The organism is Ligilactobacillus salivarius DSM 20555 = ATCC 11741, assembly GCF_001435955.1.
GTDB lineage: Bacteria > Bacillota > Bacilli > Lactobacillales > Lactobacillaceae > Ligilactobacillus > Ligilactobacillus salivarius.
The window spans coordinates 1-49,445 of record NZ_AYYT01000014.1; the positions used below are offsets into that span (position 1 = coordinate 1).

The 49,445-nt window shown below is 32.7% G+C and carries 43 protein-coding genes; 8 read left to right on the top strand and 35 right to left on the bottom strand.

All coding sequences use genetic code 11. The annotated features are described in order from the left end of the window. Positions 1-57: 57 nt before the first annotated feature. From FC55_RS06745 to FC55_RS06775, 7 genes are all read right to left on the bottom strand, one after another. Positions 58-1,536 (bottom strand): DEAD/DEAH box helicase, encoded by a 1,479-nt coding sequence (locus FC55_RS06745; RefSeq protein ID WP_003710747.1) that lies wholly within the window; start codon positions 1,534-1,536, stop codon positions 58-60. A gap of 135 nt (positions 1,537-1,671) precedes the next feature. Beyond that, entirely contained in the window at positions 1,672-3,042 is a 1,371-nt protein-coding gene (locus FC55_RS06750; protein ID WP_003699588.1) for a UDP-N-acetylmuramoyl-tripeptide--D-alanyl-D-alanine ligase, read from the bottom strand. Positions 3,043-3,179: 137 nt separating this feature from the next. After that, positions 3,180-3,950: a TIGR02452 family protein gene (locus FC55_RS06755; protein ID WP_035149557.1), complete on the bottom strand. Its 771-nt coding sequence runs from the start codon at positions 3,948-3,950 to the stop codon at positions 3,180-3,182. Positions 3,951-4,096: 146 nt separating this feature from the next. Further along, positions 4,097-5,410, bottom strand: a complete 1,314-nt coding sequence (locus tag FC55_RS06760) for an NCS2 family permease (protein ID WP_003699593.1) — start codon at positions 5,408-5,410, stop codon at positions 4,097-4,099. Positions 5,411-5,592: 182 nt separating this feature from the next. After that, a complete protein-coding gene (locus FC55_RS06765; protein WP_003699594.1) occupies positions 5,593-7,326 on the bottom strand; it encodes a hypothetical protein in 1,734 nt (577 codons plus the stop codon). 8 nt (positions 7,327-7,334) lie between these two features. Next, positions 7,335-8,381 carry a DUF916 and DUF3324 domain-containing protein gene (locus tag FC55_RS06770; RefSeq protein WP_003699595.1) on the bottom strand — a complete coding sequence of 349 codons (1,047 nt, stop codon included), beginning with the start codon at positions 8,379-8,381 and terminating at the stop codon, positions 7,335-7,337. Between the two features lie 17 nt (positions 8,382-8,398). Beyond that, positions 8,399-9,022 (bottom strand): WxL domain-containing protein, encoded by a 624-nt coding sequence (locus FC55_RS06775; RefSeq protein WP_003699596.1) that lies wholly within the window; start codon positions 9,020-9,022, stop codon positions 8,399-8,401. 282 nt (positions 9,023-9,304) lie between these two features. On the opposite strand from FC55_RS06775, the gene FC55_RS06780 reads away from it, so the two are divergent. After that, positions 9,305-11,671 carry a helicase C-terminal domain-containing protein gene (locus tag FC55_RS06780; RefSeq protein WP_003699597.1) on the top strand — a complete coding sequence of 789 codons (2,367 nt, stop codon included), beginning with the start codon at positions 9,305-9,307 and terminating at the stop codon, positions 11,669-11,671. Positions 11,672-11,695: 24 nt separating this feature from the next. Here FC55_RS06780 and FC55_RS06785 read toward each other — a convergent pair whose 3' ends face one another. The 9 genes from FC55_RS06785 to FC55_RS06825 form a co-directional block, all read right to left on the bottom strand. Then, positions 11,696-12,352 carry a hypothetical protein gene (locus FC55_RS06785; RefSeq protein WP_003699598.1) on the bottom strand — a complete coding sequence of 219 codons (657 nt, stop codon included), beginning with the start codon at positions 12,350-12,352 and terminating at the stop codon, positions 11,696-11,698. Between the two features lie 81 nt (positions 12,353-12,433). Further along, positions 12,434-12,682 carry a type B 50S ribosomal protein L31 gene (locus FC55_RS06790; RefSeq protein ID WP_003699599.1) on the bottom strand — a complete coding sequence of 83 codons (249 nt, stop codon included), beginning with the start codon at positions 12,680-12,682 and terminating at the stop codon, positions 12,434-12,436. Between the two features lie 105 nt (positions 12,683-12,787). Beyond that, positions 12,788-14,071 (bottom strand): transcription termination factor Rho, encoded by a 1,284-nt coding sequence (rho, locus tag FC55_RS06795; protein WP_003699600.1) that lies wholly within the window; start codon positions 14,069-14,071, stop codon positions 12,788-12,790. A 10-nt stretch (positions 14,072-14,081) separates the two neighbouring features. After that, positions 14,082-15,353 (bottom strand): UDP-N-acetylglucosamine 1-carboxyvinyltransferase, encoded by a 1,272-nt coding sequence (locus tag FC55_RS06800; RefSeq protein WP_003699603.1) that lies wholly within the window; start codon positions 15,351-15,353, stop codon positions 14,082-14,084. A gap of 255 nt (positions 15,354-15,608) precedes the next feature. After that, positions 15,609-15,809 carry an LBP_cg2779 family protein gene (locus FC55_RS06805; protein ID WP_003699605.1) on the bottom strand — a complete coding sequence of 67 codons (201 nt, stop codon included), beginning with the start codon at positions 15,807-15,809 and terminating at the stop codon, positions 15,609-15,611. 111 nt (positions 15,810-15,920) lie between these two features. Next, positions 15,921-17,519 (bottom strand): CTP synthase, encoded by a 1,599-nt coding sequence (locus FC55_RS06810; RefSeq protein WP_003699606.1) that lies wholly within the window; start codon positions 17,517-17,519, stop codon positions 15,921-15,923. A gap of 174 nt (positions 17,520-17,693) precedes the next feature. Beyond that, positions 17,694-18,284 carry a DNA-directed RNA polymerase subunit delta gene (rpoE, locus tag FC55_RS06815; protein ID WP_011475701.1) on the bottom strand — a complete coding sequence of 197 codons (591 nt, stop codon included), beginning with the start codon at positions 18,282-18,284 and terminating at the stop codon, positions 17,694-17,696. Between the two features lie 45 nt (positions 18,285-18,329). After that, the gene (locus FC55_RS06820; protein ID WP_003699608.1) at positions 18,330-18,767 is read right to left on the bottom strand and encodes a YwiB family protein; all 438 of its coding nucleotides are present in this window, start codon (positions 18,765-18,767) and stop codon (positions 18,330-18,332) included. Positions 18,768-18,869: 102 nt separating this feature from the next. Further along, on the bottom strand, positions 18,870-19,538 hold the full coding sequence (locus tag FC55_RS06825; protein ID WP_003699610.1) for a type 1 glutamine amidotransferase: 669 nt from the start codon (positions 19,536-19,538) through the stop codon (positions 18,870-18,872). 215 nt (positions 19,539-19,753) lie between these two features. Here FC55_RS06825 and FC55_RS06830 point away from each other — a divergent pair, with 215 nt between their 5' ends. From FC55_RS06830 to FC55_RS06840, 3 genes are all read left to right on the top strand, one after another. Further along, the gene (locus tag FC55_RS06830; protein WP_003699611.1) at positions 19,754-21,085 is read left to right on the top strand and encodes an HD domain-containing protein; all 1,332 of its coding nucleotides are present in this window, start codon (positions 19,754-19,756) and stop codon (positions 21,083-21,085) included. 15 nt (positions 21,086-21,100) lie between these two features. Continuing rightward, on the top strand, positions 21,101-21,922 hold the full coding sequence (locus FC55_RS06835; RefSeq protein WP_035149565.1) for a Cof-type HAD-IIB family hydrolase: 822 nt from the start codon (positions 21,101-21,103) through the stop codon (positions 21,920-21,922). A 63-nt stretch (positions 21,923-21,985) separates the two neighbouring features. Next, positions 21,986-22,915 (top strand): DMT family transporter, encoded by a 930-nt coding sequence (locus tag FC55_RS06840; protein ID WP_003699615.1) that lies wholly within the window; start codon positions 21,986-21,988, stop codon positions 22,913-22,915. A 67-nt stretch (positions 22,916-22,982) separates the two neighbouring features. On the opposite strand, the gene FC55_RS06845 is transcribed toward FC55_RS06840, so the two are convergent. The 9 genes from FC55_RS06845 to FC55_RS06885 all read right to left on the bottom strand — a co-directional run bounded on the left by FC55_RS06845 (position 22,983) and on the right by FC55_RS06885 (position 35,452). Beyond that, positions 22,983-23,678 (bottom strand): hypothetical protein, encoded by a 696-nt coding sequence (locus FC55_RS06845; protein ID WP_003699616.1) that lies wholly within the window; start codon positions 23,676-23,678, stop codon positions 22,983-22,985. Positions 23,679-23,696: 18 nt separating this feature from the next. Next, a complete protein-coding gene (locus tag FC55_RS06850) occupies positions 23,697-24,788 on the bottom strand; it encodes a DUF4767 domain-containing protein (protein ID WP_081036617.1) in 1,092 nt (363 codons plus the stop codon). Between the two features lie 53 nt (positions 24,789-24,841). Beyond that, complete coding sequence (locus tag FC55_RS06855) at positions 24,842-27,457, bottom strand: DUF7017 domain-containing protein (protein ID WP_003699620.1); 2,616 nt, start codon at positions 27,455-27,457, stop codon at positions 24,842-24,844. Beyond that, a complete protein-coding gene (locus FC55_RS06860) occupies positions 27,450-29,450 on the bottom strand; it encodes an ATP-dependent helicase (RefSeq protein WP_081036620.1) in 2,001 nt (666 codons plus the stop codon). Before FC55_RS06860 ends, FC55_RS06855 begins: the two co-directional genes overlap by 8 nt. Before the next feature lie 4 nt (positions 29,451-29,454). Further along, complete coding sequence (locus tag FC55_RS06865) at positions 29,455-30,750, bottom strand: hypothetical protein (RefSeq protein ID WP_003699623.1); 1,296 nt, start codon at positions 30,748-30,750, stop codon at positions 29,455-29,457. A 3-nt stretch (positions 30,751-30,753) separates the two neighbouring features. Further along, positions 30,754-32,361: an AAA family ATPase gene (locus tag FC55_RS06870; RefSeq protein ID WP_003699625.1), complete on the bottom strand. Its 1,608-nt coding sequence runs from the start codon at positions 32,359-32,361 to the stop codon at positions 30,754-30,756. Continuing rightward, a complete protein-coding gene (locus FC55_RS06875) occupies positions 32,361-33,386 on the bottom strand; it encodes a hypothetical protein (protein ID WP_003699628.1) in 1,026 nt (341 codons plus the stop codon). Before FC55_RS06875 ends, FC55_RS06870 begins: the two co-directional genes overlap by 1 nt. A 219-nt stretch (positions 33,387-33,605) precedes the next feature. Continuing rightward, positions 33,606-34,355 carry a YibE/F family protein gene (locus tag FC55_RS06880; RefSeq protein WP_003699630.1) on the bottom strand — a complete coding sequence of 250 codons (750 nt, stop codon included), beginning with the start codon at positions 34,353-34,355 and terminating at the stop codon, positions 33,606-33,608. Further along, complete coding sequence (locus FC55_RS06885) at positions 34,352-35,452, bottom strand: YibE/F family protein (RefSeq protein ID WP_003699632.1); 1,101 nt, start codon at positions 35,450-35,452, stop codon at positions 34,352-34,354. The genes FC55_RS06880 and FC55_RS06885 overlap by 4 nt, the downstream gene beginning before the upstream one ends. Before the next feature lie 128 nt (positions 35,453-35,580). Between FC55_RS06885 and FC55_RS06890 the strand changes: the two genes are divergently transcribed. After that, positions 35,581-36,546 carry a biotin--[acetyl-CoA-carboxylase] ligase gene (locus FC55_RS06890; protein ID WP_003699633.1) on the top strand — a complete coding sequence of 322 codons (966 nt, stop codon included), beginning with the start codon at positions 35,581-35,583 and terminating at the stop codon, positions 36,544-36,546. A 49-nt stretch (positions 36,547-36,595) separates the two neighbouring features. On the opposite strand, the gene FC55_RS06895 is transcribed toward FC55_RS06890, so the two are convergent. The 3 genes from FC55_RS06895 to FC55_RS06905 form a co-directional block, all read right to left on the bottom strand. Next, entirely contained in the window at positions 36,596-37,255 is a 660-nt protein-coding gene (locus FC55_RS06895; RefSeq protein WP_003699635.1) for a metal-dependent hydrolase, read from the bottom strand. A gap of 71 nt (positions 37,256-37,326) precedes the next feature. Next, positions 37,327-38,949, bottom strand: coding sequence for an ABC-F family ATP-binding cassette domain-containing protein (locus FC55_RS06900; RefSeq protein ID WP_003699638.1), 1,623 nt, complete (start codon positions 38,947-38,949; stop codon positions 37,327-37,329). 74 nt (positions 38,950-39,023) lie between these two features. Continuing rightward, a complete protein-coding gene (locus FC55_RS06905) occupies positions 39,024-39,794 on the bottom strand; it encodes a nucleoside phosphorylase (RefSeq protein ID WP_003699640.1) in 771 nt (256 codons plus the stop codon). 142 nt (positions 39,795-39,936) lie between these two features. On the opposite strand from FC55_RS06905, the gene FC55_RS06910 reads away from it, so the two are divergent. Continuing rightward, positions 39,937-40,173, top strand: coding sequence for a hypothetical protein (locus FC55_RS06910; RefSeq protein WP_003699642.1), 237 nt, complete (start codon positions 39,937-39,939; stop codon positions 40,171-40,173). Positions 40,174-40,178: 5 nt separating this feature from the next. After that, positions 40,179-41,018: an aldo/keto reductase gene (locus FC55_RS06915; protein ID WP_003709302.1), complete on the top strand. Its 840-nt coding sequence runs from the start codon at positions 40,179-40,181 to the stop codon at positions 41,016-41,018. Positions 41,019-41,168: 150 nt separating this feature from the next. On the opposite strand, the gene FC55_RS06920 is transcribed toward FC55_RS06915, so the two are convergent. From FC55_RS06920 to FC55_RS06945, 6 genes are all read right to left on the bottom strand, one after another. Beyond that, positions 41,169-41,693, bottom strand: coding sequence for a GNAT family N-acetyltransferase (locus FC55_RS06920; protein ID WP_003699645.1), 525 nt, complete (start codon positions 41,691-41,693; stop codon positions 41,169-41,171). Between the two features lie 72 nt (positions 41,694-41,765). Further along, entirely contained in the window at positions 41,766-42,743 is a 978-nt protein-coding gene (locus tag FC55_RS06925; RefSeq protein WP_003699646.1) for a ribose-phosphate diphosphokinase, read from the bottom strand. Positions 42,744-42,833: 90 nt separating this feature from the next. Next, positions 42,834-44,243 carry a bifunctional UDP-N-acetylglucosamine diphosphorylase/glucosamine-1-phosphate N-acetyltransferase GlmU gene (gene glmU / locus FC55_RS06930; protein WP_035149573.1) on the bottom strand — a complete coding sequence of 470 codons (1,410 nt, stop codon included), beginning with the start codon at positions 44,241-44,243 and terminating at the stop codon, positions 42,834-42,836. A 142-nt stretch (positions 44,244-44,385) separates the two neighbouring features. Further along, entirely contained in the window at positions 44,386-45,603 is a 1,218-nt protein-coding gene (locus FC55_RS06935) for an MFS transporter (RefSeq protein WP_003699648.1), read from the bottom strand. A gap of 131 nt (positions 45,604-45,734) precedes the next feature. Next, positions 45,735-46,574 (bottom strand): pur operon repressor, encoded by an 840-nt coding sequence (gene purR / locus FC55_RS06940; protein WP_003709294.1) that lies wholly within the window; start codon positions 46,572-46,574, stop codon positions 45,735-45,737. Positions 46,575-46,889: 315 nt separating this feature from the next. Beyond that, positions 46,890-47,297, bottom strand: a complete 408-nt coding sequence (locus FC55_RS06945) for a MerR family transcriptional regulator (protein WP_003699650.1) — start codon at positions 47,295-47,297, stop codon at positions 46,890-46,892. A gap of 229 nt (positions 47,298-47,526) precedes the next feature. Between FC55_RS06945 and asd the strand changes: the two genes are divergently transcribed. Beyond that, positions 47,527-48,618, top strand: a complete 1,092-nt coding sequence (gene asd, locus FC55_RS06950) for an aspartate-semialdehyde dehydrogenase (RefSeq protein WP_003699652.1) — start codon at positions 47,527-47,529, stop codon at positions 48,616-48,618. 64 nt (positions 48,619-48,682) lie between these two features. Here the strand turns inward: asd and FC55_RS06955 are convergent. Continuing rightward, a partial coding sequence (locus tag FC55_RS06955) for a MucBP domain-containing protein (protein WP_155512830.1) occupies positions 48,683-49,445 on the bottom strand: 763 nt, incomplete at its 5' end.

Genomic DNA, 49,445 nt, shown 5'->3' on the forward strand with positions numbered 1-49,445 from the left:
GCTATCCATCCCCTCACTAAAGTAAGGGAATTTCCGCCAAATCGTCATTAAACTTAATTAAGCTTTCTTTGTTCTAATAGTAAATCTATTTTTTTTGCCACTTCTGCGCTTATTATCACGATTATTTCTATCGTGCTTATTAAATCTCTTACTACGCTTAAAGTTATCATTACCGCGACGATAATTTCCATTACGACGACCTTTTTTACGGCGAGGTAGTGGTTTTTCTGGTGTAATCTTAACAGGAACATCAGAAGCATCCTTCTTAGTCATATTATTCAAAAAGGCTGCTACTACTTCAACTGCATCATATTGTTCCAATAGTGCTTGTGCTTGTGCTTCATAGCGTTCTGTATCTGTATCAGCTATTAAATCTTTAATATCATCTAAAGCACTTGAAACTTGTCCAATAAATGCTTCATCTTGAGTTGGTGGCTTCAATGGATCCATGCGTTTCTTAGTTAATTTCTCGATAACACGTAGGTAATCCATTTCGTTAGGTGTAACAAATGTTACGGAAGTTCCATGGTGTCCTGCACGACCAGTTCTACCAATACGGTGAACATAACTTTCCGGATCTTGTGGAATATCATAGTTGTAAACATGAGTAACTCCTGAGATGTCTAAACCACGGGCTGCGACATCAGTTGCTACTAAGATATCCAAATCTCCATTTTTAAACTTACGTAATACGTTCATACGACGTTGTTGAGTCAAATCACCATGAATGCCAGCTGCATTGTAACCACGTGCTTCTAAACCTCGAGAAAGTTCATCAACACGACGCTTAGTTCTACCAAAAACGATTGTTAATTCAGGAGCTTGAACATCAATCAATCTAGTCATAATATCGAATTTTTCAAATTCTTTTGTCTTCACAAAATATTGATCAACTAAATCTGTTGTTAACTCTTTAGCTTTGATTTTTACAATTTGTGGATTAACCATAAATTTTTCGCCAATCTTCAAGATTTCTTTAGGCATAGTTGCTGAGAATAATAAAGTTTGACGTTCAGCTGGTACTGCTTGGATAATCTTTTCAATATCATCCAAGAATCCCATGTCTAGCATTTCATCAGCTTCATCTAAAATCAAATGTTTAACATGAGCCAAGTTAATTGTTCCTCTTTGAATATGATCAAGTAATCGTCCTGGTGTTCCTACTAAAATATGTGGTGTGTGTTGTTCAAGTTGCTTAATTTGACGTCTAATGTCAGCTCCGCCATACACAACTTGGACCTTAGCTCTTTTTTCTTTTCCTAAATGAAAAAGTTCTTCTTGTGTTTGAATTGCTAATTCACGAGTTGGTGAGATTATTACTGCTTGAATTTGTCTCAAATCCAAATCTAATTGTTGTAATACTGGCAAACCAAAGGCTGCAGTTTTACCGGTACCTGTCTGTGCTTGTCCAATTACATCATTACCAGCTAAAACAAGTGGTATTGTTTCTGCTTGAATAGGAGTAGCTTCTTCAAAACCACTTCTCTTTACAGCCTTTAACAAACTTTTATCTAATCCTAATTCGCCAAATTTCAAAATTCTTCCTCCTAAAAACAATAGAAACCGAAATGGTCTTGCGCGTCATAACCATTCATTCGGCTTCTATTAACGTTCAGCCATTATTAAGGCTTCTTTCTCATCATAAATTTACTCTAGATTGGCATTCAATGCTTAAATTAATTCACTTACAACGTTTTCCAAATGAATTCCGTGACTAGCTTTTAATAAAACAATATCATCAGGCATTAATTCATTTTTTAAATCAGAAGTTAAAGTTAGTAAATCATCTTTTTGATAGTGATGAATTTGAGTTTCATCAAATTTCTCTCTTAATTTTTCAGCTAAATACCCCATAAGTTCTCCACATAGATAGACACTGTCTATTCTATCAGGATTAATAGCTTGGGCTAAATCACTGTGCATTTCAGCAGCTTTCTCACCTAATTCAAGCATATCACCTAGAACAATAATTCTCTTTCCTTCAGTTGGAACTTGTTCAAAAGCATATAAAACTTCTTTAACTGCTGTTGGATTTGAATTATATACATCGCTCAAAATCTTTGCACCATTTTTAGCTTCTAACCATTCTGTTCGATTGGCTGTTAAATCAAATGATGCTAAAGCTTTTTGCATCTTATCTACTGGTATATGATAAATATTACCCACACTTAAAGCTGCTAAAGCATTGAAAACATTATATGCACCAATCATATTGATCGTGAAATCTACTTCAGGCCAAGTTGCTACTTTAAAACTTGTCTTAGTAGCATCACTAACAATATCCATTGCACGCATATCATTATTATCAAGGCTACCAAAGGTTAGTACTTCTTGACTAACTTCTTTAGCTTTTGTAGTCAATAATGGTTCGTCACCATTAATTACCAATTCTCCATCTTCTTTTAAACCATGTGTAATTTCCATCTTAGCGTCAGCAATATGATCTCTTGTTCCAAAGAATTCTATATGCGCTTCACCAATCATAGTAATTACTGCAACATCAGGTTCAGCTAATTTACTCAAAAAATCCAATTGACCATAACGATCCATACCCATTTCTACTACTAGAACTTCTGTATTAGGTTCCATACTTAAGATTGTCATAGGTACTCCAATTTCATTATTGAAATTAGCAAAAGTCTTATGAACATTGAACTGTGTAGCCAACACTGCTGCTGTCATATCTTTTGTTGTAGTTTTTCCGTTACTTCCTGTAATAGCTACTACTTTAGGATTAATTTTCATTAAATAATGCTTACCTAATTGTTGTAGAGCAACTAAAGTATCAGAAACAGGTAATACTGCAATACTATCTGGGATATTTTCAGAATGATCTTCTTGCCATAGTGTAGCAACTGCCCCACCATTGATTGCAGCTTCTACATACTTATGACCATCATTTTCAGCCACCAAAGGAATAAACAAAGCACCAGACTCGATTTTACGGCTATCGAAGCAAACACTTGTAATTGAAATATCTTCCCATTCTTCTTTAGCTTCGATATTGAGTGCTCGTGCTACTTCGGCTAATTGCATTTTCATGCTCAAACCTCTCCCTTTCAATATTATCAATTTGCAGGTATATTTAACCTCTTAATCATTATAATTATAGTAATCTACCAATTTAGAGTTCTAAATCATTGTAACATATTAACCAGAGTAATGCTTTAGATTTATCATCAATCTTTCAAAGTATTTTCAAAAATTTTCAAAACTTGTGGATTTTTCATAATATCAAAATATATTTCTTCAAATATGCCCTTGAACTCTGATCTATCTAGGACTTGCTTAAATATTTTTGCTACCATCTGTGGATCGTTTCCAAATGCACCACAACCAAAAGCACCTAATATTAAAACTTTAGTTTCATGATTTTTGAAAACACGCAAAGTTGCTAAAACTTTATTATATATATCTTCAGCAATCTTTTCTGCCGGTAAAACTTTATTATTTTCTCGCATTGAAGTTACATCAGGTGCTGCCACAGATACAACATCAGCAAACTTTCCTTTCAAGATTTGGTCTTCTTTTTCATCGCGAATAAATTTAATATCACTAGCATAAATTAAATATGGACTAAATAAAAAATCATTGGGGTTTTGAATATTATGATAATAATATGTCCTGCGGTACTTCTTTAACTCTGGGTATAGAAAACTATTTCGGCAAATTGTTTGTTCTTGCGCATTTACACCATGTTGAAAATTTCCGCCAATTGTAACCGGACTTGCAAAACTCATTACTCCTAGTTTCTTATCTTCAGGAACCTTAAAAATTCTATAAAGTAAATTTTCATCCTTTACCACTATCTTAGTTTCATATTGATTTAATGTTTCCGTTTCTACAGGTAATTCTGTAATTAATTCCGAAGATTGTGGTAGTTGTCGCATTTCTACTTGATATATATTCATCGTTTTATGCGCTAATAATTGTAATCTCTCTTTATTCATCATTTCACCCCTCTATTTTTTAATCTAATTTTAATTTTATCATATAAAAAATAAAACTCAAATTTCTTATCTTAGTAGCAAAAAAGCAGCATTAACGAGATTATTCATCAAGTTAATGCTGCTTGTTTGTTATTCATTTAAATTAATTATTCGCCTGTTTGCAAAATCCATAAGAAGATTAAAAATACGAAGAATAATACATACATCAAAGGTGGAACTTCTTTACCACGTTTTGCAGTAATCATTGTGATTGGGTAGAAGATAACACCTAATGCAATACCATCAGCGATACTGTATGTTAATGGCATAGTTGCAAGAATAACGAATGATGGAATAGCAATTTCCAACTTATCCCAGCTAATACGTGCCATGTTACCTGCCATTAAAACACCTACCATAATCAAAGCTGGTGCTGTAACGTATGATGTAACTACTGTTAACAATGGTGAGAAGAACATACCTAAGATGAACAATACACCAGTTGTAACAGCCGTTAAACCTGTACGTCCCCCTACCGCAATACCAGCAGATGATTCAACATAAGCACCAATTGGAGATGTACCTAAAACAGAACCCACTAACATAGCACTGGAGTCAGATAGTAAAGCCTTACCTACACGAGGCATCTTGTTATCCTTCATGAAACCAGCTTGTTGTGCTAAACCAACTAATGTACCAGCCGTATCGAAGAATGTTACCAATAAGAAAGTAATTACAACTACGACTAATTGCATTGTATTAATATCTGTAACATGCTTGATTGCTTGACCAAATGTTGGTGCTAAACTTGGAGCAGATGAGATGAATTGATGTGGTGCTGGAATTAAACCTGTTACCATACCAATGATTGCAGCTACAAGCATAGCGATAAAGATTGCACCTGGAACGTTTAATAACATTAATACTGCCATTAAAACAAAACCAATAATTGATAACCATGTTTGACCTTGGAATGTTCCTAAACCAACTAATGTAGATTTGTTAGCAACGATAATGCCTGCACTCTTCATACCGATAAAAGCAATGAATAAACCAATACCAGCAGAGATAGCATATTTCAAGTCTTGCGGAATAGAGTCAATGATCATTTCACGTAACTTAAATACTGTAATTAATAAGAAAATAATGGCTGCAACAAATACACCAGCTAATGCTGTTTGCCATGGAATACCCATACCAATAACAACTGAATAAGCGAAGAATGCATTAACACCCAATCCTGGAGCTGTTGCAATAGGATACTTAGCATAAAGTCCCATCATTAAACATCCAAAGGCACTAGCCAAAGCTGTAGCTGTAAATACAGCTCCTTTGTCCATATGGGCAGCCCCTAAAACTGTCGGATTAACGAACAAAATGTACGCCATTGAAATAAATGTGGTAAAGCCGGCTAAAATTTCACGTCTAATTGTGGAACCGTGCTTATCAATACCAAAGTATGAAATAATTTTATCTTTCACAATAATTCTCCTCTTTCGGTTTTAATAAGAAATAAGTACATTCAACTTAACTTACAATGTAAATATACACTAAAACACGAATATTGTAAATAGTATTTACCAAAACATTCTAAAAAAAATAGTGAAAACCCATTCTTTCAATTGAGTTTTCACTATTTTTTTCGTAATTAGCGATAATTCTCCTATTCAGACGCACTAACTGTTGTTTTTGGAGATAAATTCCAATTAATATCTTCTGTAAAGCTCGTTCCAGCTGCCAAAGGATTGTGATAACCTTTGAAAGTTACTTTAGCATTCAAAGGTAATTTTACGGTTTTACCAGTTTCATCTACACTTGCAACTTCTACTGGTGTAGTCGTTAAGTTTTTACCAAAGATATTTAATTGTCCATTCAACTTAGCAATACTGTTATTACCAGTTTCTTCAGTACTAGCCGAAACCTGCCAAACATTCTTACTTACAATTGGAATAGAGACAGAAATGTTGTCATCATTCTTTGTTAAAGATTCAAAACTTCCGCCATTATAGATATCCTTTGCTGGAATAGTTCCGAAATCTATCTTATCTGGAACTTTTAAAGTTGGTGTTTGAATTTGAACCAATATTGGATTAGTTAACGCCTTTAAATCTCCACCAAATCTAATTTTCATCATCAAATAAACTTTCTTATCCTCACTATTTTGAGTAGCAACATATTTCAAAAAAGAACTATTCTCTGGAAAACTCATCCAATCACTTCCCAGAATCCCCGTACTATTCTTAGTATCACTAAAATCTTTACCAACTTCTTTTAATGAACTCTCGTTATCACTAGTTGCATAATACCAAGTATATGTCAGATTACTACCAATATCAGAAATAATAGTATCAACATACTTCCCGTATAAATAATCTTTAGTATTAACTGTTGTCTTTGATAAATTAGTGTCATCTAAAACGATGTTTCTTAATCCACCATAAAAGAATTCTGTCTTCTGTGGTGCGGAAGGAAGGTTATACGTCATAGTCGCTCGTAAACCATAATCATCATTATTTAGCGGAAGTAAACCTTCAATTTGATTTTCAATTGCTTCTGCATCACTATAAATCGTATATGAAGTTTTAAGTACATTACTATCTACTGTCTGAGCACCAACTACAACTGTACTAGCATTTTTAAAAAAATTATTATTTACAGTTATAATTGAATCACCTTGGACCGCTGGTGAACTAAAGGTTAAATTACTAGATTCCCCCACATAGTATTCTCTTGATACATTTATTCGTGTAACACTAATCTGATGCCATCCAATTACTGGACTGATCAACATATACTTGTATGTACTATCATCTGCTACCCCATTTGTTTCATGGAAACCTGTACTACTATTGTCATACATACACAATTGAAATTCGTCTCCACTATCTTCTGGAATATTAACCTTAACTTCCCATAAAGCTGACCTAGAATATGATGTTACCTTATTTATGGTTACATTATCACTATTCAAATCTTTTCCGCTATATTGATCATTAGTTTTTGATAAAATATAGAATTTTGTTTGTGATTTATCCCAACTTCCAAACGCAATTAGATTAAACTTCAGATAGATATTATTTCCATCCTTACTTTCACTAATTAAATTGTTAGAATCTACCATATATCCATATGGATTAGGTGAAAAAACACCTCGTTTTTCACCTTGCGTCCATTGAGCAAATTCTGTGGGCCAAGCTATTGCAGATGATGTTGCCCCAACTATAGGAGATGAAGAAGCCGACGAGGAATTTGCAGTTGTCGATGTCGTAATGGAAGAAGTAGTAGAAGAAGTATCAATATTATCAGCATACACATACCTGACTCCTAACATTGCCACAATTATTCCTAACAGTAACCACATCCAAGTTGATCTACCATTTTCTCTGAGTCTTAACATATAAATCACTACTTATCCTTTGTTTTTAAATTTTGCTTTTGTCTTACTATCACTACTACCAATCCTACAATGATAATTACTAGAATTAGTATTACTATCCACATTACCATTGAAATTCCTAACCAACCTGTGCGCTTAGTCAATGGCACACCTTGTTGGGCAGTAATTGTAAAGTCTTTTACTAAATGCCATTTTCTTTTACCTGATTGTAGGTGCATATCTATTGTATACTTACCTGCTCCAAGTTGGTTACTACTATCGGAGGATAAAAAATTAAAACTAGAATTAGGAGCTACTTGATAATTATTTACACTCTTGTGAACCAATGTTTTCGTGTGATTCTTCTTAGTTATCTTTGAATCTATTGATAACTTACCAAACATTACTGGTTTCACATTATGTAATTTAGCAGTAATTTCAGGTCCATTCTTCACCGTTACTTTATCTAGTTCCATTTTAGCAATTCGTTTGACTTTAGCTTGTTCAGTTAAAATAATTGGTAATGTCATAGAAAAATGATTTCTTGTATTCATACCACTTTTTTCATTAACATAAGCATTCGTCAATCGTTCTACATAAATTCCCCCAGCAATCGTCCCTGGAAATTTTTGCTTTGGCACTTTTAAATTTACTGTAACTTCAGAACTTGAACCAGCTTTTACTGTGACTTTTTGTTTCAACTCTGTTTTAGAAATGAAGTCTGTAAGTTGATACTTTGCTGTCGTATCTTTTTTATTTTTGAAATTAGTATAATTGATTGTACCATTGTCATTTGTAGTTGCATTTCCAACTTTAATCAAATACTCTATATCTTGATTTTTGTTCAAATTAGAAATCTTTACTTTTACAGGTACCGTTGTTGATTTTTTTACATTTAAATCAAAATATCCTGCATCATCCTCTTTTTGTTCATGAGAATATACAGGACTTATTGTAAATTCAGCTGCATTATTAGATATATTATCAGCATTTACATGTGGTAACTGTAAAAAACAAATACATAGTACAATGCTTAGACATAGCTTTACTATCGAATTTGTTTTCAACTTTATCATACCTAACTTAATTAATATTATTCACTTTTTTTTGATGAATCTGTTGTTGCTGCAGTTAAATTCCATGTCAAATTAGCTGTGTAGCTACCAGGAACAATTGCATCATGTCCGTTGAATTTCAAACTTGCATGTTTAATTTCAGAAGTTGCTGTACCTTTTTTAGCACCTGTTGAAGTTGCTACTTGATTAGAAGTGCTATTTGGTAAAGCTAAACTTGTTGTTGAATTAGTCCATGTCCAACCTTCAGCAGCTCCATCAGAAAATTGAAATGTAAGTGGTGTAAAGGTAATAGTACCATTAATTTTACTATTGCCATTTGTAAAAGCAGTTGTATTTGTAACTGCTAAGTTCCAACCTCCACTGCTTAAACGTGTATCATTAACTACAACAGTATTGTTACCGGATAGGTTTGATTCAGTTGTACCACCACTAAAAATAGTACCTGCTTTAACAGTATTAAATGGGAAACTAGGCACAGCATCTAAAGATAATTTAGCAGTTGTATCTGTACTCTCATCTTGAATATTAAGAGTTGCTGTACTCTGTTGATTGTTAGTATCTGCCTTCACTGCTGGTACACTCAAAACTAAAACTCCACCGAGAGCTAATGTTAATAAATTTAACTTTGAAAATAACTTCATTATATTAACTACCTCCTAAAAAATTATATTTTTTACAACCATATTATAACACTTTTAAACAACATAACATCAGACATTTTGAGAAAAATGTTTTTTATTATCTATACATATCGATTTTAAAATATCATGCTATCATTGCTATGATGGCCCTTATTTGAAATTCATTTATTTTGATGGAGATTATTTTTATTTATTAACAAATTCATTTATTTTAATCGATTATAAGTTTATTATTTATAATAACATTACTTAGCCTTATACTTATAGAAAGGAGGATTTTTTATGTCAACCTCTATTGGAGTTAGAAAATTAGTTGAATTTATCCTGAAAAAAGGAAATTTAACATCTAATACTAATTCACAAAATACTGCTTTAGATGGGATCAACATTCATCAACGATTACAGAAAAAATTCTCTAATGATACAAAATCGGAAATTGCTTTGAAAAAAGAATTAGACATTGATGGTGAAACTTGGATTATTCATGGAAGAGCTGATGGAATTAAATATATCGATGACCGACCACAACAAGTTATCGAAATAAAAACTTCTAGTCCTGAATTTTCAGAATTAGCTCCTAATACTCTCGAACTTTATTGGGCTCAAGCTAAAATTTACGCTCATATAATTATGGAACAAGAGCAACTGCCAGAATTATCTCTTAAATTGATTTATGTACAAACTACTGATAATACAATTTCTGAAGAAACTCAGGTTATTAGTCAAACTGATGCTCAAAATTTCTTTGACAACATTATTGCGGAATTTACAAATTGGATAAAACTTCAGCATCAACTCCAAAAAGAACGCGATCATTCTATTAACAAATTGGATTTTCCATTTTCATCTTATAGGAAAAATCAACATGAATTTGCTGCTGCAGTTTATAAAACAATAGCTTTAAATAAAAAATTATTAGTTGAAGCCCCTACTGGAACTGGGAAAACTATTTCAACTATTTTTCCTGCAGTCAAGGCTTTAGGTACTAAAAAATGTCAAAAAATATTCTACTTAACTGCTAAACAAAGCACTCGTAAAGTAGCTGAAGAAACTTTACAGTTATTGGTAAAACATGGACTTTCTATTACTGCAATTACCCTAACTTCTAAAGAGCAAATTACATTTCCTGAAGAATTAGATTTGGCAGACGATGAAAATCCTTATTACTTGGGTTATTATGATCGCCTACGACCAGCTTTGATAGATATTTTAACCAATGAAAAAGTGATTACCCGGAAAATTGTGGAAAATTATGCTAAGAAACATATGCTTGATCCTTTTGAATTTTCTCTAGATATTAGTAATTCTTGTGATGTAGTAATATGCGATTATAACTACCTTTTTGATCCTTTAGTTAAGTTACAACGATTCTTTACAGAAAGAAACTATGATTATACTTTTTTGTTAGATGAAGCTCATAATCTAGTTAGTCGTTCTCGAGATATGTATACTAAAGAAATTTCTTCACAACAAATCAAGGATTTATTAGACAAACTCCAAACGCTGCCACATCCACCCCAAAAGATTGTGGATAAGCTAAATACTCTTTTAAATGATTTTGATTTGATTAAGGAACCCTTAGTTAATTATCAACAAGCTGACGTAATAATTGAGGAAAAACTTGCCTCACTGACAAAAAAAATAATGTATTTTTGTGATTTTACTACTGATTGGCTGGCAGAAAACCCACATTTTTCTCTTAAAGATGACTTACTGGAATTTTTCTTCGCCGCTTATGCCTTTGTTAAGATTAGTGATTATTACAATAATAGCTTTAGAACACATTTATTTATTACTGAAAATTCTGAGTTACTAATTAGGGTGTTTTGCTTAGATTCTAGTGAATTGATTGCTAATAGTCTTAACTTGGGAGGTAGTGCTGTTCTTTTTTCAGCGACTTTGTCACCATTAAATTACTACCAAGAAATGTTTGGATTAATTGATAACAGTTTGTTATACCAGCTATCCTCATCTTTCGATGAAAGTAATCTTAACTTGTTAATAACATCTTATATTCCTGTTACTTATCAACAAAGGCAGCAAAGTCTTGGAAAAATTATTGATGCTATTCACACTATGATTGCTACTAAGCAAGGGAATTATCTGATTTTCTTACCATCTTATACTTTTTTGAAGCAGGTAGTTGTGGCATTTAATCAAGCTTATCCACATATTGACACTGTAATTCAAGAAAACGATATGACTAGAGAACAACAGGAAGATTTTTTGAATTATTTCGTTGAAAATCCAACTAAAATTTTAGTCGGTTTTGCTGTATTAGGTGGTAGTTTTTCAGAAGGAATTGATTTAAAAGGTAATCGTCTAAGCGGTGTAGCAATAGTTAGTGTGGGACTTCCAAAATTAAGTAAAGAAACTAATGAACTCCAAAATTACTTCAATAATAAACAAAAAGATGGATTTCAATATGCTTATCAACTTCCTGGACTTAATAATATTTTCCAGGCTGCTGGTCGTGTTATCCGAAGTTCTACTGATGTAGGTGTAGTCCTTTTAATAGACAATCGTTTTGCTACTTCTAGATATGCGAAATTTTTCCCACCACATTGGAAATATGCACAGATTATTCACAATCAATATAAACTTGAACAAAACTTATCTACATTTTGGAATAAAAATAAAGACAGCTAAAACTCAAAATTTTAGCTGTCTTTATTAGAATCTAAATGATTTATGAAAATAAAATCCCTGTAACCATCGTGATGAACGTTTAATATTAAAATATGCATAAATACATAGCAATCCTGCACCGATAGTATCAGCAATTAGATCTCCCATAGTATCCATCAATGCTGCTCGACCTACAAAAGCTTTTCCTGCACTGCTAGCATAACGCTGTAAGTTCATTCCAAATAAACCATCGCAAGTAAACTCATAAAATTCCCAACACACTCCACAAAAAATTGCAAACGATAATGCATAAAGTACTAAGAATCCAGCTGGCATATGTTCTCTTAAGTGCTTAGGAACAAGCATGCCATATAGTGAAAATCCAAAACTAGCCAGTAAGGCTCCACTTATTAAATGAAGTCCCTTATCCCAATAAGGCACGCTATAAAAATGCAATAATGTACCTAGATAAACTGAACCATATATAAATAATAAATAAAACGCATTTAGGAATTTAGGCAAGTTAAATCTAAAAAGGCTTGAGGCAATCACAGGAGCTAAAGCTAGTAAAATCCCTGCAATTGTTTCTGCTATGTATAACATACTTTTATGTTCAATAAAACTTGAAACTAATGATACCAGCATTGAAATTTCAATAAATATTAGCATAATTATGTCAAATGACCAATTAAATTTTTTCATATTATAATTCACCTCACAAAAAAAACTGCTACCCACCTAATTATGAGGCAAGTAACAGTTTTTGACAAGTTATCCACAATCTTAGTTTGTGAAACCGTATTTCTTGTTGAAACGATCCACACGTCCGTCTGCTTGTGTAAACTTTTGACGACCTGTGTAGAATGGGTGTGAATCACTAGAGATTTCAACACGGATCAATGGATATGTGTTGCCATCTTCCCATTCAATTGTTTCTTCAGAATTCTTTGTAGAACCTGATAAAAATTTATAACCTGTTGCAGAGTCCATGAAAACAACTTCATGGTAATCTGGATGAATTCCTTGTTTCATTTCATTTCGCTCCTTTGCCCTGAGTCATTTGCTGAGTCAGAGTTATTCTGTGTATTACAACAAGAAACATAATAACATGTTTCAAAACATTCTGCAATAAATTTTTTATTTCATCATTTTTTCAATTTTACCACAAAATTCAGTATTATCTTGCGAATTACGTAAAAGTTGTAGCACCTGTTCAGTGTCAGAAACTAAATCATTACTCAAGTTTTTACGCAATTTCCACAATGCATCCAATTTCTCTTGTGATAATAATAATTCTTCTTTTCTTGTTCCTGAACGCTTTATATCAACTGCAGGAAAGACTCTTCTTTCTGCCAATTCACGTGATAAGTGAAGTTCTTGGTTCCCAGTTCCCTTAAACTCTTCATAGATAACATCATCCATACGAGAACCAGTATCTACTAATGCAGTCGCTAAGATCGTCAAACTTCCGCCTTCTTCAATATTACGTGCTGCTCCAAAGAATTTCTTTGGCTTGTATAAAGCTGCTGGATCAATCCCACCAGAAAGTGTACGTCCACTTGGCGGAACTACTAAATTATAAGCTCTGGCTAAACGAGTCAAAGAATCCAATAAGATAATAACATCTTGTTTATCTTCAACTAATCGCATCGCCCTTTCCAATAATAATTCTGCTACACGTACATGATTTTCAGGACGTTGGTCAAAAGTTGAGTAAACAACTTCACCGTTAACTGTTCTTTCTAAATCTGTAACTTCTTCTGGACGTTCATCAATTAGTAGTAATAGTAATTTTGCATCTGGATAATTTGCAGAAATTCCCTTCGCAATTGCTTTTAACAAACTAGTCTTTCCAGCTTTAGGTGGAGCAACAATTAAACCACGTTGACCAAATCCAATTGGTGCAAATAAATCTATTACACGTGTAGATAATTGTCCCTTAATTGTTTCCAATTCTATCTGTTTATCTGGATAGATTGGCGTTAAAGCTGGAAAATGATCACGTTTCTTAGCTTCTTCAGGATCCTTATTATTTACAGAATCAACATGTAAAATTCCATAAAATTTTTCTCCTTGTCGAGGTGGGCGAGCGGTCCCTGCAACTTCATCACCATTTCTTAAACCAAATCGTCTAATCTGTGATGCTGAAATATAGATATCCTCTTGTGATGGTCCATAATTAATAGGTCTCAAGAATCCATAGCCATCTTGATTAGGAACTATTTCTAAAATTCCTTTCATATAGAAACCATTTTTATTTGCTTGTGCTCGAATTACCGCTAGAGATAATTCTTTTTTATTCATTTTGCTATAGTAAGGAATTTTATAAATTCTTGCGTAATTATAGATTTCCTTTAGCGTCATGTTTTCCAATTCAGCAATTGTTAATTCTTTGATATCTTTATTTTCAGATGTCGCCATTACATTTCCCCTATTCTCGGTTATCTGTAATAATTTCTACTTTTACAGACAGACCCTTTAATTTATCTACTATTCTGTCATAACCACGTAAAATATTATCAGCCTTTGTGATCACAGTTGTTCCTTCTGCCATTAATGCTAAACCTAGTAATGATACTCCAGCTCTAATTTCGCTAGCTTCAACTGTTGTTCCTAGTAAGTCTTTAGATCTCTTAACAGTAATAATTCCATCTTTACTAGAAATCTTTGCACCCATTTTACGCATTTCAGGAATATGTTTAACACGTTCAGGATATAATGTATCAATAATTCTAGAACTACCTTGTGCTTTTAATAATAGTGGAGTTAGTGGTTGTTGCAAATCTGTCGCAAAACCTGGGAAAGGAGCTGTTTTAACTGTGACAGGGACTAATAAATCGCCACCAGGAACATAGATGCTATCTTCATGAATTTCTAAACGTACACCCATTTCTTGTAACTTGGCGATGAATGGATCTAAATGTTCTGTAATAACATTTTTTACTAATACACCGTTACCGTTTGCTGCTGCAAATGCTAAGTATGTACCTGCTTCAATTCTATCAGGAATAATTGTATGAGTATTTGTAGCTCTTAATTCATCTACACCCTCAATTCTAATAACATCTGTACCAGCTCCACGAATTCGAGCCCCCATATTATTTAAAAATGTAGCTAAGTCAACAATTTCAGGTTCTTTAGCTGCATTTTCAATAATTGTAGTTCCTTTAGCTTTAACTGCTGCTAATAAGACGTTAACTGTAGCCCCTACTGAAACTAAGTCAAAGAAGATTCTTGCACCCTTCAAACCTTCAGGACCAGTCTTGATATATACTTTATCTTTTTCTTCTACAACTTTTGCACCTAAAGCTTCGAAGCCTTTAATATGTTGATCAATAGGACGTGGACCAATATTATCGCCACCAGGAAAATCAACAATTGCTTCACCAAATCTACCTAACAAAGCTCCCATGAAATAATAAGAAGCTCGCAAACTTCTAATAGCTTTACCAGGAAGTGGAGCTTTCTTGATTTCAGTAGGATCTATCATCAATTCCCCATGTCCAAAATGGGAAGAAACATTCATAGACTTTAAAATAATCATCAAATTATGTACATCTAAAATATCCGGTACACTATCAAATCTTACAACTGTGTCCGCCAAAATAGCTGCTGGAATTAGTGCCACTGTACTATTTTTAGCACCTCCAACAGTTACTTCTCCAGATAAGGTCTGCTTACCTTTAACAATCATTTTTTTCATTTATTTATCTATCCTCTATCTAATTTAATATCATTAAATGGTGCATCCTTAATCACTATAAAGCTTCATGATGCACAGAGCGTACTCTTCTCTTTATCTTACAAGATTAACGCTCTGTTTTCAACGATAATACGGCGTTTTCATTAATATTTAACATTAACTAATATTACTGGAATAATTATTACATATATAACAATATATTAAAAAAACTACTTCCAAATCATCAACAGATTTGAAAGTAGTCTCTATCTATTTTTAATCCAGCTTTTGTCCATTAATGACTGCTGTAATTTCGCGATACTCATCGTTAGTAGGTTCAGCTTCCATTGTCTTCAAGGCATGGATTCTTTCAACTGAGCGATGACTTTCCAAAGAAAAATCAGCATCTGTTAAATGATTTTTTTCTTGATATTCAATGATTGATTTTGCAAATGGACTTAACTCTCTAGCTACCATTTTCCCTACCTCCAATTCTATACAATTTAATCATAGCACAATTTACAGAATTGGATAATAAAAAACAATATATCCATAATTAAATACAGATATATTGTCTTTAAATCAATATTACTTACCAGCACTAGCATTAATAAATGCTTGGAATAGACCTTCTGGACGTTGTGGACGTGATAAGAATTCTGGATGATATTGTGCAGCAACAAAGAATTTGTTTTCTGGAATTTCAACAACTTCAACTAAACGGTTGTCTGGAGAAGTACCAGAGAATACTAAACCTTTAGCTGCCAATTCATCGCGATACTTGTTGTTAAATTCATAACGGTGACGGTGACGTTCTTGAATTACATCTTGGTTACCGTATGCAGCAGAAGCAACAGAACCTGCTTTCAACTTGCATGGGTATAGACCTAAACGTTGTGTTCCACCCATGTTTTCAACATCTTCTTGATCAGCCATCAAGTCAATAATCTTATTAGCAGCCTTTGGATTTACTTCGCCAGTTGTTGCATCTTCAATACCAGCAACATCACGAGCAAATTCAATACATGCCATTTGCATACCTAAGCAAATACCTAAGTAAGGTACATCATTTTCACGAGCATAGCGAATTGCTTGAATCATACCTTCAAGACCTCTATCGCCAAAGCCACCAGGAACAATGACACCATCATAATCCTTCAATTCATCAGCAACATTTTCAGCAGTTAGCTTTTCAGAATCAAAGTAATCAATCTTAACGTTAGCATCAATTGTGTATCCAGCATGTTTCAATGCTTCGTTAACAGAAATGTAAGCATCTGGTAATTGAACATACTTACCAACCAAAGCAATCTTAACTTCACCTGAAAGATTCTTAACTTTATCACGTAAAGCAGCCCATTCAGTCATGTCTGCAGCAGGTGTATCTAAGTGTAATTTCTTACATACAATTTCATCCATGTTTTGAGCTTGTAGATTCAATGGAATTGAGTAAAGTGTATCTACGTCCATAGATTCAATTACTGCTTCTGGTTCAACGTCACAGAAGTTAGCAATCTTATTACGCATGCTTTGAGAAATTGGCTTTTCAGTACGTACAACTAAAATATTTGGTTGAATTCCTAAACCACGTAATTCCTTAACACTATGTTGTGTTGGCTTAGTCTTCATTTCTCCAGCAGCATGTAAGTAAGGTACAAGTGTTGTGTGGATATAAACTACATTTTCACTACCTACTTCAGACTTCATTTGACGTAAAGCTTCCAAGAATGGTAATGATTCAATATCACCAACAGTACCACCAACTTCTGTAATTACTACATCAGCATCTGTGATTGTACCTGCACGCATGATTTTTTCTTTAATCATGTTAGTGATATGTGGAATAACTTGAACAGTTGCACCTAAGTAATCGCCACGACGTTCTTTCTTCAACACTTCAGAATAAATCTTACCTGTTGTTACGTTAGAATACTTGTTTAAGTTAATATCAATAAAACGTTCATAGTGACCAAGGTCTAAATCCGTTTCTGTACCGTCATCTGTCACGAAAACTTCTCCATGTTGATATGGACTCATTGTCCCTGGATCTACGTTGATATAAGGGTCAAACTTTTGAATTGTAACTTTCAAGCCACGATTCTTCAACAAACGTCCGAGTGATGCAGCTACGATTCCTTTACCTAATGAGGAAACAACACCACCAGTAACAAAAATATACTTGGTCATTATAACTCTCCTTGTGTTAAATTAATTATTTAAGGACTATCACAAAAACAAGAAACTCCCTATTCGCTTATCTTTGAATAGGGAGCCTTATTATCCGTTCTTTACTTCATAACTTATATGAAGTGCCCGTATTGTATTCTACATACTCTTTAGGCACACGTCAAGAATTAAATCTTAATCTTGATTTTCTTCATCAAGATCTGCGTCAGAAAATTCTGTTAATTGACCTTCAATTCCGTCAGCTAATTCATCTTCTGGATCATCGCCATCATCAATATCATCTAAATCTTTAGTATATTGTTTTAATTCATGACTACCTTCATCGTCGTCATCATCTTCATCATCATAATCATTGTCAAGATCTTCATCTTCTGGATCATCGTCATCATAGTCGATAACATCATCATCATCAGAAACATCGGCCAAGAAGGCGTTAACTTTCTTACGTTTCTTACGTGGACGTTCCTCGTCTTCTTCGTCTTCGCCATGAACGAGTGCTTCGTCAATGGAATCGTATGGATACCATGAACGTAACCCCCAAACATTATCCCCTAATGAAATGAAGCTACCATCAATATTCAAATCTGTATAGAATTGTGCTAGACGGTCACGAATCTCTTCATCAGACTTACCAAGATAGACTTGGATTTCGTTAGTTAAATCAGCAAATGCCATTGTTTCACCACGTTGATGTAGAATCTCGTGGGCTACTTCAATCATAGACAATTCATCTTTATTTGCATCTTTGAATTTTTCAAGCTCCAAACTGGTACACGTCCTTTCAAACAGTTTACTCTTCATACTACAATATTAAGCAGTAAATTGCAATCTAATTTTGTATTCCCCAACAATTTTTTCTTGGGAATATAGTAAATAATCTACTTCTACTTTAGCAGAAATTGGCATATCTTTCTTGGAAATATTGATTTTATTGGTCAAAGTTTCAATTGGGATTACCCCATATGGTGTTTTATATGTGGTTGATACTCTCTTTTGACTAGCGAAATACAAGCGCATCTTCATCTCGCCTTGTTGACGATTTAATTGAACTTCACCATCATCAGTGATCTTAAAGGTTACTGTTGCATCCCCATGTTGATCATGCTTTTCTTGATAGCGCAAATAAATATTTGATCCCATTTTTACATATTGTCCATTAAAAGTCTCAGTATACTTGGATACTTCACCATCTTGTTTACGAATTGTTTCCACTTTTACAACAATAGGTGTTCCATTCTTTAATTCCATATGATCCTTCCTTCAAAGTTAATTTATATATTTTGTGATTACATGCAAAAAAGACAACTAATACTTCCAAAATAGAAGTTAAATTGCCCTTTATTTTCTATCTTAAACTAATAAATAGTCCAGTAATTTAAACAAAATTTCTTTATTTCCCTTAGGTACTCCATGTTTTATTATATCTTCTGGAGTTTGATGTAATGCATTATTTTGTAGTGCATAATTACCATCATTCAAAGCTACTTCTCGCACAGAATCTTCATCTTGTTCAAAATGAAATTGCAGACCGACTACATTATCTCCCAATATAAAGCCCTGATTTTTAACTAAATCGCTACTAAATAACAATTTAGCTTCTTGTGGTACCTCAAACATTTCCTCATGCCAATGAAATGCAGTAAAACTGTCAGGCAATTCTAAATCAATATCACATTGTCGATAAACTTTTGCCCAACCAACTTCCTTGTATGGTGATTTAGTTACTTTATACCCTAAAGTTTTAGCAATTTGTTGTGCCCCATAACAGAATCCAATAATTGGCTTCTTTCTAGCTAACAGTTCTGCAATTATTTTTCTTTCTTGCACAATCCAATCTAAATCATCATTAGGACTCATAGGTCCACCTAAAATTATTAAAAAGTCAATCTCGTTTGCTTGTGGTAAAATCCCAAATTGATAAGGATGATAAACATATAACTCATGCTTATGCAAATGAGCATAATCTCTAATCATGCCTAAGCCTTCATTAGGAGTGTGTTGCAAAACAGTAATTTTCATGTTTTTCCTTTCTATCGACGGCAAGGTTGGGAGTAGGTTTCGCCTGCAAATACCTATATTTACAAATATATTATAGCTTAGATATTATTTTTTTCAATTTAAATGGCATTAATCTGATTTAAATTAGTATTTTATGCTAGTATTAATATTGAAATCCATTACATTATATTTGGAACCTAGGAGGGGAATTTTTGATTTCCGATTACAAACATCAAATGTTACCTATGGAGAAAGTTCTTCGTGACCCAATCCATAATTACATTTACATTCAACACCAAGTTATTTTAGATTTAATTAATACTAGAGAATTTCAACGTTTACGCCGCATTCGACAATTAGGAGTCGCAAACTATGTATTTCATGGTGCTGAACATTCTCGTTTTACCCATTCTGTCGGTGTTTACGAAATTACTCGCAAAATTTGTGATTTATTTCAACGTAACTACCCTTCAAAAGAAAAAGGAGACGGTCTTTGGAATGATGATGAAAGATTAGTAGCTTTATGTGCAGCACTTTTACATGATGTTGGTCATGGAGCTTATTCACATACTTTTGAACATATTTTTCATACCAATCATGAAAAAATGACGACTGAAATTATTACTTCATCTCACTCTGAAGTTAATGCTGTTTTACGCAAAGTGGCTCCCGATTTTCCAGAAAAAGTTGCGAGCGTTATTGAAAAAAGCTACCCTAATCCTCAAGTTGTTCAAATGATTTCTAGTCAAATTGATGCTGATCGAATGGACTACCTTTTAAGAGATTCTTATTTCACTGGTACAAATTACGGAACTTTTGATCTAACTAGAATTTTAAGAGTTATGAAACCATACTCTGATGGAATTAGCTTTGATATGAGTGGTATGCACGCTGTTGAAGATTACATCGTTAGTCGTTTCCAAATGTATCAACAAGTGTATTTCCACCCTGTATCACGCTCAATTGAAGTTATTCTGAGTCACTTATTAAAACGTGCCAAGTATCTTTATAAAAATGGTAAAACAAATTGTCTAGGTCCAACTAATCTACTCTTTCCATTTTTCGAAGGTGATTTTAGTTTATCAGACTACTTGAAACTTGATGATGGTGTTTTAAATTCTTACTTCTCACTTTGGCAAGATAGTGATGATAAAATTTTGAGTGATCTGGCAGATCGATTCTTAAATCGCAAACCTTTCAAATCTGTAAGAGTAAGCGAAGATACTCGTTACTTACTCCCTACTCTTCGAAAATTAGTGGCCGATGCCGGATTTGATAGTGAATATTATACAGCTACCAATGATAGTTTTGACTTGCCTTACGACACTTATTCACCATCGCAAAATAAGCATCGCACTCAAATAGAGCTTATGCAAAAAGATGGCTTGTTAGTTGAATTATCTCAAGTAAGTAATTTAGTAGCCGCTATTTCTGGTAAAGTTTCTGGCGATGAACGTTTCTTCTTTCCGAAAGAAATGAAATCATCTGAACAGCAATTGGAATTATTCGGTCCAATATATTCTGAGTTTCAGAGTTATCTAAAAAATGACACATTAATCAAAAAGTAAAGGATGAAATTAACCATGAGTAAAATTAAAATGATCGCAACTGATATCGACGGAACACTAGTTGATGACGCTAAAAATCTTTCACCTAAGACAATCGAAGTCTTAAAAAAAGCAAGAGCTAATGGTATTTATGTTGTCTTATGTACAGGTCGTCCATTAAGTGGTGTCGCTAATCTCCTAACTCAATTAGGTCTGGATAATGACGACAATTTCGTAATTACACATAATGGTGCCCAAGCTGTTAGTGCTAAATCTGGTAAAGCTATTTTCAAACATTTATTAGACTTTTCTGATTTCAAACGTCTTGACGCTATTAGTAAGGAATTAAAAGTTAATATGCAGACAATTACTACTGATTCTCAATTATTTGTTACTTCTCCTGATATTAACTATTATTCTGTTTTAGATACTTTCTATACTCATATGCAACTTAGGTATCGTCCTGTAACAGAAGTACCTAAAGATATCGAAATTGCTAAAATTATGTGGGCCGATTATCCAGAAAATATCGATAATGCCCTACCTAACTTGCCTAAAGATTTGCTAGATAAATTTGATTGCATCCGTAGCGAAAAATGGTTCTTTGAATTTATGAATCCTCTAGCTACAAAAGGAAATGCAGCTATCGAATTAGGAAAGCATTTAGGCATTGATGCTAGCGAAATTTTAACTGCCGGTGACCAAAATAATGATCTTTCTATGATTGAAAAAGGTGGATTTAGTATCGCGATGGGAAATGCGATTGATACAATTAAAGAAAAAGCTGATTATGTCACTGATACTAACAACAATGATGGTTTAGCTAAAGCTATTGAAAAATTTGTTTTTGAAGATTAATCATTGACTTATAGCTAACTCTAACTTGTATAGTAAGGGTAACAATTATTAGGATGTGATTACATGTTACTACTAGCTTTAATTCCTGTTTTTATGGGAAGTGGACTAGCTATCCAAACTGCAATTAATTCCAGACTAGGTAGTGTATCTGGCTCTTCCTTTCTTGCTTCAATGGTTTCATTTGTAGTTGGGGCTATCTTTTTAAATATCCTGCTCATACTTACAGGTACTTCTCCTTTAGTAAATATGACCACAATTACTAGCAACCCTTGGTGGATTTGGCTAGGTGGTGTTTTGGGAGTAATTGGTTTAACTACCAACATTTTGCTTTTTCCTAAATTAGGTAGCGTTCAAACAGCTGTACTACCTATCTTTGGACAGATTGTCATGGGCCAAATTATTGATCAATTTGGTTTGTTTAAATCTCCAATCTCTAAATTTACTATTATCAAACTAGTTGGTTTAGTGTTGGTGGCAGGTGGTATGCTACTAGCAACAGGAGCTTTCATGCCTAAAGATAAAATGGCTAAAAAGCAACATCATTTACTACCTTATCAATTATTAGGAATATTCGCAGGTGTTTTAATGGCTACTCAAACTGCTATTAACGGTCACTTAGGCGTTATTTTAAAATCATCATTACATGCTGCGATGATTTCATTTACAGTTGGTGCCTTATTGCTAATAATTATTGTGCTGATCCTTCCTGTACAGATTTCGAATTTAAAGTTAGCTTACCGAGATTTTAGTAAGCAATGGTGGCTTTGGATTGGAGGATTTTTAGGTGCCGTATATGTTTTAGGATGTGCTTGGTTAGTTCCACAAATTGGTACTGGTCAAGTAATTGTATTAGTATTATTCGGGCAACTTTTCTTCAGTGCAATTATTGATCAATGGGGCCTACTTCATTCCAAGGTTAATCCTATTAATCTAATGAGAATCTTAGGCCTTATTACTATGTTTATTGGTGTAGTCGTACTGCACTTTATCTAGATATTAAAAAGACTGATAATCTATAAAAATTAAAATAGATTATCAGTCTTTTGTTATTGGCTATGATTTAAAATTTATAATTTATATCATCGTATTTAGTATCACTTTGTTGGTTAGCTAAATCTTCGCTTGGATAATAAACATAATCTGTAAGATCGTTTGCCCCAAAACCGTAAAGAACAAGTGGTACTTTTTGTCCGTCAATTTCTTCTTCATGTGCAAAGAAATGTTCACCACCGCCTTGAAGTTGATACCAGCCTCTCATGCTGATACCATTAGTGCCTATATTACCAGCACTTCTCCATTCTTCCTTACTTTGACGTTCAGATTCGCTGACATCAGAAGGCGTATCTTTAGTTCTCTTATATAAAACAGCATGGTTTGTTTCGCCATCTGCACTAATAAGTGTAATCTCATGTTCAGAAATCACTAATTTTTTCATTCCATCTTCGCCTTTAGAATACCATGTTCCTCTCATCGCTTCTGGTGTAGTCACATAACCTCCACGATCTTCTCCTAGATCTTCAGAACTTTGAGTACTGCTACTTGATGATACTTCAGATGACAAACTAGATGATGAACTTTCTTTTTCACTTGATGATTCTTTCTTCTTTTCAGAATGTTTCTTCTTACTTGAAGAACTCTTTACTAATTCTGCTTTAGAACTAGCACTTGACTTGTGTTCACTAGAATTTGAACTACAACCAGTTAAAATCAATAAAGTACTTAAAGCTGCAAAAATAACCCATATGGTCTTTTTCATTAATCTTCCCCATCCTTTTTATTGGTAATATAAATCTTCGTATTTAGTATCACCTTGTTGGTTGGCTAAATCTTCACTTGGATAATAAACAGAAAATGTCCAATATCCAGCTCCACCACCTTCAACAACAACTGGAACCTTATTGCCATTTATTTCTTCTGTATGTGCAGCGTAATCTGCCCCTGCACCAGCTGTTTGGAACCATCCTAAAACATTAATATATTGCAATCCATGTATATTTACGTAGCGTGCATCGCCCCATTCCATTTTATCCTTAACTTCTTCTTCACTTACATTGTCAGGAGTTGGAATTGTTTTCTTATATAGGATCGTCCGGCCACTTTGCCCATTTGAATCAGTATATGTAATCTCATGTTCAGAAATCACTAATTTTTTCATTCCATATTCACTTTTAGAATACCATGTTCCTCTCATCGCTTCCGGTGTAGTTACGTATCCCCCACGTCCTTCACCTAAATCTTCTGTTGCTTTAGTCGAACTCGAACTTTTTGCACTACTACTTGATGATACTTTTGGCTTTTCAACATGAGTAGCTTTACCATCAAAGATGTTCACGAAATTTTCTTTAAGTGATTTATTCTTAGTTTCACTCCAGTTATTCCCACTACCCTCATTTACTAAAACAATAGGTTCACCATCAGCTAAAGTAAATGCATAAGTTATACTAGAACTTGAAGATTTATTGTAGTTATAGATGGCTACAACATTGTAATCATTTTTACCTGTTCCTTTTTTATCCCATGCCATTGAAATATTTTGTCCATTTACTGTAGCACTATTAAAATCTTGAGGATAATTCATTCCTGAAGCCGTTTGAATATTATTGGTTCCATCATACTTTGTGTAGGTTTGGTTCATGACCTCTCCCCATTGTTTCATAAAATCTTCTAGGTGGCTGTCCTTATCGTTATTCCATAAAGAACCTGATTTCTTCTTAGCTACACCTTTTTGACTTTTCTTACTTGATGATTGTTTAACAACTTTAACCTTAGAAGTTACATTTGACTTCTTACTAGAATTAGATCCACAACCAGTCAATATGAGTAATGAACTTAGTATGACTGAACTAATGATAGTGAGTTTTTTCATAAGCAATCTATCCTTTTCTATAGTATCCACTTCCATTATATCAAATCTAACTATCACTCTGTCTCTAATTTTTTAATATCAACAATCTGCCACAGTAGTTTATTTTTCTTTTGCTTAATCTTTTGGGTTACCTTCACTTTATCATCATTTTGTAAATGATATTCTTCAACCATCCATGCTGGGATACGTTTATTTTCATAATCTGTCACAATGAGATCTCTATTATCCCAAGGATCCAAACCTTGCTTATAAACACCCTCATAATTTTGGATAAACTTCACTTTAAATGTATAATCTGTAGTTTCTTCTACATCGCCCACCAATTCAAAGCGTGGTTTCATTCCAGCTTTTTTCACTTTCTTAGGTACCAATCTAGCGAAATAACATTCATATAAGCTTATTTTTTTCAGCAATTCTTCGTCAATAATAATTCCTTCAACTTTTTCGCCATTTTTGTCTAAAACAATAATATCAATAAATTTCTTTCCATCCGAACCAGCAACATAGAAATTACGCTTTTCTATTTTTTCATTGAATTTCTGCTCAATCATCTTAGTAAATTTACGATAAAATTTCTGGTTACTTTCAGGCAATTGAGTTTCTACATACCAAGGAAGATTTTCAAACTTAGCCTTATATTCTTTGTCCTTAATCTTAGATAATTCAAACTTAATTGGACCATAGTATTCTGAATTTTTAGCTGCGATTAAATATTCTATAATTTCTTTTCTAACTTCATCGCTATCACCTTTAGTCTTTAGGAATTCAAATAAAGCTGCTATTCTAAGCTCATTATCATCTTTTACAAAATCTGCATAAGCTTTCCAGAGCCAACTATTACCTCTATCAGTTACCAAGAATTTATCGAATGCTTTACCAGTTTCTTCATCAAAGTCATGATCCAATAAAATCTTGCAATAATAATATCCAATCCATTTATTTCCCTTATAATTTTCAAAAACTATACTACCTAATTTATCGATAATAACTTGTACTTGTTGTTGAGTTAGAGAAGCAGATTTTTCTTTAGCTAATTTCAAGAATATCCTTAAAAACTCTCCAACAGCTTTATTACTAGTATAAACTTTCCTCACTTCAGAAAGTTTCTCTAGCCATAAATCCAAACTCGCTAAAATATCCGTATTTGTTCTTGATACTGCTGCATAATAACTACTCAATAATTTTGCAAAGTCGCTTGGATAAGGGCGAGAGGGATCATCAGGATTCTCTACTTCTTTAAAGTTCTCAACTACAAATGACTCATCATTCGATAGTACCCAAGTCATTAATCTGAGGTATTCTTTAGGGTTGCTGATATTAAACTTAGTAATTACTAAAGCCTTGTTAAATTCTGTGACTCTATTTTCAAAGATTGTTACTGGCAATTCAGCTATTAATGTATCTGTTAAATTCTCTAATTCCTTAGAAGTAGTTTTATACACGAGATAGATTACATTCTCACCAATACTTTCACGTACCAAGTCATCGTTATATGATAACTGTTCCTTTTTCTTCAAAAAGCTACCATATTCTTGAATTAAATGTTTTTTATCTTGCCTATATTCCACATATCCATAAATTCGAATAAAATCATTAATCAAGTTCTTGCCATAATGTCCTCTATATTCTCGTAATCTTTTCGTCTTCTCCAAAGCAAAGATTTCAAGCACTACCTTTAAGTATCTTTCTATACTATCTGATCTATTACATAGTGATTTTGCGTAGCCTTGCATAATCTGGATAATTTTACTTGCATACTCTTTGTCTTCCATCACATTTTTAGTAGGCGACAAATAGGCATCGGGTATTTTGCTGAAATCTAATACTTTTTCTACTAGATAAATATATCCATTTTCTCTCTTAGTAATCTCAGCTTTATTATTACCTAATTGATAATATTTAACCTGTGATAAAACCTGAATCAACTCAAATGGTGTTTCAGAAAAATGTTCTCTATCTATTTCTCTAACAACCAACTTGCAACATCTATCAATTGCTGCATAATCTTTTGATTTATATTTTTCCCAAATGACCGCTGTTAACATTATTCCTAGGACTTTACCCATATAAATATAGTTATCTTTATACTTTGAATAGAAATTCAAAACTTCATTCATAATAGTTTGGATATCAGCATGTAAAAAATGCTCACTTCTTACATAACAGCTTACTAAATCGCCTAAAAAGCCACTTATCCCTACCATTTGATTTTTTCCGGAATAATAGTTATCGGTACTTGCTAATTTGCTATCCCAATCAGCTAGATTAAATTCTTGATTTACAAAAAATGTAAATGAGGTTGTTACTAACTCATGTAATTCATCCCATTTTTCTTGCTTACTAAGTTCCCAAGCTTTTCTCATTATTTGTGCTTGTGTGAGTTTTATATACAATGAGAAATATCCAATTTCATAATCATCAGAGAATATAGTCTTTTGAATCTCGTAGTTTTCTTGAACAATTCTCATGTATTTCGTAAATTCGCTGTCAGCTTTTAGAAAATCATACAATACCCATACCGCAGATGCAGTTACATCTAAGTTGTTTTGCTGTGCCAATTTACATACATTGTAAGCTTCCACTAGCCTACCATCTTTTCTAAAAAAACTAATCGCATCATTTAATCCATCAACATCGCGAACTGCTATCATTTTTTCAACATCATTCATTGTCCGCACTTCCTCTAAAATTTGGATTTATCTTCTTAAATTCTGCCCCAATCAACTCTAATTTATCAGCTATTTCTACCTTGCTACGAAGTGTTGCTTTAGTCCAAAATTTTCGACTATTATAATATGCTTGCATGACATAGTTGTTATTTTCAACATCACTTAGATAAATCAAAACAAAATATTGTTTTTCAAAATTTCTATCATCAATATTAGTAACAACTAAACCATTATTTTCAGAAATTTCTTCCACCTTATCTACTAAGCGAGCAATCTTTTCATCATTAAATTGATACTCTTCAATCTTAGTTGCCGTTTCTCTTTCTTTTTCAAGATTCTTCTTTTTGCCAATAAATTCATTTGAGATATCAAAGTTACCAAATAAACTAGTTGCGTTAAATACTAATACATTCTTTATCGCTCTTGATAAAGCTGTATAAGTCCAACGTAAACTAGATTCATCTAATCCATTTCTGTCAGTAAAATCTACATATACATCATTCCATTCATTTCCTTGAACTTTATGACCGGTCATCGCATAAGCATATTTCACTTGGATACTATTATAAAATTTATCCTGATAAATCTTGTCTAGTAGTTGATATCTTTCACATTCATTTTTAGGATCACAAATCGGATGTTTTCTCAAAAGTTCTCTTATCCTATCCTTATCTGATACAGATAATCCACTTTCTCCAACATTTGCCAATTTCTTTATGGCTGTTTCCCAGTATTCATTATTACTTTTAATATGACGACAATGTTCTTCTGGAGTTTCTGTAATTCCCATACGTTCTTCAGCATCGTAAAACAGTGCTGTCCTCTCATCTGATGAAAGTTGAGAATCATCTGAATTTAGAACATTTTCTAATAAGTAGCTCACATACTCTTTTCCTGTTCGTTCCAAACGATATTTAACCTTTACATAAGACAAAGTTACATCTTGGTTATTAACTCTTACATTACTTGACTTTCGATCATAGGTTGCGATTATTTCCGCAATATCTCCAGTGAAAAAGTCCTCATTAAACTCATTACCTGCAGCATCCATTACAAGTAAATCATATTGATTTTTAGAAAAGACTACTAAATCACCACTACTAATCGGCGCATCTTCCATATTTTGAAGTTTTCTACGGATCAATTTATTATATTCTTGGGCTGCCCTAGTTGAATAAGTTACTACTACCTTATTTCTCTTATTGTCACGATTAAATTGCCCAGCAATCTTTTGTTTCTTTTCTTCCTTACTCCAATCAGCTTCATCAATATTTCTAACATTACCAGTATTTTTAAATTCATAAGGTATTATTTTTTGATGATTTTCTACACTAGTAATCAATTCAGCATATTTATCTATACCTCTAGCTAGTTCCCCATGCATACGATACTGAGTTTTCAATTCGTATTTCATAGTATTTAAGCCTAACTCTTCAAAATAAGTTTGCTTTAAAGCCTTAGCACTAGTATCTCTAATTGGTAATAATCGATATTCATCTCCAATAAATATTATTTTGACATTACCTTTTTCAAAAATTTGAGTAGAAGTCAATAAGTCCGTTAATAGTTTTCCAGAACCAAAGTGTAAGTTTCCCTTATTACTTTCTTCATCAGAAATGTAAGAAGCATCGTCTATAATAAAAATATTCTTATCTTCTTGTTTGTTCAATTTGAAATCAAATATCAAATTATCTCCATCATCAATCTTTTTTGTTGCTCTTCGATAGATTTTACGATAGATCGTTTGACAATCTTGTTCTGGAATTTGAGGAAATTTTTGTTTAATTAGACCTACAGATTGACCCGTAGGAGATAGGATCTGTGCTTGGGAATATTCAGACCCATTATTCTTATTTGCTAATTCATAAATTTTTCCAGCCAAAGTCGACTTTCCACTACCAGCTCGTCCAGATACTATTAATACCTGTGTATTACTCTTTAAAAAATTCTCTACTACTTGCAACGCTTCTTTTTCAAATTTCTCGTTATCCATAGTTTCACTCATTTCTCTTTACGATTTTCTCAGCACTTTTTATTTGCTGATTTATCCATTCTTTAAATGATATCTCATCTTTTGAATCTTCATCACCTTGCTTTTCTTCTCTATTAACAACTTTTTCAGCTAAACTTATTTGCTTTTCTATCCACTCGTCAAATGTTAATTCAGGCTCATCTGAAATTCTAGGCTTCTTTAAGTTGTGAACTGTTCTTTCTTCACTCGTAACTTTTAACTCTATATCTCGTACATTTTTCCCTTTTTGCACCCAAGATACTTTACCATTACTTGCAATAGTTAAAACATCAATGCTCCCACCTACTGTTTGATCATTGTCAAAAAAGTTACACCTAATCATAGTAGCTAAAACTAATTGTTTAGCAAAATTAGCCACCTTATCTAAGGTTAAACCATTAATGTATGCTCGATAAAATTTGTTATAGTAATTATCAACTGTTCTTTGAAATGCTTTTGTTATTTCAACAGTATCCGTACCTTGATATTTCATATACAACTTATCATAAAAGGTATCGCTAACTTTTCTATCCACACCTAACAATAAAGCATCGGCACCATCACTTTGGGCAAATTTGTATAAATTACTATAATTAGGAAAACTTGATATTTCCTTTATTGAGAAAATTTTACTATCTAAAACACCATATAATTCACTATTCCATAATGAACAATAATTTTCTTTCTTGCCTTTTCCTGCTAATACAATTCCTGTCGTATAAAAATTGGATACAGTTTGACTAACTAGCATATAATACGCATACTCTAGTTCTTCAGTCGTATACTTATTATCTTCACTAATCAAAAATTGACTCATTCGATCTTGATTCATGAATTTCTGAAACTCTTGAAAAGTATAAGGTATTTTTTCTTCTTGAATTTCTTTTTTTACTTCAATCAGATTTCCTAATAAATCTTGAGTTTTGTAGGTGCTATGTAAGTTGTTCAATATATCTTCTAGTTTCTGCTTAATATATTGCTCATATTCTCTGTTTGCTGATTTAATCAAATATTCCTTAAACAACTGAACGTATTCTGTAAATTTATTTAATGGCTCTTCACCTAAGTATTGGTTAAACCCTTCAACAATTGATTGTATTTTTTGACCATTGATTGTAGCATTTCCATAAAACATAATAACTACACTATGCTTCAATGATAACTTAAAAATTTTTTGCCCAGTTATATAATATTTTCGGGAGCTATGGTCTTGCATTGTTAGACTACTATCAGCAGCCAGAACTACTCCATAACCATTTGTTATTCCTAATTCCGCAGTCATAGTCTAACCCCCTATTTGCCAATTAACGCTATCTCTTAGGACTTCATTAAACAATCTATTTCTAGGAAATTGTGGATGCTTAGCACAATAACTCAATTGCTTTTCTATCAATTTTTGAGCATAATTTCTTGCCCAACGTGCATTAGATTTTTTATCATCTGGAATTTGATCATACAGATTAATTGCTACTGCTTTTACATATTTTTCATTAAACTCTATTTTGTTCTTCTTTAAAATGTTAACCACTATTTGAGCTACAACCTGGGGCTTATATGATTCAAAAATTATTTTATGTTGGAATCTGGAAGCCAATCCTGGATCAAATTTCAAAAATTCTTCCATTTCTTTAGTATATCCTGCAATAATTGCGATAAACTTTTCTCCGTCATTTTCTAGTCGAGGTACAAAAGCCTGAATAACTTGTTTTCCTTTGTCATAAGGATCCTCTTTATTATAAAGTTGATGAGCTTCATCAATGAAAAGTACTCCACCTAAAGCAGAATCTACTTTTTCATTGATTTTTCCACTTAAATCGCCAACCCATTTACCTTCTAATTCATTACGTTTAGTTTCAATTACAGTTGTATTTTCTAAAATACCTAGTGCATAGAATAAACGTGCAACTATTCTAGCAACCGTCGTTTTACCAGTTCCAGGTGGTCCTTCAAAAATCATATGATGTCTTCTGGATAATTCCATATTTCCAATATTTGCCTGTGAAACTTCCACTGCCTCACAAATCTCATGAATTTGTTGTTTCACATTATTCAATCCTTGTAGACTATCTAATTCATCCAAGATTTGCTTAACTAGCTTAGGATTATATACACTTGTGGCATCTAAGATGGATTTCTTATCAATTACATTCGACATTCTGCTGTTTTTAGCAAAACTATTTAATATCTTTTTATTAAAACGTTCAACAACACGCTTGGTCAAATGCTTGCTTTTTTGCACATATGACTTTAATACATTTCCATATAAAATATCATCTTCTAAACTTAGACCTTGATTATATAGGAGACTCTTGCCATAATTGATAGCTTCTTCAATTGTCAAATCTCTAATTACAAAATAATTAGTAAGATTGTTTTTCACTTCTTCTAAAGAATTTATATAGCTAATATTTTCTTCTGTATCTTCTAACAAGATTATTTTTTGACTGTCAGATCTTTCAAGTATCCCCATTATATAGTTTTTATAATCGATCTTATATCCACGTCTATCTTCAGGTAAATCTCCACCAAAGGCAGACTTAGCATCTTGAATTATTATGAATGCATTATTTTCTACACTTTCCAGATATTCATACTGATCAGGCATAATATAAGTTTTATCCCCAAAACTAGGGTTGAGTACCTTAATGAGTTTATATAAGATGTCTAAAAAGACTTCTGATTGTTCTTTTCCATTAGAAACTAAACAAATATTTATATCTATACTTTGAGAAACACTACTATTGCTAAACTTATGAATTACCTTATTTAAATAATCAATAACTTCGTCTCTCAAATTATTATCGGAATATTCATTATTAAAAGCCTCTATATATTTTGTCGTATATGGATATATACTGCAGAACATTCTTTGTTTTTCCGTCATTTTTTCCATTAATTGTTCACCCCTAACTCTTTTTCTATTACTATCGGTTCATCTAATAAAGAAAATTTTACTAGCTTTACTTTATTTGCTTGTAAATCTTCCCCTACCTGTGCTATTTCTAACTGGCGATGTATCCCATATACATTGAATAAAAAATCACTGATATCATCTAAACTCTTATTTCTTAAAATTTCTTGTGAGATATTATATTCATTTTGAGCAATTTCAGATAATGAACTTGTAGCTTGTAATAGATTAGGATTATTACTATTATTCAAATTCCAGTAAAAATCATCCATAAAAGTTTGAGAAATACCACCAATCATAATTTCAGTCGCTTCAGATTTTTCAAGATTGATAATACCCTTACCTATCTGTTGAACACTAGATAATAATTTATTATTTTCTGTTACTCCATATAATCTATAACTTGTTGCACTAATACTGGTTTCGTCATTGCCCACACCTACAAGACAAATTCCCATATAATCTTGCAAATTCTTTCTAGGATATAAATAGGTATCCTTAACAATTTCAACTAATTTATTAAAACTTTCTTGATCAATGGAGATTTGATTTTGATTTAAAAAATTAACTAGTTCATTAATCAAAATTGGAGTGGCTTCTTCATTTACTTGTCTATCAATTGATAATGTACTATATATTCGGTTAATATTTTCGACCAAACTTTGTATTCCGCCATTTATAGTTAGGTTATTTAAAACTGTCCAAATTATTCTTTGAATATAAAGATCTTTTCTATAGTTATCTTTTAAACTTCTTAGATATTCTTCAAATCTAAGTATACATTCTTTAAACGTGGCTATTGGTTGGTTAACTCTCATCTGAAATCCTTTTATCAGACTGTCCCAAACTAATCCATCTAATTCATATTTTCCAAAAGAAACTAAGTATATTTTGGCTTCTTTGTTTAATTGAATTATTTTATGTTCAGCTTTATTTCGTTTAGTATCAATATTATCAACTATAATAACTGCCCCTTCATCTTTAGTAACAATTGTTGAATACGCCATAATTATCACATCCTGTCCATATAAAAAAGCATAAAACTAGATAAGAAAACCCCATCTAATTTTATGCTTTACTTACTATTCGATTTTCTTATCGTATAACTTAGAGTAGACTCTTCATTTTTATATAATTTCAGCATCTGATTAATGCTAATTAACTGTACTAACTTAGTTCAAATTCTACTCTTGATAAGAAAATTTTGTCAATATTTTCAGAGAATTTTATGTCCGTCTGACTTTCTTTCCCATCATATAAGTTGTTATCCAAATTACTAAGATTATTGAAATTGATGAGAATAAAACTTCCATTGATTCTGCTACAAATATTTTGGAATTTAAGTAATATCCAAATGTCGCATCTAATTTATATAGCAAGATGAATAATGCTAAATCTCCACCAAACATTCCAAAAAATAAAGTGTTAAATGTCATACCCATAATTTGTAATCCTATATTTCGTCCACTTGTGTATAAAGCCGGCAACGTTATGTCTGGTTGTTGTTCAATTATTTCATCTAAACCACTTGCAATAGCAATCGCAGCTTCTGCAATTGCTCCTAAAGTACTCAAGATCATAGTTGAAATTACGATACTTTCAAAATTTACTCCGATTAATAAATTAAAAGCTTCTATTTCTTCAGATTGTTCCGGACTAAAGCCTTGAATTCCAACTAGTTTAATGAAAGGAACCATAACTACAACAACTATCGCTAATGAAATCAAAGTAGCTTCAAAAGCAATATTAGTGGTTTTTTCATCGCTATTTCCCATATAAATAGTAACAGCTAAAATCGCAATTCCTGCAAAAATAGTTGTCCACAAAGCAGGTATCCCTATTGAAATAAAAATTACAGTTAGAAATAAAAGTATGAAATTTAATGCTACGCTGGAAAAAGAGGCTAATCCTCTTTTTCCACCAACTATCCACATTAGTATAAATAAAATTATTGTTAGTAGTGTGATTGTACTCATTTGTTATCACTACCCAATACTAATGAACTCAGTAAACTAGCCGAAGGAATAACTAACGTAATCCCTATTCCACTAATTAAACTTTGAATAATGCCTAATGACATTGTCCATTCAAACGTATATGCAATTGAATTTCCAGTTCTGAAAAATAAAACTGCCATTGTTACTGTTTCAGCAAAAAAGATTAATAGCAAGACATTTACCAATGGTCCCATTATTGATTTTCCAACATTTTGTCCTGAAATAAATAATTGCTTTCTAGAAATTCCAGGTTGAGTACGTTTCATTTCAAATAATGTTGATACAATATCTGTTGCTGCATCCATAACAGCTCCTAGTAATCCAATTACAGTCGCTGCTAGAAATAATTGTTTTGGTGATTGTGTAGCAAAGTCTAGAGCCTCATAATGTACTCCCTTGTCATTGGTTACTTGCATCGCCACTACTCCAATTATCATCGCTAAAGTTGTTCCGATAAATATTGAACTAAATGTTACTAGACATTGCCAATTAAAACCAATTACTAACACCAAAGATAAAGCCAGAAAAATTACCGCAACTGTTGCGAATATCCAAAAGAAATTATTGATATTCCACTTAACATCTAGTTGTACACATAATAGAAAAATTATGAAATTTAAAATAACACTTATTAGCGATGTAAATCCTCGAATTTGTGTAACTAAGAATAGTAGTACTACTACCGCCCAACACAACATTATTAAATAAACATCTCGTTTATAATTATTTATCATTGCCATCAATTTACCGTCTGACTTTTCAAACTTTATGAAAACTTTTTGTCCTCGATAAAATCTTTGATCATATCCGCCTGATTTAGAAAAAGTATTCTTGGCTGTTAACACTTCTCCTTTTCTATGACCGTTAAGAACTTTCACTTTTAAAGTTTGTTCCGTCGTCATATCCTTATTTTTATATGTATCTTCTGTTTTAGTTGCTTTTGAATTTGTTACACTCACAATTTGAGCGACTGGATCTTTATATAAAAAAGCATCATTATCAACTAAAAAATAGATAAGAATACCACTTAAAATTATTAATAGCCATTCTATTAAATATTTTTTCTTTACTCTCATCAACTCTACACCTCTCAATCTTTACTAACGTACCACTTTTTATTTCTCAGAAAAAGAATCTGAATTAAACTTTACTAAGTCTTTGAATTTGCTACAATTAGTATATCATTGATATCGAGGTGTATTACATGAACACTGAAAAAGCTGTTTTAAATTATTTTATCCAAAATCTAGGAAATTATACATCTGGAGAAGAATTATCAAATAAACTAAATATCTCTCGCACAGCGGTCTGGAAAGCTGTCAAACAATTAAAAGAACAAGGCTATGAAATTTCCAGTAAAACAAGAAAAGGATATTGTCTAGTTGATAATGGAGTATTGAATACTGCGTTTATTAACAAATATTTACATACTGATAATCTTGATCTGCATGTTTATGAAACTATTGGTTCAACTAACTCTGAAGCTAAAAATATCAGTAGTCAACGTCATTCTACTGAGCCACTGGTAATTATTAGTGACCAACAAACGGCAGGTTACGGACGCTATGGCAGAAAATTCGAATCACCTAAGAATACCGGTATTTATATGAGCATCTTGCTTGAAAATCAACATCAAAATGATTTAAATCCTGGTTTGTTGACTACTGCTGTCGCTATTGCGGTTAGTCGTACTATCAAAAAGTTATTCCACAAAACCGTTGAAATTAAATGGGTTAACGACGTGTTACTTGATGGCAAAAAAATTTGTGGCATTTTAACTGAGGGTGTTGCTAACCTTGAAACTCAAAGTATCTCACAAGTTATTATCGGAATTGGTATAAACTATACTACTCCCCTAGAAGTATTCCCTGCTGAACTTAGGGAAAGAGTTGGTTCACTTAAAGAGTTAGCTGAAAAATACCATGTATCCAGAAATATGTTTATTGCATGTTGCTTAGATGAATTTTTCGCTATTTATCGTAACTATACTTCTGCTGATTTTATGGATGAATATCGTAAATTATCTGTTGTTATCGGTAAAGAAGTTCGCATTAAACAAGGAAATAAAATAATAACTGGTGTAGTTTCTACCATTGATGATTTGGGAAGAATTGTCCTTACTGATGGACAAATTTTCAGTTCCGGTGAAGTCACCAAAATTAGATATTAAGAAAAAGACCTGGAATTTTCATTCCAGGCTTTTTTGTCAATTTAGTATTTTATAATTCAAATGGTTTGTCAATTTCAGTTGTAAATTTCATATTTTCAGGAACGTCTTTCCAAAAATCATTTACATCTTGCTTAATTGGTGGGAACGTATTGAAGTGATATGGAATAACTTTTTTAGCATCAATTAATGAAGCAGCATAGGCAGCATCGTCAGGTCCCATTGTATAATAATCGCCAATTGGTAAGAATGCCAAGTCAATTTGTTGCTTACGTCCAACTAGCTTCATATCACTGAATAAACCAGTATCTCCAGCGATATAAATTAATTTTCCTTCAATTTTTAAAGCTAAGCCTGTTGCCATACCTAAAGGCACATTAGCAGTAGTATGCCAAGCTGGGATGATCTTAACATCGCCCCAATCAAAATGCACTGTTCCACCATAATTAGGACCTTCAACTTTGAAACCTTTTTGTGCGTAATCATTAGCCATATCCATTTCTGTTACAATTGTCGCACCTGACTTTTTAGCTAATTCTTCCGTATCTCCCACATGATCATGATGTGAATGAGTTAATAGAATATAATCTGGATTAAAATCTTCTGGTTTAGTCTTAGTAAATGGATTTCCAGTAATAAAAGGATCAATTAGAATTTGCTTTCCATCAACTTGAATTTCAATAAAAGCATGTCCATGCCAAGTAATTTTCATATTATCACCTCAAAACTATTATAAGAAAAAAGTCATGCACTTCCAACAGAAGGGCATGACCTTGTATTTTCTTAATATAATTTTTCAACTTGTTCTTGAACTGAATCTAATGCCAAGAATTCATCGTAAGTAGTGTCAAAACGATCAACAATTCCTTTAGGCCCTACTTCGATAATATGATTTGCGATTGTTTGAATATACTCATGATCATGAGATGTAAAAATAATCGAACCTTTGAAATCAATCATGGAATTATTAAGTGAAGTAATTGATTCTAAGTCTAAATGGTTAGTTGGATCATCCATCAATAGCACATTAGCACGCTCTAACATCATTTTAGCTAGAATACAACGAACCTTTTCGCCACCAGATAACACTTTGATTTGCTTATCAATATCATCGCCTGAGAATAACATTTTACCTAAGAATCCACGTAAGAAAGTATTATCATTTTGTTCTTTAGTAGCAAATTGACGTAACCAATCTAAAATGCTTAATTCATCATTATCAAAACTAGCATTTAAGTCTTTTGACATGTAACTTTGACTTGTTGTTTGTCCCCAAGTTACAGTACCTTCATCGGGTTCAATTTCACCAGCTAAGATTTGCATTAAAGTTGTGGTTGCTAAGTCATTACGTGATAATAAAGCTACTTTTTCGCCAGGACGAATAATAAAACTTACGTTATCAAGAATCTTCTCACCATCAATAGTATGGCTAACATTTTCAACCTTAACTAAGTCATTTCCTAATTCACGTTCCATTTCAAATTTGATAAATGGATACTTTCTTGATGATGGCTTAATGTCATCCAAAGTAATTTTTTCAAGTTGTTTCTTACGTGATGTAGCTTGTTTAGATTTAGAAGCATTAGCAGAGAAACGTGCAATAAATTCTTGCAATTCCTTGATTTTTTCTTCTTTCTTAGCATTTGCATTTGCTTGAAGTTTAGCAGCTAACTGACTAGATTCTAACCAGAAGTCATAGTTACCAACATATAACTTAATCTTGCCATAGTCCACATCACACATATGTGTACATACTTGGTTTAAGAAATGACGGTCATGAGATACCACAATTACAATATTTTGATAATCTGCTAAAAAGTCTTCTAGCCATGAAATTGTATGTACATCTAAACCGTTTGTTGGCTCGTCTAATAGTAAAATATCAGGTTCACCAAATAAAGCCTGTGCTAATAAAACTTTAACCTTATCACTTTCAGGTAATTCGCTCATCTTAGCATCATGCAAGGATTCTGGTATGCCTAAAGATTGTAGAAGTTGTGATGCTTCTGCTTCTGCATTCCAACCATCCATCTCTGCAAATTCAGCTTCAAGTTCTGCAGCCTTAATCCCATCTTCTTCAGAAAAGTCAGGCTTAGCATAAATTGCATCTTTCTCTTTCATAATTTGATAGAGCTTTTTATGGCCTTGAATGACAGTTTCCATTACTGTGAATTCTTCAAAACCAAAGTGGTCTTGGTTCAAGCTTGAAATACGTTCATTACTACCAATTGAAATATTTCCAGTTGTTGGTTCTAACTTTCCTTCAAGTAACTTTAAGAAAGTAGACTTTCCAGCACCATTAGCACCAATAATACCGTAGCAGTTTCCTGGAGTGAATTTCAAATTAACATCATCATAGAGTAAACGTCCAGAAAAGTTTAAACTTAAATCACTTACAGTAATCAAATAAATTTCCTCGTTTCATTAAAAGTAATAAGTTCAATTTAGCATAATTCTATTGTTAAAGACAAGCTAAATTATTAGTTTTTTAATTTCGCCATAACTTTTGTCGCTATTTTTAATACTTTTAGATGTGAATTAATTCCAAAATCTCGTTCATCATAATTATCAACATCTTTCAGTGAGTCCGCTGTGAATAAAATCTGCGCAAAATCCACATTTCTAAATTGTGCACATGCAGCTAAAGCAGCACATTCCATCTCGACTGTAGCGACTCCTTGTTTACGATAACGATTGACTAACTCTATAGTTTCTCGATAAAATCCATCGGTTGTCCATGTTGTAACTTCATGAATTCGATAATTAAAATCTTGTAGTATTTGTTCTACTCGCTGTACAAACTTTGAATTTAATTCAATACTTTCACTAGCTGGTAAATAGTGCAACGATGTTCCTTCATCTCTAATTGCTTTTGTTGGAATAACAAACTCATTTTCTTCAAAATCTTCTAGTGAACCACAAGAACCAACAGCTAATACCTGTTTTACTCCATAACCAATTAGCCAATCTAATAGTTGTGTAGCTGCAGGTGCCCCAAGTGGAGCTTGGCATAATCCTATTTTTTGTCCTTCATAATCAATTTCATAGACATTAGGATTAAAAGAAATTGTCTCCATGCTCCCTACAATTCGATAAGAATATCTTGCTAAAAATTTATCAATATTTTCTTTAGTTACAAAAGCATAAATTAATTTTTTTGGCAGCTTATAATTCAAACTCTCATGGTCTGGATTGATTACTGCGTCCTGTGGATAATCATGTATAAATAATGGCAATTTTTGATAGTCCATTCTATCATCTCATTTCAAAATTAATTTACACAATCTTAGCATATCAGTATCACTCTCACAAGTTTGGAATATAGAAATTTTTGACAATAATGGTACAATTATAGTATGAAATCATTTACACAATTTATAAGGAAGTGATCTTATGAGTGAAAATGTATTTTTCAATCCAGGACAATCAATTTCCAGCTCTTATGATTTCGATAAAGCTTATACTGCAGCTAAAATCTATCATATGAAAGCTGATAATTCTGTTCTGATCGTTCAAGAAAAAGATGGTCAACCTTATGTCATCTTTGATGAAGCTAAAGCTCTACAACAAGAAGCAGCTGAAGGCAAGAAGTATTCTGTAATCAAACGTGTGTCCCATGATAAGGAGTGATTATTTTGGCAAAAATTCCTAACTATACTTTAAATGATGGTAATCAAATTCCTGTACTTGGATTTGGTACTTATAAATTGAATGGTGCTACAGGAGTTAACGCTATTAATAGTGCTTTAAATAATGGTTATTCATTATTAGACTCTGCTTTTAATTATGAAAATGAAGGTGCAGTCGGCGAAGCAATCAGACGTTCATCTCTTAAGCGTGAAGATATCTTCGTAACATCTAAACTTCCAGGAAGACATCAAGTATACGAAGAAGCTATCCCTACTATTCAAGAATCACTTTATCGTGCAGGCTTAGATTATTATGATCTATATCTCATCCATTGGCCTAATCCTAAAGAAGATCATTATGTTGAAGCATGGCAAGCTTTAATTGATGCACAAAAATTCGGTCTTGTTCGTTCAATTGGGGTCTGCAACTTCTTACCTGAACATCTTGATCGTTTAGCTAATGAAACAGGTGTGATGCCAGCTGTAAACCAAATTGAATTACATCCATATTGGTCTCAAGCTGTTCAAAGAGAATATGATAAAGAACATGGTATTTTCACACAAGCTTGGAGCCCACTAGGTAGAGCTAATTCAGTATTACAAGATCCTGTAATCGTTGAAATTGCCAAGAAGCATCATAAATCTGTTGCTCAAGTAATTTTGCGTTGGGAATTCCAATTAGGTGTAGGTATTATTCCTAAAGCTAACTCTACAAAACACCAATTATCCAATTTGGATATTTTTGATTTTGAATTATCAGCTGATGAAGTCGCAGCTATTACTAATTTGGATAAACCTAATGGCAGAACTAAGAATCAAGATCCTGCTGTTTACCAAGAATTTTAAAATTAAGATCCAAATAAAAAGGCATCTAGAAAATAATAGATGCTTTTTTATTATACGAATTTGTCTAATTTACGTTTTAGACACAGGACCAATTTTTTAATTTCTGCAAATTCTACAATTTTTGCGTCAATTTTTGAATTGGTCCTATGTCTAGATTTGACATTTTGACTTTTTTAGAATTTTTTTGCACAATACTATCCATTTAACTTCTCCATTTTTCCAAGATGTTAATTTTTCAACCTCTTGATATCCTAATTTATGTGCCATTTTCAAACTATTAACATTATTAGCTTTAATTAACATTTTCAGAGTATTTATCTTTGTTTTTGATTTAGAGTACTTTTCAATCTCACTTATAACAGCACCTGCAATTCCTTTTCCCTGATACTCTTCACTTAGCCAAAGTCCAACCTCACCCATTTTGCCATCTGGTGATATATCGCTAATATCTGCCATTCCAATAACTTTTTCATTCAGTAAAATTACAAAAGTTATTGTTGCTTCTTTACGTTCAGTGTGGATAATTTTTTGAATATATGTATGCATCTCATCTTCATTGTGAATATCTCTTATCCACTCAATCCATTTTTCCAAATTATTACGATTATCCACAATCAATTGATATAATTCTCCACTATCAGCTTCAGTTATTAACCTAATTCTTACATTATCCACCTAAATTCCCCCTTTTTTGTGCAAAAAATAAGCCAGCTACATAAAGTAACTGACTTATCAACATGTTTATTATTAATCTTCCTTGTGGAAACGATTCTTGAACAATGGACTAACTGGCTTGTGTTCATGAATACGTTTAATAGCATCACCAATAAGTGGACCTACAGAAACTTGAACAACTTTGTCAATCTTCTTGTCTTCTGGAAGATTAATAGAATCTGTAATAACCATTTCCTTAATTGGAGATTTTTCAATACGTTCAATGGCTGGACCTGAGAATACAGGGTGTGTAGCACAAACATATACTTCTACTGCACCAGCATCTTTCAATGCTTGAGCTGCTAAAGTAATTGTTCCAGCTGTATCAATCATATCATCAATTAAGATACAACGTTTACCATCAACAGAACCAATAATGTTCATAACTTCAGCTACATTAGCCTTAGGACGACGCTTATCAATAATAGCGATCGGTGCTTTCAAGAATTCTGCTAATTTTCTAGCACGTGTAACACCACCATGGTCAGGAGAAACAACAACTGCGTCTTTTTCCAAACCATTAGTTAAGAAGTAATCAGCCAATAATGGTGCACCCATTAAGTGGTCAACAGGAATGTCAAAGAATCCTTGAATTTGAGCAGCATGTAAATCAAGAGCTACCACACGAGTTGCACCAGCTTTTTCTAACATATCTGCAACTAATTTAGCTGTAATTGGTTCACGTGAACGAACCTTACGATCTTGACGTGCATATCCATAGTAAGGAATTACAACGTTGATAGTTGCTGCACTAGCACGACGAAGAGCATCAATCATAATTAATAGTTCCATCAAATTATCATTAACAGGAGCAGATGTTGATTGAACGATAAATACTTCATCGCCACGAATACTTTCTTCAATGTTGATACGAATTTCACCATCACTGAAACGATCAACAGAGATTTTTCCCAAAGGTACCCCAACAGCTTCAGCAATTTTTTCTGCTAAAGGCTTATTTGAATTTAAAGCAAAAATTTTAAGCTTTGGATCAGAATATTGTCCAGACATAACGGCCTCCAATTATTTATACCTATTATTTTACCTACTACAATAGTACGTCAAAATATAGTCTAAAATCAAGCAAATTTAGTTTTTTTCTTACTCTTCTTTAGCTTTTTCTTCAGCAATACGTGCAGCTTCAGCTACTGGATAACGGTCAAAATAACCTTTTTTGTTAACTTGACGTCCACGAGCAATTCCCATATCATGTGCATCAATATCATCTGTAATTGTTGAACCTGCTGCTACATAAGCATGATCAGCAATATTTACAGGTGCGATAATATTTGAAGCACTACCAATGAAGGAGTAATCTCCAACTGTTGTATGGTGCTTGTTAATTCCATCGTAGTTAACGAATACTGTGCCACAACCAACATTAATATCTCTACCTAATGTTGCATCGCCAACATATGTTAAATGACCAACTTTAGTATTCTTTCCAATTGTAGCTTTCTTAACTTCTACAAAGTTTCCGATATGAGCATTTTCGCCAATTTCAGCTTTAGGTCGTAAATGACTGTATGGACCAATATTGGAATTCTTATGCATTATAGCATCTTCGATATAAGAACTTGTAACCTTTACGCCATCTTCAATTACACTGTCTATAATTTCAGAATGAGCACCAATATAGCAATCAGCACCAATTTCTGTCTTACCTTTTAATTGTACTCCAGGTTCGATAACTGTATCTGATCCTACTTTTACATCGATATCAATATAAGTTGTATCAGGATCAATTAAAGTTACACCTTGACGCATCAAGTTTTCATTAATACGACGACGCATTACTTTGGTTGCATTAGATAAAGCAATACGATCATTAACACCCATTGATTCTTCAAAGTTCTTCATTTGGTAAGCAGCAACAACTTTACCTTGTTTTTGGAAGATTTCCATTACATCTGGAAGGTAATATTCACCTTGTGCATTATCATTTTTAATTTGGTGTAATGCCGCAAATAATTCTTTATTATCAAAACAATACACACCAGTATTGATTTCTTTTACTGCAGCTTCCTCAGCTGTTGCGTCTTTTTGTTCAACAATTTTTTCCACAATTCCAATTTCATTACGGATGATACGACCATAGCCAAATGGATTTTCAGCATGAGCTGTTAAAACTGTAGCTACCGCACCTTTAGATTTGTGATATTCAAATAATTCTTCAAATGTCTTTGCTGTGAAAAGAGGTGTATCTCCACAAGCAATTAAAGTCATACCATCTTTATCACCAAGTAACTTTTCAGCTTGTAAAACAGCATGTCCTGTTCCTAATTGTTCTGCTTGTAAAGCGTATTTTGTACGATCACCTAAAGTCTTTTCAACCATTTCAGCACCGTGACCTACAACTGTCACAATTTCATCCATGTTATTCTTTTCAATTTCAGTTAATACATGATCTACCATTGGCTTTCCACATACTGGATGTAGTACTTTATATAGCTTTGATTTCATGCGTGTTCCTTGACCAGCAGCCAAGATGATAGCATATTTAGAAGTCATAATATTTCTCCTTGTCAAATTAATATTTACTACTGTATCATACTCTATTTTTACCACTGATAACAAGGTTTGAAACTGAAGTCAAAATAAATCTTAATCAAGATTAGATTGCGTTCTTAGTATTCTCTTTAATTTCTAACAATTATGCTAAATTCTTAGACTTTTTCCCTAAGAAAAGTAGTACAACGATAACGATGATGTTAACTACAATTCCACTAATTAGAAAGACTGTTGGATAATCAATTTTAGCGAATAAAGTACTGTAAATCAGCACTCCAACTGGTGTGAGAAGTTGTGCTAATGTATACAAGAATGTCATAACTTTTCCTAAATTTTCTTTAGGAATTACTTCTTGAACATAGGTAAATAATGGAGGATCGGATAATGCAGTTGAAATTCCTAAAATTAGTTCAAATACGATGAAGATTATCAAAGTCTCATGTTTAAAGAATGATAATGAGATCCCTAAGATCAATAATGCTACCGCAAAAGAAGAATATAGTCTTATGATAAATCTAGTAATATTCTTTATATTAATTGCAGCTATTACTGCTCCTCCTAGAACTACTCCAATAGAATACAAACTTTGAATATCTCCACTGACTACTGAGCTGTATTTTAAAACATGAATAACAACATATGGAACACCAATCGTTAAAGAAGTTACTGCTAAATTCAAAAGCATAGCTATCATTGTTAATCTAGTTAATTCCATATTACCTTGCAAAATTTCAATTAACTTTCTACCCGTTTCATGTGCTTTTTCTTCATTTCTATGAGCTTTAAATTTAGTTATTACTGTCAAAAAGATAGTCAAAATTTCAGTTATAATTTCAATTAAAATTATGTATTCAAATGCGATTTTCCCGTAAATATACCCTGCTAATGGTAGTGCAGCAATCCCTGCAATCGCAACCCCTGTCGTTTGAATCGCATTTAGTTTTTGCAAATAATCTTTAGAAACTATGTCTGGAGTTGATGAAAGATATGAAATTGAGAAAAATCTAGCACAAATATTACTAATACTTACAAATACTACTGATACAACTAGTAAATTAGTTTTCACTGCTAGTGGGTAAATGATTAAGAAAATTGCCAAGCAGATTACCAAAGCTATCTCTGCTACAATCGCGACATTTTTGCGTGGATATTTATCTACAACTTTACTAATAACTGGCGATAGAATTAGGCCAATGATTGGTCCAATAAATATATTCACTCCATAACCCAAAGCTGAACCTGTTATTTCCAATAGTTTTAATGACAAAGCATAAGTAAATATCGCTGCACCTAACGCATTAATGATTGTTGTCGTTCCAGCTTTTAGTAACTGAAATAAATTAAATCTTTTATCCCCCATACAATCCACTCTTCACATATTATAATTAATTTATAATTATTTTATCATTTTTTTGGAAAGTTTCATTAAAAAAATGAATTATTTACTAAGTACACATGTACCGTAAATAATTCATTCCTATCTTTTATATTTTAATCTTCTTTTTTGCCAAAGACTTTTTCTAAATAATTTCCTGGACTTACGTGAATAGTTTTATCAATTGTATTAACACTATCAACTTTTAATAATGATGTGTAATCTTCAACCATTCGACGACCATCAAATGCACCTTCTGCAAAAACTGTAATTCCCACAAGTTCAGATTCAAATTCTTCAATCATGGACTTCATACCGTTAACAGTACCGCCGCCCTTCATGAAATCATCTACTACTAATACATGAGAACCACGTTTCAAACTACGCTTGGATAATTCCATTTTTTCAATGCGTTCACTAGATCCAGATACATAATTTACTGATACTGTAGAACCTTCTGTAATCTTAGAATCACGACGTACAATTACAAATGGAACATTTAAATATGAAGCTACACTTTGTGCAATTGGAACACCTTTAGTAGCTACTGTCATTACTGCATCAATTTGCTTATCTATATATTGACGTGCAATCACACGACCAACGTATCTCAAAACGTCTGGTCTACCAAGTAAGTCAGATAAATACACATATCCCCCAGGTAATAATCTATCTTGATGTGAAAGTTGTTCAGTCATATCTTCGATAAATGCACGTGCTTCATCTTCATCAATAGATGGGATAAAAATAGCTCCCCCTGTAGCACCTGGTATTGTTTCTAAAATTCCTATACCTCTTAACTTAACAGTACGTTTTATAATAGCCAAGTCTTCACTGATTGATGATTTAGCAGATTCATAACGTTCGGCAAAAAAAGTTAATGACACTAATGTATGTGGTCGCTCCATAAAATAACGCGTCATATCAATTAATCTGTCGCTTCGTCTTGTTTTCAAACTAATACCTCCTAAAATATCCATCATATTTCTATTTTATAATACTTAGATATTATACGTCATTTTACGGTATTTTCCTAGTTTTTTTATTATTTTTTATAATAAAGTTCGTTTTTTAATAAAATAGAAATTTAGAGGTACTAATCTAAGAAAAAGATTAAGGTAATTTTATTTTATATCTTCAGCAATTAATTTAGGAGTAAATTTTCCAATTTCAAAATATTTTTTAAACCATTGGCGATGCTTTCCTAATCTATCATCAGTTATTTGTTCTTTTTAATCTAACTGTTAGTAAAAACATTATTCAAAATCTCCTTACTTATCTTCCATAATCTTATATTCTGTAAAATATCTTTTATGTTGTTTAATCTCTCCTGATTCGTATAAGCTAATCTTATGTTCCAAACGTGCAATTGAACGGTTAAGATTGTGTTGTTTTTCTTTTAGATTAGCTAGTTGCTCTTTCAACAAATCTTCACGTGCTTGTAACGTTGAATCGCCTTTCTGAATCATTTCAGCATAGTCGATTAATTTTTCAACAGGTACACCCGAATGACGCAAGCAAACAATCATTTCAATCCATTCTTGCACACTATCATCGTAATAACGATTTCCATTACTTTGACGTGGAACTTTAGGTAACAGTCCTATACGTTCATAATATCTTAGTGTATCTGGTGTAAGATTATACTTTTCTGACACTTGGGTAATTGTTAAGTTCATATCCATCCCCCTCCATTTCAATTATCAGAATATCACTTGGAGCTAGCTCAAAGTCAAGTTGCTTATCCCCAAGAAATATAAATAATTTCTTAAAAAGATTTTTCACCATTTAATAAAATAATTAGTTGCATTTATTCTTTATAGAATCGCATTCTCTTTACTTGTAATTTGTATAAAATTAACTTATGATAGGTTTAATATCAATAATTATAAGAAATGAGGTTTTAAAATGAGTCAAAAATTAAAAGTAGCAGTTATTGGTGCTACTGGTATGGTTGGACAAAGATTTATTGCGATTTTGGATAACCATCCCTGGTTTGAAGTTACAGAATTAGCAGCTAGCCCTCGTAGTGCTGGTAAAACTTACGAAGAAGCTCTTAACGGTCGCTGGCGTATGGAAACACCTATTCCTGAACGTGTTAAGGATATGGTTGTTTTAGATGCTAATGATGTAGAAAAAGTTACTTCTAATGTAGACTTTGTATTTTCAGCTGTCAGCATGTCTAAAGATGAAATTAAAGCACTTGAAGAAAGATATGCTAAAACTGAAACTCCTGTTGTTTCTAATAATAGTGCTCACCGTTGGACTCCAGATGTTCCTATGATTATCCCTGAAATTAATCCTGAACATACTGAAGTTATCAAATACCAACGTGAACGTTTAGGTACAAAACGTGGCTTTATCGCAGTTAAACCAAATTGCTCTATCCAAAGCTACACACCAGCATTATCTGCTTGGAAGAAATTTGAACCTTATGAAGTAGTTGCTACTACATATCAAGCTATCTCCGGTGCCGGAAAGACTTTCAAAGAATGGCCAGAAATGGAAGGTAACATCATTCCATTTATTAGTGGAGAAGAAGAAAAATCAGAAAAAGAACCTCTTCGTATTTGGGGTCATGTAGATGCTGAAAGTAAGTCTATTGTCCCAGCTGATGATACAGTTATTACTACTCAATGTGTTCGTGTACCAGTGCTTTACGGACATACTGCAGCTGCTTTTGTTAAATTCAGAAAACCTGCTACTAAGGAAGAATTAATTAAAGCACTTGAAGATTATCGTGGTGTCCCACAAGAATTAGAACTTCCTAGTGCTCCTAAACAATTCATTCGTTATATGACTGAAGATGACCGTCCTCAAGTTGCATTAGATGTAAACTACGAAAATGGTATGGGTGTTTCCATCGGTCGTTTACGTGAAGATAAAGTATATGACTGGAAATTCATCGGTCTATCACACAACACTGCTCGTGGTGCTGCTGGTGGCGCTGTTGAATGTGCTGAATTATTAAAGGCTCAAGGTTATATCACTAAAAAATAAGCAAAATAAAGAAGCTTTGATTTTACGAATTTTTTCTCGTAAATCAAAGCTTCTTTTTTATTTATTAATGATTATCTTTTTCTTCTTTACGTTTAATACCTAAACCTAAAAGACCTGCTAATCCTAGAGAGACTAAGCCCATAACTGAACTGTTATTTTCTTTCTTATCTCCAGTTTGTGGTAAAACTGTAGCTTTATTCACAGTTACTTTTTCAGCATTCACTTTTGAAGTTGAAGTCTTAACAGGAGTATCTGTTGTAGTCTTTTCTTCTTGTGGAACTGCTGGAGTTTCAGGTGTTGTTGGTACTTCTGGTTTGTTAGGTTCTGGTTGTGGAGTATTGTTCTTTGTATATACATAAACAACTTGTTGGTCTCCTTCAACAACCTTACCTGTTGGATCTGAAGAACCTTCAGCCATATGACTAAATGTATAACCATCAAAGTCTTTTTCTGTAGTGAAGTAGTAACTACCTACTTTACCATCTTTAACAACAGTTATCTTTTCGCCACCTGGTAGTTCATTTCCATTTTCATCCACATATTTAACATATACGGAACCTTTCTTTTCTACCGGTGTTGTTGGTACTTCTGGGTCTTTTTCATATACGTAAACGATATGTTTGTCACCTTCGGTTACCTTACCATTTGCAGAATCGGATGTCTTATCCATTCCTACGAAGTGGTAGCCATCAAAGCTCTTTTCTTCCGTTGTATATGCTTCACCTACCGGTACGTTATCCTTAACTTTTGTTACATCTTCTAAGACTTTGCCATCTGTTGTTACATACTTAACGTCTACAGAGCCTTTCTTCTTTTCTGGTGTTGGT

Coding starts and splice junctions, on each gene's coding strand:
- FC55_RS06820 (WP_003699608.1), bottom strand. CDS start 18,767: ATGGAATTAAAGAATGGAACACCTATTGTTGTAAAAGTGGAAACAATT.
- FC55_RS06855 (WP_003699620.1), bottom strand. CDS start 27,457: ATGAATGATGTTGAAAAAATGATAGCAGTTCGCGATGTTGATGGATTA.
- FC55_RS06880 (WP_003699630.1), bottom strand. CDS start 34,355: ATGAGTACAATCACACTACTAACAATAATTTTATTTATACTAATGTGG.
- FC55_RS06775 (WP_003699596.1), bottom strand. CDS start 9,022: ATGAAGTTATTTTCAAAGTTAAATTTATTAACATTAGCTCTCGGTGGA.
- FC55_RS06755 (WP_035149557.1), bottom strand. CDS start 3,950: ATGAATAAAGAGAGATTACAATTATTAGCGCATAAAACGATGAATATA.
- FC55_RS06905 (WP_003699640.1), bottom strand. CDS start 39,794: ATGGACTATCAAAAATTGCCATTATTTATACATGATTATCCACAGGAC.
- FC55_RS06890 (WP_003699633.1), top strand. CDS start 35,581: ATGAACACTGAAAAAGCTGTTTTAAATTATTTTATCCAAAATCTAGGA.
- FC55_RS06830 (WP_003699611.1), top strand. CDS start 19,754: ATGTTACCTATGGAGAAAGTTCTTCGTGACCCAATCCATAATTACATT.
- glmU (WP_035149573.1), bottom strand. CDS start 44,243: ATGACTTCTAAATATGCTATCATCTTGGCTGCTGGTCAAGGAACACGC.
- FC55_RS06810 (WP_003699606.1), bottom strand. CDS start 17,519: ATGACCAAGTATATTTTTGTTACTGGTGGTGTTGTTTCCTCATTAGGT.
- FC55_RS06800 (WP_003699603.1), bottom strand. CDS start 15,353: ATGAAAAAAATGATTGTTAAAGGTAAGCAGACCTTATCTGGAGAAGTA.
- asd (WP_003699652.1), top strand. CDS start 47,527: ATGAGTCAAAAATTAAAAGTAGCAGTTATTGGTGCTACTGGTATGGTT.
- FC55_RS06785 (WP_003699598.1), bottom strand. CDS start 12,352: ATGAAAAAATTTAATTGGTCATTTGACATAATTATGCTAATATTTATT.
- FC55_RS06910 (WP_003699642.1), top strand. CDS start 39,937: ATGAGTGAAAATGTATTTTTCAATCCAGGACAATCAATTTCCAGCTCT.
- FC55_RS06750 (WP_003699588.1), bottom strand. CDS start 3,042: ATGAAAATGCAATTAGCCGAAGTAGCACGAGCACTCAATATCGAAGCT.
- FC55_RS06825 (WP_003699610.1), bottom strand. CDS start 19,538: ATGAAAATTACTGTTTTGCAACACACTCCTAATGAAGGCTTAGGCATG.
- FC55_RS06860 (WP_081036620.1), bottom strand. CDS start 29,450: ATGGATAACGAGAAATTTGAAAAAGAAGCGTTGCAAGTAGTAGAGAAT.
- FC55_RS06945 (WP_003699650.1), bottom strand. CDS start 47,297: ATGAACTTAACAATTACCCAAGTGTCAGAAAAGTATAATCTTACACCA.
- FC55_RS06885 (WP_003699632.1), bottom strand. CDS start 35,452: ATGAGAGTAAAGAAAAAATATTTAATAGAATGGCTATTAATAATTTTA.
- FC55_RS06925 (WP_003699646.1), bottom strand. CDS start 42,743: ATGTCTGGACAATATTCTGATCCAAAGCTTAAAATTTTTGCTTTAAAT.
- FC55_RS06790 (WP_003699599.1), bottom strand. CDS start 12,682: ATGAAACAAGGAATTCATCCAGATTACCATGAAGTTGTTTTCATGGAC.
- FC55_RS06850 (WP_081036617.1), bottom strand. CDS start 24,788: ATGAAAAAACTCACTATCATTAGTTCAGTCATACTAAGTTCATTACTC.
- rho (WP_003699600.1), bottom strand. CDS start 14,071: ATGGCGACATCTGAAAATAAAGATATCAAAGAATTAACAATTGCTGAA.
- FC55_RS06875 (WP_003699628.1), bottom strand. CDS start 33,386: ATGGCGTATTCAACAATTGTTACTAAAGATGAAGGGGCAGTTATTATA.
- FC55_RS06835 (WP_035149565.1), top strand. CDS start 21,101: ATGAGTAAAATTAAAATGATCGCAACTGATATCGACGGAACACTAGTT.
- FC55_RS06770 (WP_003699595.1), bottom strand. CDS start 8,381: ATGATAAAGTTGAAAACAAATTCGATAGTAAAGCTATGTCTAAGCATT.
- FC55_RS06845 (WP_003699616.1), bottom strand. CDS start 23,678: ATGAAAAAGACCATATGGGTTATTTTTGCAGCTTTAAGTACTTTATTG.
- FC55_RS06935 (WP_003699648.1), bottom strand. CDS start 45,603: ATGGGGGATAAAAGATTTAATTTATTTCAGTTACTAAAAGCTGGAACG.
- FC55_RS06840 (WP_003699615.1), top strand. CDS start 21,986: ATGTTACTACTAGCTTTAATTCCTGTTTTTATGGGAAGTGGACTAGCT.
- FC55_RS06780 (WP_003699597.1), top strand. CDS start 9,305: ATGTCAACCTCTATTGGAGTTAGAAAATTAGTTGAATTTATCCTGAAA.
- FC55_RS06805 (WP_003699605.1), bottom strand. CDS start 15,809: ATGGTAGCTAGAGAGTTAAGTCCATTTGCAAAATCAATCATTGAATAT.
- FC55_RS06870 (WP_003699625.1), bottom strand. CDS start 32,361: ATGGAAAAAATGACGGAAAAACAAAGAATGTTCTGCAGTATATATCCA.
- FC55_RS06765 (WP_003699594.1), bottom strand. CDS start 7,326: ATGTTAAGACTCAGAGAAAATGGTAGATCAACTTGGATGTGGTTACTG.
- FC55_RS06865 (WP_003699623.1), bottom strand. CDS start 30,750: ATGACTGCGGAATTAGGAATAACAAATGGTTATGGAGTAGTTCTGGCT.
- FC55_RS06895 (WP_003699635.1), bottom strand. CDS start 37,255: ATGAAAATTACTTGGCATGGACATGCTTTTATTGAAATTCAAGTTGAT.